The organism is Curtobacterium sp. MCPF17_018 (genome assembly GCF_003234135.1).
Taxonomy (GTDB): Bacteria; Actinomycetota; Actinomycetes; order Actinomycetales; family Microbacteriaceae; genus Curtobacterium; species Curtobacterium flaccumfaciens.
Window position 1 is genome coordinate 57,672 of the sequence record NZ_QKSJ01000003.1, and the last position, 57,671, is coordinate 115,342.

Annotated in this window: 54 protein-coding genes (2 of these 54 cut by a window edge); 5 read left to right on the top strand and 49 right to left on the bottom strand. The window is 71.4% G+C overall.

From position 1 onward, the window contains the following. From gltB to fmt, 15 genes are all read right to left on the bottom strand, one after another. A protein-coding gene (gltB, locus tag DEJ27_RS04705; RefSeq protein ID WP_375231891.1) for a glutamate synthase large subunit crosses the window boundary here: on the bottom strand, nt 1–2,859 show its 5' portion. 1,746 nt of this gene lie to the left of the window's left edge; the window shows 2,859 of its 4,605 coding nt (coding positions 1–2,859); its start codon is at nt 2,857–2,859; its stop codon lies beyond the left edge, outside the window. A 221-nt stretch (nt 2,860–3,080) separates the two neighbouring features. Next, entirely contained in the window at nt 3,081–4,067 is a 987-nt protein-coding gene (lgt, locus tag DEJ27_RS04710; protein WP_181419975.1) for a prolipoprotein diacylglyceryl transferase, read from the bottom strand. A gap of 96 nt (nt 4,068–4,163) precedes the next feature. Further along, on the bottom strand, nt 4,164–4,958 hold the full coding sequence (trpA, locus tag DEJ27_RS04715; RefSeq protein ID WP_110858959.1) for a tryptophan synthase subunit alpha: 795 nt from the start codon (nt 4,956–4,958) through the stop codon (nt 4,164–4,166). Further along, nucleotides 4,955–6,169, bottom strand: a complete 1,215-nt coding sequence (gene trpB, locus DEJ27_RS04720) for a tryptophan synthase subunit beta (RefSeq protein ID WP_111090502.1) — start codon at nt 6,167–6,169, stop codon at nt 4,955–4,957. The genes trpA and trpB overlap by 4 nt, the downstream gene beginning before the upstream one ends. 159 nt (nt 6,170–6,328) lie before the next feature. Beyond that, on the bottom strand, nt 6,329–7,114 hold the full coding sequence (gene trpC, locus DEJ27_RS04725) for an indole-3-glycerol phosphate synthase TrpC (RefSeq protein WP_110859138.1): 786 nt from the start codon (nt 7,112–7,114) through the stop codon (nt 6,329–6,331). A 19-nt stretch (nt 7,115–7,133) separates the two neighbouring features. Further along, nucleotides 7,134–7,373 carry an HGxxPAAW family protein gene (locus DEJ27_RS04730; protein WP_111090420.1) on the bottom strand — a complete coding sequence of 80 codons (240 nt, stop codon included), beginning with the start codon at nt 7,371–7,373 and terminating at the stop codon, nt 7,134–7,136. Further along, the gene (locus DEJ27_RS04735) at nt 7,370–8,068 is read right to left on the bottom strand and encodes a Trp biosynthesis-associated membrane protein (RefSeq protein WP_110858960.1); all 699 of its coding nucleotides are present in this window, start codon (nt 8,066–8,068) and stop codon (nt 7,370–7,372) included. The genes DEJ27_RS04730 and DEJ27_RS04735 overlap by 4 nt, the downstream gene beginning before the upstream one ends. After that, nucleotides 8,065–9,609, bottom strand: a complete 1,545-nt coding sequence (locus DEJ27_RS04740; protein ID WP_110858961.1) for an anthranilate synthase component I — start codon at nt 9,607–9,609, stop codon at nt 8,065–8,067. Before DEJ27_RS04740 ends, DEJ27_RS04735 begins: the two co-directional genes overlap by 4 nt. Then, the gene (gene hisI, locus DEJ27_RS04745; RefSeq protein ID WP_111090421.1) at nt 9,606–10,004 is read right to left on the bottom strand and encodes a phosphoribosyl-AMP cyclohydrolase; all 399 of its coding nucleotides are present in this window, start codon (nt 10,002–10,004) and stop codon (nt 9,606–9,608) included. The genes DEJ27_RS04740 and hisI overlap by 4 nt, the downstream gene beginning before the upstream one ends. Before the next feature lie 25 nt (nt 10,005–10,029). Next, nucleotides 10,030–10,800: an imidazole glycerol phosphate synthase subunit HisF gene (gene hisF / locus DEJ27_RS04750; protein WP_110858963.1), complete on the bottom strand. Its 771-nt coding sequence runs from the start codon at nt 10,798–10,800 to the stop codon at nt 10,030–10,032. Beyond that, nucleotides 10,797–11,636 carry an ATP phosphoribosyltransferase gene (gene hisG, locus DEJ27_RS04755; protein ID WP_110858964.1) on the bottom strand — a complete coding sequence of 280 codons (840 nt, stop codon included), beginning with the start codon at nt 11,634–11,636 and terminating at the stop codon, nt 10,797–10,799. Before hisG ends, hisF begins: the two co-directional genes overlap by 4 nt. A 58-nt stretch (nt 11,637–11,694) precedes the next feature. Then, entirely contained in the window at nt 11,695–11,958 is a 264-nt protein-coding gene (locus tag DEJ27_RS04760) for a phosphoribosyl-ATP diphosphatase (protein WP_027465728.1), read from the bottom strand. A gap of 101 nt (nt 11,959–12,059) precedes the next feature. Further along, nucleotides 12,060–12,719, bottom strand: coding sequence for a ribulose-phosphate 3-epimerase (gene rpe, locus DEJ27_RS04765; RefSeq protein ID WP_111090422.1), 660 nt, complete (start codon nt 12,717–12,719; stop codon nt 12,060–12,062). Nucleotides 12,720–12,754: 35 nt separating this feature from the next. Continuing rightward, nucleotides 12,755–14,323: an RsmB/NOP family class I SAM-dependent RNA methyltransferase gene (locus DEJ27_RS04770; protein WP_258369789.1), complete on the bottom strand. Its 1,569-nt coding sequence runs from the start codon at nt 14,321–14,323 to the stop codon at nt 12,755–12,757. After that, nucleotides 14,320–15,255: a methionyl-tRNA formyltransferase gene (gene fmt, locus DEJ27_RS04775; protein WP_110858966.1), complete on the bottom strand. Its 936-nt coding sequence runs from the start codon at nt 15,253–15,255 to the stop codon at nt 14,320–14,322. The genes DEJ27_RS04770 and fmt overlap by 4 nt, the downstream gene beginning before the upstream one ends. A gap of 133 nt (nt 15,256–15,388) precedes the next feature. Between fmt and DEJ27_RS04780 the strand changes: the two genes are divergently transcribed. Next, nucleotides 15,389–15,718, top strand: a complete 330-nt coding sequence (locus tag DEJ27_RS04780; RefSeq protein WP_110858967.1) for a hypothetical protein — start codon at nt 15,389–15,391, stop codon at nt 15,716–15,718. 14 nt (nt 15,719–15,732) lie between these two features. Then, a complete protein-coding gene (locus DEJ27_RS04785; RefSeq protein ID WP_110858968.1) occupies nt 15,733–16,188 on the top strand; it encodes a DUF4383 domain-containing protein in 456 nt (151 codons plus the stop codon). Between the two features lie 126 nt (nt 16,189–16,314). On the opposite strand, the gene DEJ27_RS04790 is transcribed toward DEJ27_RS04785, so the two are convergent. The 23 genes from DEJ27_RS04790 to DEJ27_RS04900 all read right to left on the bottom strand — a co-directional run bounded on the left by DEJ27_RS04790 (nt 16,315) and on the right by DEJ27_RS04900 (nt 43,116). Further along, nucleotides 16,315–18,297, bottom strand: coding sequence for a primosomal protein N' (locus DEJ27_RS04790; RefSeq protein ID WP_110858969.1), 1,983 nt, complete (start codon nt 18,295–18,297; stop codon nt 16,315–16,317). 8 nt (nt 18,298–18,305) lie between these two features. Then, the gene (gene metK / locus DEJ27_RS04795) at nt 18,306–19,517 is read right to left on the bottom strand and encodes a methionine adenosyltransferase (protein WP_110858970.1); all 1,212 of its coding nucleotides are present in this window, start codon (nt 19,515–19,517) and stop codon (nt 18,306–18,308) included. Between the two features lie 5 nt (nt 19,518–19,522). Then, nucleotides 19,523–19,786 (bottom strand): DNA-directed RNA polymerase subunit omega, encoded by a 264-nt coding sequence (rpoZ, locus tag DEJ27_RS04800; protein ID WP_017887186.1) that lies wholly within the window; start codon nt 19,784–19,786, stop codon nt 19,523–19,525. A gap of 27 nt (nt 19,787–19,813) precedes the next feature. Continuing rightward, the gene (gmk, locus tag DEJ27_RS04805; RefSeq protein ID WP_258369790.1) at nt 19,814–20,737 is read right to left on the bottom strand and encodes a guanylate kinase; all 924 of its coding nucleotides are present in this window, start codon (nt 20,735–20,737) and stop codon (nt 19,814–19,816) included. Next, complete coding sequence (pyrF, locus tag DEJ27_RS04810; RefSeq protein ID WP_258369791.1) at nt 20,734–21,618, bottom strand: orotidine-5'-phosphate decarboxylase; 885 nt, start codon at nt 21,616–21,618, stop codon at nt 20,734–20,736. Before pyrF ends, gmk begins: the two co-directional genes overlap by 4 nt. An 11-nt stretch (nt 21,619–21,629) precedes the next feature. Beyond that, entirely contained in the window at nt 21,630–24,923 is a 3,294-nt protein-coding gene (gene carB / locus DEJ27_RS04815) for a carbamoyl-phosphate synthase large subunit (protein ID WP_110858972.1), read from the bottom strand. Further along, on the bottom strand, nt 24,923–26,122 hold the full coding sequence (gene carA / locus DEJ27_RS04820) for a glutamine-hydrolyzing carbamoyl-phosphate synthase small subunit (protein WP_110858973.1): 1,200 nt from the start codon (nt 26,120–26,122) through the stop codon (nt 24,923–24,925). Before carA ends, carB begins: the two co-directional genes overlap by 1 nt. Continuing rightward, nucleotides 26,119–26,682, bottom strand: coding sequence for a hypothetical protein (locus DEJ27_RS04825; RefSeq protein ID WP_111090423.1), 564 nt, complete (start codon nt 26,680–26,682; stop codon nt 26,119–26,121). The genes carA and DEJ27_RS04825 overlap by 4 nt, the downstream gene beginning before the upstream one ends. After that, nucleotides 26,679–28,037, bottom strand: a complete 1,359-nt coding sequence (locus tag DEJ27_RS04830; protein ID WP_111090424.1) for a dihydroorotase — start codon at nt 28,035–28,037, stop codon at nt 26,679–26,681. The genes DEJ27_RS04825 and DEJ27_RS04830 overlap by 4 nt, the downstream gene beginning before the upstream one ends. After that, complete coding sequence (locus DEJ27_RS04835; RefSeq protein ID WP_111090425.1) at nt 28,034–29,008, bottom strand: aspartate carbamoyltransferase catalytic subunit; 975 nt, start codon at nt 29,006–29,008, stop codon at nt 28,034–28,036. Before DEJ27_RS04835 ends, DEJ27_RS04830 begins: the two co-directional genes overlap by 4 nt. Continuing rightward, nucleotides 29,008–29,607, bottom strand: coding sequence for a bifunctional pyr operon transcriptional regulator/uracil phosphoribosyltransferase PyrR (gene pyrR, locus DEJ27_RS04840; RefSeq protein ID WP_017887177.1), 600 nt, complete (start codon nt 29,605–29,607; stop codon nt 29,008–29,010). The genes DEJ27_RS04835 and pyrR overlap by 1 nt, the downstream gene beginning before the upstream one ends. A 24-nt stretch (nt 29,608–29,631) precedes the next feature. Then, on the bottom strand, nt 29,632–30,084 hold the full coding sequence (gene nusB, locus DEJ27_RS04845; RefSeq protein WP_027465744.1) for a transcription antitermination factor NusB: 453 nt from the start codon (nt 30,082–30,084) through the stop codon (nt 29,632–29,634). An 11-nt stretch (nt 30,085–30,095) separates the two neighbouring features. Beyond that, complete coding sequence (gene efp / locus DEJ27_RS04850; protein ID WP_027465745.1) at nt 30,096–30,659, bottom strand: elongation factor P; 564 nt, start codon at nt 30,657–30,659, stop codon at nt 30,096–30,098. 110 nt (nt 30,660–30,769) lie between these two features. After that, the gene (locus DEJ27_RS04855) at nt 30,770–32,461 is read right to left on the bottom strand and encodes an AarF/ABC1/UbiB kinase family protein (RefSeq protein WP_111090426.1); all 1,692 of its coding nucleotides are present in this window, start codon (nt 32,459–32,461) and stop codon (nt 30,770–30,772) included. Nucleotides 32,462–32,638: 177 nt separating this feature from the next. Continuing rightward, the gene (aroB, locus tag DEJ27_RS04860) at nt 32,639–33,736 is read right to left on the bottom strand and encodes a 3-dehydroquinate synthase (RefSeq protein WP_110858978.1); all 1,098 of its coding nucleotides are present in this window, start codon (nt 33,734–33,736) and stop codon (nt 32,639–32,641) included. After that, complete coding sequence (locus DEJ27_RS04865) at nt 33,733–34,395, bottom strand: shikimate kinase (RefSeq protein ID WP_111090427.1); 663 nt, start codon at nt 34,393–34,395, stop codon at nt 33,733–33,735. The genes aroB and DEJ27_RS04865 overlap by 4 nt, the downstream gene beginning before the upstream one ends. Continuing rightward, a complete protein-coding gene (gene aroC / locus DEJ27_RS04870) occupies nt 34,392–35,612 on the bottom strand; it encodes a chorismate synthase (RefSeq protein WP_111090428.1) in 1,221 nt (406 codons plus the stop codon). Before aroC ends, DEJ27_RS04865 begins: the two co-directional genes overlap by 4 nt. A gap of 43 nt (nt 35,613–35,655) precedes the next feature. Further along, nucleotides 35,656–37,218, bottom strand: coding sequence for an endolytic transglycosylase MltG (gene mltG / locus DEJ27_RS04875; RefSeq protein ID WP_258370293.1), 1,563 nt, complete (start codon nt 37,216–37,218; stop codon nt 35,656–35,658). Between the two features lie 93 nt (nt 37,219–37,311). Continuing rightward, complete coding sequence (gene ruvX, locus DEJ27_RS04880) at nt 37,312–37,755, bottom strand: Holliday junction resolvase RuvX (RefSeq protein WP_171907752.1); 444 nt, start codon at nt 37,753–37,755, stop codon at nt 37,312–37,314. A gap of 8 nt (nt 37,756–37,763) precedes the next feature. After that, a complete protein-coding gene (gene alaS / locus DEJ27_RS04885; protein ID WP_110858981.1) occupies nt 37,764–40,421 on the bottom strand; it encodes an alanine--tRNA ligase in 2,658 nt (885 codons plus the stop codon). Between the two features lie 59 nt (nt 40,422–40,480). Beyond that, the gene (locus tag DEJ27_RS04890; RefSeq protein ID WP_027465751.1) at nt 40,481–40,663 is read right to left on the bottom strand and encodes a hypothetical protein; all 183 of its coding nucleotides are present in this window, start codon (nt 40,661–40,663) and stop codon (nt 40,481–40,483) included. A gap of 236 nt (nt 40,664–40,899) precedes the next feature. Beyond that, nucleotides 40,900–41,529, bottom strand: a complete 630-nt coding sequence (gene rpsD / locus DEJ27_RS04895; protein ID WP_017887166.1) for a 30S ribosomal protein S4 — start codon at nt 41,527–41,529, stop codon at nt 40,900–40,902. Nucleotides 41,530–41,763: 234 nt separating this feature from the next. Further along, nucleotides 41,764–43,116, bottom strand: coding sequence for a replication-associated recombination protein A (locus tag DEJ27_RS04900; protein ID WP_110858982.1), 1,353 nt, complete (start codon nt 43,114–43,116; stop codon nt 41,764–41,766). Between the two features lie 129 nt (nt 43,117–43,245). Between DEJ27_RS04900 and DEJ27_RS04905 the strand changes: the two genes are divergently transcribed. Both DEJ27_RS04905 and DEJ27_RS04910 read left to right on the top strand, forming a co-directional pair. Continuing rightward, complete coding sequence (locus DEJ27_RS04905) at nt 43,246–44,058, top strand: peptidylprolyl isomerase (RefSeq protein ID WP_111090429.1); 813 nt, start codon at nt 43,246–43,248, stop codon at nt 44,056–44,058. A 113-nt stretch (nt 44,059–44,171) separates the two neighbouring features. Continuing rightward, nucleotides 44,172–45,404 carry a DUF349 domain-containing protein gene (locus DEJ27_RS04910; RefSeq protein WP_027465754.1) on the top strand — a complete coding sequence of 411 codons (1,233 nt, stop codon included), beginning with the start codon at nt 44,172–44,174 and terminating at the stop codon, nt 45,402–45,404. Between the two features lie 118 nt (nt 45,405–45,522). On the opposite strand, the gene DEJ27_RS04915 is transcribed toward DEJ27_RS04910, so the two are convergent. The 5 genes from DEJ27_RS04915 to DEJ27_RS04935 are packed head-to-tail and all read right to left on the bottom strand — an operon-like array spanning nt 45,523 to nt 48,788. After that, entirely contained in the window at nt 45,523–46,485 is a 963-nt protein-coding gene (locus tag DEJ27_RS04915) for a bifunctional riboflavin kinase/FAD synthetase (RefSeq protein WP_110858984.1), read from the bottom strand. 8 nt (nt 46,486–46,493) lie between these two features. After that, on the bottom strand, nt 46,494–46,949 hold the full coding sequence (locus tag DEJ27_RS04920; protein WP_110858985.1) for a hypothetical protein: 456 nt from the start codon (nt 46,947–46,949) through the stop codon (nt 46,494–46,496). Nucleotides 46,950–46,994: 45 nt separating this feature from the next. Next, nucleotides 46,995–47,360, bottom strand: a complete 366-nt coding sequence (locus tag DEJ27_RS04925; protein ID WP_110858986.1) for a hypothetical protein — start codon at nt 47,358–47,360, stop codon at nt 46,995–46,997. Beyond that, nucleotides 47,357–48,319, bottom strand: coding sequence for a tRNA pseudouridine(55) synthase TruB (gene truB, locus DEJ27_RS04930; protein ID WP_111090430.1), 963 nt, complete (start codon nt 48,317–48,319; stop codon nt 47,357–47,359). The genes DEJ27_RS04925 and truB overlap by 4 nt, the downstream gene beginning before the upstream one ends. Before the next feature lie 22 nt (nt 48,320–48,341). Then, nucleotides 48,342–48,788, bottom strand: a complete 447-nt coding sequence (locus tag DEJ27_RS04935) for a hypothetical protein (protein ID WP_111123646.1) — start codon at nt 48,786–48,788, stop codon at nt 48,342–48,344. Nucleotides 48,789–48,840: 52 nt separating this feature from the next. Between DEJ27_RS04935 and DEJ27_RS04940 the strand changes: the two genes are divergently transcribed. Next, on the top strand, nt 48,841–49,767 hold the full coding sequence (locus DEJ27_RS04940; protein WP_375231863.1) for an A/G-specific adenine glycosylase: 927 nt from the start codon (nt 48,841–48,843) through the stop codon (nt 49,765–49,767). Here the strand turns inward: DEJ27_RS04940 and rbfA are convergent. The 6 genes from rbfA to ispG form a co-directional block, all read right to left on the bottom strand. Next, entirely contained in the window at nt 49,764–50,237 is a 474-nt protein-coding gene (rbfA, locus tag DEJ27_RS04945) for a 30S ribosome-binding factor RbfA (RefSeq protein WP_110858989.1), read from the bottom strand. The genes DEJ27_RS04940 and rbfA overlap by 4 nt on opposite strands. A gap of 112 nt (nt 50,238–50,349) precedes the next feature. Next, a complete protein-coding gene (gene infB, locus DEJ27_RS04950) occupies nt 50,350–53,199 on the bottom strand; it encodes a translation initiation factor IF-2 (protein ID WP_110858990.1) in 2,850 nt (949 codons plus the stop codon). A 74-nt stretch (nt 53,200–53,273) separates the two neighbouring features. After that, the gene (locus DEJ27_RS04955) at nt 53,274–53,585 is read right to left on the bottom strand and encodes a YlxR family protein (RefSeq protein ID WP_031259737.1); all 312 of its coding nucleotides are present in this window, start codon (nt 53,583–53,585) and stop codon (nt 53,274–53,276) included. A gap of 68 nt (nt 53,586–53,653) precedes the next feature. After that, complete coding sequence (gene nusA, locus DEJ27_RS04960) at nt 53,654–54,649, bottom strand: transcription termination factor NusA (RefSeq protein ID WP_027465762.1); 996 nt, start codon at nt 54,647–54,649, stop codon at nt 53,654–53,656. A 143-nt stretch (nt 54,650–54,792) separates the two neighbouring features. Continuing rightward, entirely contained in the window at nt 54,793–56,544 is a 1,752-nt protein-coding gene (locus DEJ27_RS04965; RefSeq protein WP_110858991.1) for a proline--tRNA ligase, read from the bottom strand. Between the two features lie 123 nt (nt 56,545–56,667). Further along, nucleotides 56,668–57,671, bottom strand: the 3' portion of a protein-coding gene (gene ispG / locus DEJ27_RS04970) for a flavodoxin-dependent (E)-4-hydroxy-3-methylbut-2-enyl-diphosphate synthase (protein WP_181430089.1). The gene runs 151 nt beyond the window's last position; only the last 1,004 of its 1,155 coding nucleotides appear in the window; the start codon falls outside the window, past its right edge — the gene reads right to left on this strand; it ends in the stop codon at nt 56,668–56,670.

The following is a 57,671-nucleotide window of genomic DNA, read 5'->3' on the forward strand; positions in this document are numbered from 1 at the left end:
GCGGCCGGAGGCGACCTGCTTGATCGCGCTGCGGCGCTCGGGGTCGAGCAGCCGGTCGACGTCCTCGCCGCCCTCGCCCGTGTTCGAGCGACCGCCGAGTCGGTTCATCGCGATGGCGAGCGTCTCGTGGGCTTCCTTCGAGATGGACCCGTAGGACATCGCACCGGTGTTGAACCGCTTGACGATCGACTCGATCGACTCGACCTCGTCGAGCGCGATGGGCTTCCGCGTGCCCTGCTTGAAGCGGAACAGCCCGCGGAGCGTCATGAGCTGCTCGGACTGGTCGTTGACGGCGCTCGAGTACTCGCGGAAGATGTCGTACCGGCGAGCACGCGTGGCGTGCTGCAGGCGGAACACCGTGTCCGGGTTGAACAGGTGCGGCGGGCCCTGACGGCGCCACTGGTACTCGCCGCCGATCTGCAGTCGCTCGTGGGAGAGCACCGCGCCGTCCTGCGGGTACGCCTGGGCGTGCCGCTCGGCGTTCTCCTTGGCGATGACGTCGATGTCGACGCCGCCCAGGATCGACGAGGTGCCCGTGAAGTACTTGTCGACGAACTCCTGGCTGAGCCCGACGGCCTCGAACGCCTGCGCACCGGCGTAGCTGGACACCGTGGAGATGCCCATCTTCGACATGATCTTCAGCACGCCCTTGCCGAGCGCCTTGATGACGTTCTTGACGGCCTGCTCCGGGGTGATCCCGGGGATCATGCCGGCGCGCACCAGGTTCTCGCAGGTCTCCATCGCCAGGTACGGGTTGATCGCCGAGGCGCCGTACCCGATGAGGGTCGCCACGTGGTGGACCTCACGCACGTCGCCGGCCTCGACGATGAGCCCGACCTTCATGCGCTGTTCGGTGCGGATCAGGTGGTGGTGGACCGCGGCGAGGAGCAGGAGGCTCGGCACCGGTGCCTGCTCGGAGTTGCCGTCGCGGTCGGACAGCACGATGAACTGCTTGCCGGACTCGATCGCGGCGTCGACCTCGTCGCACACGGCAGCGATGCGCTTCTGCATCGCCTTCTTGCCGGCGTCGACGCGGTACAGGCCCTTGATCGTGACGGTCAGGTGGCGACCCGACTCGGTCTCGAAGTGCTGCACCTTGGCGAGCTGGTCGTTGTCGATCACCGGGAAGTCGAGCGTGATCTGCTTCGCGTGCTCGGGACCGGCGGAGAGCAGGTTGCGCTCCGGACCGAGCCCCATCCCCATCGAGGTGATGACCTGCTCGCGGATCGAGTCGAGCGGCGGGTTGGTCACCTGCGCGAACTGCTGCGTGAAGTAGTCGAAGAGCAGGCGCGGACGCTCCGACAGCACGGCGATCGGGGTGTCCGAGCCCATCGCACCGAGCGGTTCGGCCCCCGCTGCCGCCATCGGGCGCAGCAGGATCCTGACCTCTTCTTCGGTGTATCCGAACGCGCGCTGACGACGGGTGACCGAGGCCGGGGTGTGCACGATGTGCTCGCGCTCCGGCAGGTCGTTGAGGTTGATGCGGCCGGCTTCGAGCCAGTCGCCCCAGGGACCCGAGGCGGCGAGCTCGCGCTTGACCTCGTCGTCCTCGATGATGCGACCGGCCTCGGTGTCCACCAGGAACATCCGGCCCGGACGCAGACGCCCCTTGCGCACGACCTTGGCGGCCGGCACGTCGATGACCCCGGTCTCGGAGCCCATCACGATGAGGCCGTCGTCCGTGACCAGGAAGCGTCCGGGGCGCAGGCCGTTGCGGTCGAGGGTGGCGCCGACGAGCGAGCCGTCGGTGAAGGTGATCGCGGCGGGGCCGTCCCACGGCTCCATGAGCATCGAGTGGTACTCGTAGAACGCGCGGAGGTCCGGGTCCATCCCGACCTGGTTCTCCCATGCCTCGGGAACCATCATCGACACGGCGTGCGGCAGGGTCCGGCCGGTCAGGGTCAGCAGCTCGAGGACCTCGTCGAACGAGGCCGAGTCGCTCGCCCCCGGGCTCACGATGGGCAGCAGCGGGGCCATGTCGCCGAGCAGTTCGCTCTCGAGCTGCGACTGGCGGGCGCGCATCCAGTTGCGGTTGCCGCGCACCGTGTTGATCTCGCCGTTGTGGGCGATCGTCCGGAACGGCTGCGCGAGCGGCCACGACGGGAACGTGTTGGTGGAGTAGCGCGAGTGCACGATCGCGAGCTTCGAGGCGAAGCGCTCGTCGCTGAGGTCCGGGTAGAACGGTTCGAGCTGCAGCGTCGTGACCATGCCCTTGTAGACCATGGTGCGGCTCGACAGCGACATGAAGTACAGGTCGTTGTCGTGCTCGGCGCGCTTGCGGAGCCGGAAGGCCTGGCGGTCCAGCGCGATGCCGCTCCACGAGGCACCGTGCAGGTCGTGCCGGATGGAGGCGACGAAGAGCTGTTCGAACGCCGGCATCGCGGCACGGGCCAGCGTGCCGAGGACCTCCGGGCGCACCGGGACCTCGCGCCACCCGAGGACCTTCAGGCCCTCTTCGCGGGCGAGCCGCTCGACGGCGCCCTTCACCGCGTGGCGCGCGTCGTCGTCCAGGGGCAGGTAGGCGGTGCCGACGGCGTACTCCCCCGCTGCCGGCAGCTCGAAGGGCACGACGGCCCGCAGGAACTCGTCGGGCACCTGGCACAGGATGCCCGCGCCGTCACCGGTGCCCGCGTCGGAGCCCACGGCACCGCGGTGCTCGAGGTTCCGGAGCGCACCGAGCGCCGCGTCGACGATGTCGTGACCGGGCGTGCCGCGCAGGGTCGCGACCATCGCGAGCCCGCATGCGTCCTTCTCGTTCGCCGGGTCGTACATGCCCGTGGCGTCCGGGATCGCGGAGAAGCGGCGGTGCGGCGGCACGAGGCTCGTCGGTGCCGAGGGCTGGGTTGGCTGGAGCGCCATGGGGAACCGTCCTCACGAGGAAGTGGAACAGGGACAGCGGTGGCCCGGTGGTGCGTTCCGCCCGAGCGGGCGGGACTGGTGCCCGTGCCCGCCGTCAGTGAGTTGCCCTGCCGGCCGGCGAGGTTGCTGGGCCCCGCTTGTGGCGGGGGCCGTCTGGTGCTGCTGGTGGTGCTGCTGCGCGTCACCGGTGGTGGTCGGGAGGGGGTGTCTCCGCGACGCGATCAGCGAGTGGTCGTGACCGGATCGTCGCTCGTGACGCCGTCTGCTGCGTCGTCGTCGTGCTCCGAGAAGGTGTCGTCCGAGTCTACAACGGACCTCGGACGGGGCTCGCGCCCCGGCAGGTACGGGCTCGGCTCCTTGCCGGTGTGCCGACGGCTCTGCACCACGAAGATCAGGATGCCGATGACGACCGCGGCGAGGGCCACCCACACGTTGGTGCGGACACCGAAGAAGGTCTCGCTCGTGTCGACGCGGATGGACTCGAGCACCGAGCGTCCTGCGCCGTACCAGATCAGGTACAGACCGAGGACCTTGCCCCACTGCAGCGTGAACTTGCGCGCCAGGAACAGGATGACGACGACACCGAGGACGTTCCAGATGATCTCGTACAGGAACGTCGGGTGGAACAGCGTGCCCTCGGGCAGGCCCTTCGGGAACGCGGCGTTGCTCGAGTCGATCTCGAGGCCCCAGGGCAGGCTCGTCGGCATGCCGAAGAGCTCCTGGTTGAAGTAGTTGCCCAGGCGGCCGAAGGCCTGCGCGAGCAGGACGCCCGGCACGACGGCGTCGATGAACGACGTGAACCGCAGGCCCACCTGGCGGCAGCCGATCCACGCGCCGACCGACCCGAGGATGAGCGCGCCGAAGATGGCGAGCCCGCCCTCCCAGATGTACAGGAAGGACAGCGGGTCGATGCCGGGGCCGAAGTAGTCGGACACGTGGGTGAACACGTGGAAGAGGCGACCGCCGATGATGCCGGCGGGCACGGCCCAGATCGCGATGTCGATGATGATCCAGCGCTCGACGCCGCGGGCGTTGAGTCGGCGGTTCGCCAGGACGACCGCGGCCACGATCCCGATCAGGATGCAGATCGCGTACGCGTGGATGCGGAAGTCGAGGGGCAGCGACCAGCCGAACGCGTCGCGGAGCCAGGCGGTCAGGTCGAAGTACTGCCAGGCGGTGCTCGGGCTCGGGATGCTCAGGAGGGGCATGGAGGTGCTGTCGCCTTTCGGAACTGACGGGGCGCGGTCGACGTGGCGTCGGCCTCGCTCACTGTAGCGCGGGTCGCGGGCCCGACAGGAACTGGACTAGCGGCGGCGGGCGCCGGTGGAGAGGTCGGCGGCACGGTCGGCCACACCCTGCACACCGAGGTCGGCCAGCGCGCGGACGAACGCGGACCCGACGATGGCACCGTCGGCGTACTCGAGCACCTCGCCGACCTGCTCGGCCGTCGAGATCCCGAGACCCACGCAAGTGCGCTCGACCCCGGCGTCGCGCAGGCGCGACACCACCGTGCGAGCGGCGACGTCGACCCCGGCCCGTGCACCGGTCACACCCATCGTGGAGACGGCGTAGACGAACCCACGGCTGGCCTGGACCGCCTGGCGCATGCGCTCGTCGGACGAGGACGGTGCGGCGAGGAAGACCCGGTCGAGCCCGGTCCGCTCGGAGGCCTCGGTCCACGCGGAGGCCTCGTCGGGGATGAGGTCGGGCGTGATCAGGCCGGCGGCACCGGCGGCGACGAGGTCGTCCGCGAAACGGTCCACGCCGTAGCGCAGCACCGGGTTCCAATAGGTCATGACGAGCACCGGCACGTCGGCCCGCTCGGTGATCTGCTGCACGGCGTCGAAGACCTGTGCGACCCGGAAGCCGTTCGCCAGGCTCTCCTCGGCCGCCCGCTGGATCACGGGGCCGTCCATCACCGGGTCGGAGTACGGCAGGCCGAACTCGATGACGTCCACGCCGTTCTCGGCGAGGGCGACGGCGGCGTCGACGCTGGTCTGCAGGTTCGGGTACCCGGCGGGCAGGTAGCCGACGACGGCTCCGGCGCGCTCGGCGTTGGCGGTGTCGATCGTCGTGGCGACGGTCCGGTTCGTGGTCACAGCTGCACCGCGTTCTCGTCGAGGATGCCGAAGTAGCGACTGGCGGACGCGACGTCCTTGTCACCCCGGCCGGACAGGTTCACGAGCACGACGCCCTCGGGGCCGAGCTCCTTGCCGAGCTTCATCGCACCGGCGAGGGCGTGGGACGACTCGATCGCCGGGATGATGCCCTCGGTCTGGCTCAGCAGTCGGAACGCCTCCATCGCCTCGGTGTCGGTGATCGGCTGGTACTTCGCGCGGCCGATCGACGCCAGGTACGCGTGCTCCGGTCCGACGCTCGGGTAGTCGAGTCCGGCGGAGATGCTGTGGCTCTCGATCGTCTGGCCGTCCTCGTCCTGCATCAGGTACGACTTCGCGCCCTGCAGCACGCCCTCGCGACCGAGCGTGATGCTCGCCGCGTGGCGACCGGTCTCGACGCCGTCGCCGCCGGCCTCGAAGCCGTGCAGCGCGACGGACTCGTCGTCGAGGAACGCCTCGAAGATGCCCATCGCGTTCGAACCGCCGCCGACGCAGGCCGCGACGGCGTCCGGCAGGCGCCCGACGCGGTCGAGGACCTGCTGCCGCGCTTCCTCGCCGATGACCTTGTGGAACTCGCGCACCATCTCGGGGAAGGGGTGCGGACCGGCGACCGTGCCGAGCAGGTAGTGCGTCGACTCGACGTTGGCGACCCAGTCGCGCAGGGCGTCGTTGATGGCGTCCTTCAGGGTGCGCGAACCGGTCTCGACGGGGATCACCTCGGCGCCCAGCAGGCGCATCCGGGCGACGTTGAGGGCCTGTCGCTCCGTGTCGACAGCGCCCATGTAGACGACGCAGTCCATGCCGAACAGTGCGGCAGCGGTCGCGGTGGCGACGCCGTGCTGGCCGGCACCGGTCTCGGCGATCAGGCGGGTCTTGCCGAGCCGACGGGCGACGAGGGCCTGGCCGAGGACGTTGTTGATCTTGTGGGAGCCGGTGTGGTTCAGGTCCTCGCGCTTCAGGATGACCCGGGCACCACCGGCGTGCTTCGCGAACCGCGGCACCTCGGTGATGATCGAGGGGCGCCCGGTGTAGTCACGCTGCAGCTCGTCGAGCTCCGCACGGAACGCCGGGTCCGCCCAGGCCTGACGGAAGGCGGCCTCGAGCTCGTCGAGCGCGAGGACGAGGGACTCGGGGACGAAGCGTCCGCCGAAGTCACCGAAGTAGGGGCCGTGCAGGTCGCGGAGTGAGGTCACGATGTGTCTCCCGGGACGAGTCCGACGCGGCCGGTCGGCCGCGTCGGACGGGTGGAACGTGCGGCCGCGGTCGGCGGCCTCGATGCGTTGGCGGGTCAGGCCGCTCTTCGGCGGCACCGTGGGCGGATCGGGCCACGATTCGGCGGCCCCGTGGGCCGGTCAGGCCTGGTCGGCGGCGTCGACGAACGACGCCAGGGTCGCGGCAGGGTCGTCGCCCGTCACGAGCGCTTCACCGACCAGCACGACGTCGGCGCCCGCTGCACGGTAGTGGGCGACGTCGGCCGGACCGGAGACCGCGGACTCGGCGACCCGCACGACCCCGGCGGGGATGCGGTCGGCGAGCGACCCGAACAGGTCGCGGTCGAGCGAGAAGTCGGTCAGGTCACGGGCGTTGACGCCGAGGATGCGGGCACCGGCGTCGAGGCCACGCGTGACCTCGTCACCGGAGTGCGCCTCGACCAGCACGCGCATGCCGAGTTCTTCGGCCAGGGTGTGCAGTTCGACCAGGCGGGCCTGTTCGAGCGCCGCCACGATGAGCAGCACGACGTCGGCTCCGGACGCCCGGGCCTCGATCACCTGGTACGGGTCTGCGATGAAGTCCTTGCGGAGCACGGGGACCCCGACGCGGGCCTTCACGGCTTCGAGGTCGGCCAGGCTGCCGAGGAACTTGCGGCCCTCGGTCAGGACGCTGATCGTCGAGGCCCCGCCACGCTCGTAGTCGGCGGCGAGGGCGGCCGGGTCGGCGATCGCGGCCATCGACCCGCGGGACGGGCTGGCACGCTTGACCTCGGCGATGATCTTCACCCGATCGCCCGGGCTGAGGAACGCGAGGGCGTCGAGCGGCGACGCCACCCGGTCGAGGTCGCGTTCGACGTCCGAGTACGGACGATCGACACGACGGGCGGCGGCGTCCTCGAGCGCGCCCGCGACGAGGGTCTCGAGCACGTTCGGCATCGGGAGACCCCTACTCGCCGTGGTGCTTGGGGACGAACTTCGGACCGTCGACGCCGTAGCCGGCCTTCTTCATCACGCCACCGGCGATGAGGCCGATGAGGACGACGCCGGCGGAGGCCCAGACGCCCCACGGCTGGTCGAACCAGAAGAACAGCGTGCCTGCCGCGAATCCGATCAGCATGATCACGACGGCGGTCCAGGCGGCCGGCGAGTGGCCTTCGCCGAGTTCTGCGGGCTCAGTGTTGCTCACGGTGCTCCTCGTTCTGCTCCGGCGTCGTCGGTCGAGCGACGCCCTGTCGATCCTACCGTGTCGTCACTCGGCGCCCCCGCGCCCGCGCCGTCGGCGGTGGTCGGGTCCACGCCCGCGCTCAGGTCGTCCCAGTCGACGACCGCGTCGCGCTGGACGGGTGCTGCTGCGCGTGCCGCCGCGGCGGCCCCGGCGGTCGCCGCACCGTACTTCCGGCTCGGGCCGGGCCAGGCGCGCTGGACCACGATGACGACCACGCCGAGCAGCACGGCGAGCACGCCGCCCGCGATCCCGACGGCGGGCCACGGGCTCACGGAGACGCTCGACACGACACCGCGGACGGCGCCGAGGTCGCTGACCCCGGCGACCTCGCCGACGGCACCGCGTGCAGCGGCGATCGGGTCACCGAGTGCGGTGATCCCGCTGACGACCACGCCGAGGCCGAGCAGGATCTCGACGGCGGCGAGCACGATGCGCAACACCCGTCCGGCGATGGTCATCGCCAGGAAGAGTGCGAGGCTGGCGATCGCCAGCGCGGTGTACTGCGGCACGACCGCCGCCCCGTCGGCCGAGACCGTCGAGGTGACGGCGGCACCCGCGTGCAGGCGCACGGTGAACCAGGTCTGGGTCCAGGCGAGCATGATGACGCCGGCGACCAGGAGCCCGGCGACCACGACGATCGGACGCGAGCGCTTCACGAGCGGACCTCGCGCATCCGGTTGGCCGTGGCGACGGCACGCAGCGGCGCGGCGGCCTTGTTGACCGCCTCGACGTGCTCGGTCTCCGGGTCGGAGTCCGCCACGAGCCCGGCACCGGCCTGCACGCGGGCGACGCCGTCCTTGATCAGGGCCGTTCGGATCGCGATCGCCAGGTCGGCGTCACCGGCGAAGTCGAAGTACCCGACGACTCCGGCGTACGCACCGCGCTTCGCCGGCTCGAGCTCGTCGATGATCTCGAGCGCACGCGGCTTCGGCGCACCCGAGAGCGTGCCGGCCGGGAACGTCGCCCGGAACACGTCGATCGCCGAGGCGTCGGGACGCACCCGCCCCTCGACGCTCGACACCAGGTGCATGATGTGGCTGAACCGCTCGACGGTCATGAACTCGGTGACGCTGACGGTGCCCGGCTCGCACACCTTCTGCAGGTCGTTGCGGGCGAGGTCGACGAGCATCAGGTGCTCGGCGCGCTCCTTCGGGTCGCCGAGCAGGTCCTCGCCGAGGCGGACGTCCTCTTCCGGGGTCGCACCGCGCGGGCGGGACCCGGCGATCGGGTGTGTGATCGCGCGGTCACCCTGCACCTTGACCAGGGCCTCTGGCGAGGCCCCGACGATCCAGAACCGCTCGTCGGCGGTGTCCGCGAGGGCGAGGAAGTACATGTACGGACTCGGGTTCAGCGTCCGGAGGACCCGGTAGACGTCGAGCGGGTCGGCCGTGACCTCGTGGTCGAACCGCTGCGAGATGACGACCTGGAACACGTCGCCGTCGCGGATGAAGCCCTTCGAGCGCTCGACGGCCGCCATGTAGTCGGCCGGGCTCGTACGGTGGGTCGGGGTCGGCTCGGCGATCTCGAAGGCCTCGGCGACGGTCGCGACGCTCGGTTGCACCAGGTCGCCCTGCATGCGGTCGAGGCGCTGCTGCGCGTCCGCCCAGAGGGTGTCCGCGTCGTCGGTGCCGTCGTTCAGCACGCTCGCGACGAGCAGCACGAGACCGGTGCGGTGGTCGAGCGCGGCGAGTTCGGAGACGAACGACAGCGCCTGTCCGGGGACGTCGAAGTCGGCTGGCGGCACGTTCGGCAGGTGCTCGAGCTGCCGCACGGCCTCCCACCCGATGAAGCCCACGGTGCCGCCGACGAGCGGCGGCGAGCCGGGCACCCGCGGCGTGGCCCAGCGCTCGTGCAACCGTGCGAGGACCTCGAGGGGGGCGCCTTCGAGCGACCCGACGGCGCGCTCGGCGTCGATGCCGGTGTCGATCCATGCCGCGCGGTCGCCGTCCTGCGTCAGGACGCCGAAGCTCCGGACGCCGACGAACGACCAGCGCGACCACAGGCCGCCCTGGCCGGCGGACTCGAGCAGGAAGGACCCGGGGCGGCCGTCGGCGAGCTTGCGGTAGACGCCGACCGGCGTCTCGCTGTCGCCGTACAGCGCGCGGACGACCGGCAGGACCCGGTGGTCGCCGAGCAGGCCGTCGAACTCAGGTCGGGAGGTCGTGTGCGGGGTGTCGGAGATCGTCGCGGTGGTCATCGCGTCGGCTCCCCGGCCGTGTCCGCCGGGGCGGACATGGTCACGGGCGCGAGCGGGTCGACGTCGAAGCACCGGTGCGCCCCGGTGTGGCACGCCGCCCCGACCTGCTGCACCGTGACGAGGAGCGTGTCGTCGTCGCAGTCCAGCGCAGCGCCCCGGACGTACTGGGCGTGTCCCGACGTGTCGCCCTTCCGCCAGTACTCGTTCCGCGACCGCGACCAGAAGGTCACACGGCCTTCGGTGAGGGTGCGGCGGAGGGCTTCCCGGTCCATGTAGCCGAGCATGAGGACGTCCTTCGACGATTCCTCCTGCACGATGGCGGGGAGCAGGCCGTCCGCACCGAAGCGTGCGCGGTCGAGGACCGCCTCGGTGTCGGTGTTGGTGCTGTCGGTCATGAGACTCCTAGCCTACGGCGGCGGATCAGCGGACGGCGTGGCCGGTCGCGCGGAGCGCGGCCTTGACGTCCCCCACGGTCATCTCGCCACGGTGGAAGACGCTGGCGGCGAGGACTGCATCCGCACCCGCGTCGACGGCCGGGGCGAAGTGCTCGACGCGACCCGCGCCTCCCGAGGCGATCACCGGGACGGACGAGACGGCGCGCACCGCGGTCACGAGTTCGAGGTCGAACCCGTTCTTCGTGCCGTCGGCGTCGATGGAGTTGACCAGCAGTTCCCCCGCGCCGCGCTCGACGGCCTCGCGTGCCCACGCGATGGCGTCGAGGTCGGACTCGGTCCGCCCGCCGTGGGTGGTCACCACGAAGCCCGAGGGCATCCGGTCGGACCGCTTGACGTCGAGCGACAGCACGACTGCCTGGGCGCCGAACCGGTCGGCGATCTCGCCGATGAGCTCGTGCCGTGCGATGGCTGCGCTGTTCACGCCGATCTTGTCCGCGCCGCACTGCTGCAGCCGCGAGACGTCGTCGACACTGCGCACCCCACCGCCGACGGTGAGCGGGATGAAGACCTGCTCGGCCGTCCGGGTCACGGTGTCGTACATCGTCGCGCGGTTCTCGACCGTGGCGCCGACGTCCAGGAAGGTCAGCTCGTCGGCACCCTGCTCGTAGTAGCGAGCCGCGAGCTCGACGGGGTCACCGGCGTCCTGGAGGTCCAGGAAGTTGACGCCCTTGACGACGCGACCGCCCTTGACGTCGAGGCACGGGATGACCCGCACCGACACGCCACCGGCGGTCACAGGCGTGCGGCGTGGATCGGGCTGACGAGGATCGCCCGGGCGCCGAGGTCGTAGAGCGCGTCCATGATGAGGTTCGCGTCGTCGCGCGGGATCATCACGCGGACCGCGGCCCAGTCGCGGTCGTGCAGCGGCGACACGGTGGGCGACTCGATGCCGGACGCCACCGCGGTCGCCTGCTCGAGCAGGGCCGTGGGGACGTCGTAGTCGAGCATCACGTAGCCACGGGCGACGAGCACGCCCTGTAGACGCCGGCGCAGCACGTCGATGCCGGGGATGGTCTCGTCGGTGGAGACGAGCACCGCGGTCGACTCGAGGATCACCGGGCCGAAGATCTCGAGGCCCGCCTGCCGGAGCGTGCTGCCCGTCGACACGACGTCGGCCACGGCGTCGGCGACCCCGAGCCGGACGGCGCTCTCGACCGCGCCGTCGAGCTTCACGAGCGTGGAGCTGACCCCGTGCTCGGCGAGGAACGCACCGACCAGTCCGGGGTAGCTCGTGGCCACGCGCACGCCGTCGAGGTCCTGCAGCGAGGCGAACCGACCCGGGGTGCCGGCGAACCGGAAGGTGGAGTCGGCGAAGCCGAGCGCGTCGACCTCGTGCGCCTCGGACCCGGAGTCGAGCAGCAGGTCGCGGCCGGTGACGCCGACGTCGAGCGCGCCGGACCCCACGTACGTGGCGATGTCCCGCGGGCGGAGGAAGAAGAACTCGACGCCGTTGCGCTCGTCGAGCAGGTGCAGCGCCTTCGGGTCGCGGCGGCCGGCGTACCCGGCCTCCCGCAGCATGTCGGACGCGGTCTCGGACAGGGAGCCCTTGTTGGGCACGGCGATGCGGAGCATCAGTGGGTCTGCTTTCTGTGGGGTCGTCGGCGGTCGTCGGTGCGCCGGGCGGCGCTTCCTACAGATGTCGCCAGACGTCCGCCGGGGTGAGCCCCTTGGCGACCATGAGGACCTGGAGGTGGTAGATCAGCTGCGAGATCTCCTCCGAGGTGCGCTCGTCGCCCTCGTACTCGGCCGCCATCCAGACCTCGGCGGCTTCCTCCACGATCTTCTTGCCGATCTGGTGCACGCCGGCGTCCAGTTCGGCGACGGTGCCGGAGCCCTCGGGGCGCGTGCGCGCCTTCTCGGTGAGCTCCTGGAACAGGTCGTCGAACGTCTTCACGGGGTCCAGGCTACCGGTCTCCGCTGACGCTGCCGACGCACCGTCCGGACGGGAGGCAGTGGTCACCTCGGTGACGCCGGTGCGCTCCGGCGCTCCCCCGGTCACGAGCGCGCCCGAGCGGCGGCCTCGCGCAGGTCCGCGATGCGCGCGGCGGGTTCGCCGCCGTAGACCGCGGAGCCCGCCACCAGGGTGTCGGCACCGCTCCGGACGGCCTCGGGCACGGTGTCGACCGCGATCCCGCCGTCCACCTCGAGCCAGACGTCGAGCCCGGACGCGTCGACGGCGGCCCGGGCGTCGGCGAGCTTCGGCATCACGGACGGCATGAAGGACTGGCCGCCGAACCCGGGCTCGACCGTCATCAGCAGGATCATGTCGTAGGCGTCGAGGTGGTGCAGCACCTGCGTGATCGGGGTGCCGGGCTTCACGGCGATCGCCGCGCGGGCACCGTTCGACCGGATCGCCGCGGCGGTCGCCACCGGGTCGTCGGCTGCCTCGAAGTGGAACGTGACGCTCGACGCACCGGTCTCGGCGTACTTCGGCGCGTTGCGATCGGCGTCGGTGATCATCAGGTGCACGTCGAGCGGCACCGGCGACACCTGCTGCAGCCGCTGCACGATCGGCAGCCCGAGCGTCAGGTTCGGGACGAAGTGGTTGTCCATCACGTCGACGTGCACCAGGTCGGCGGTCTCGATGCGCTGGAGTTCGCGCTCGAGGTTCGCGAAGTCGGCGGACAGGATGCTCGGCGAGATGCGGATCGTCACCGGGCAAGCCTACCGGCGCGCCGTGGGCCGGGGCCTCAGTCGACGCGACGGAACAGCGCGATGAACATCGCGTCCGTCCCGACGCGGTGCGGCCACAGCTGCGCGGTCGCACCGTCCGCGATCTCGGGGTCGCGTGCGGCGACGCCCCGGACGATCGTGGCGGTGTCGAGCTGCTCGAGCCGGTCACCGTGCCGCCCCATCAGGGCGTCGACCTGCCCGCGGGTCTCGGCCAGGTGCGGCGAGCACGTCACGTACGCCAGGGTCCCGCCCGGTGCGAGCACCCGCACGGCGGCGTCGAGCAGTTCGGTCTGCAGGGCCGCGAGCTCCTCGACGTCCTCGGGGAGCTTCCGCCAGCGTGCCTCCGGCCGGCGACGCAGCGCGCCGAGCCCGGTGCACGGGGCGTCGAGCAGGATGCGGTCGAAGGTCATCCCGGTGCCGTCCCGGCCGTACCGACGGGCGTCGCCCTCGACGACCCGCACGTGGTCACCGAACACACCGAGGGCGTTCCGCACGAGTCCGGCGCGGGCGGGCACGAGCTCGTTGGCGACCAGGGTCGCCCCGCCCTGCTGCGCCTCGGCGGCGAGCAGCGCGGCCTTGCCGCCGGGCCCGGCGCACATGTCGAGCCACCGCTCCCCCGCACGCACGTCCGACGAGCGGCTCAGCGCCAGCGCGGCGAGCTGCGACCCCTCGTCCTGCACGCGCAGGCGTCCGGCGGCGACGCCCGGCACGCGCGCCGGGTCGCCGCTGATGCCGCGGATGCCGACGGGCGACACCGGCGCGGCATCCGCCTGCACGACGGGCTCGTCGGCCCGGACGGGAGGCACGGTGCCGGTCGCGCCGTCGGCCTCCGGTTCGTCGTCGGCCGGCACCAGGGCCGCGGGCACGTCGTCCGCACCGGTCGCGTCGGCGAACGCGGCGTCGGTGTCGTCGTCCGGCGTGGTGCGGGCGGTCGCGGTGGCGATGTCCTCGTCGGTGGCGAGTCCGGGCAGGGCCGCGAGCTGCACCCGGGGTGCTGCGTTGTCGGCGGCGAGCAGGGCGGCGAGCTCGTCGCGCGAGCGTTCGGCGGCCAGGGCGTCGCGGAGCGCCGAGACGACCCAGACCGGGTGCGACCAGCGGGTGGCGAGCAGGGCGTCCCCGGCGCGGCCCTCGGTGATCAGGGCGTCCCACTCCTGATCGGTGCGGGCGGCGATCTTGCGCATCACGGCGTTCACGAACCCGGTGGCGCGGCGGGCGCCGACCTCGCGGGCGAGCTCGACCGTGGCGTCGACGGCCGCGTGCGTCGGCGTGCGCATGGCGAGCAGCTGGTGCGCACCGAGGCGCATCACGTCGAGGACGTCCGCCTCGATGTTCTCGGCCCGGCGACCGGAGGCCAGCGCGATGATCACGTCGTAGCGGCCGAGCATCCGGATCGAGCCGTACGTGAGCTCGGTCGCGAACCCGGCGTCGCGAGCGGTGAGACCGGCGCGGCGGATGCGCGTCGGCAGCAGCAGGTTCGCGTAGGCGTCGTCGACCTGCACGGCGCGGAGCACGTCGAACGCCACGCGGCGGGCGCTGGCCGGACGCGGGCCGCGGCGGGCACCCTGGGGCTTCGTCTGGGGGCTCATGCGAGGACCTTCCCGTCCAGTTCGCCGAGGCCACGGGCCCAGGCGGCGGCGTCCATCGCCTTCTTGCCCGCCGGCTGCACCTCGAGCAGCACGAGCGGGGTGTCGGCGGTCCCGACCAGCAGCCGACCGCCGTGGAGTGCGAGCGCACCCGGCGCGAGCGACGGGGCGGGGTCCTGCGTGCCTCCCGGCCGGAGTGTGCTGCGGAGCAGCTTCACGCGGGTCTCGCCCAGGTGGGCGTACGCGCCGGGCTCGGGCGTGACCCCGCGCAGCCGCGCGTGCACGACGGTGGCGGGCACGGCGAAGTCGATGCGGCCGTCGTCGATCGTGAGCTTCGGGGCGACCGTGGGCTCGCCGGACTGCTCGGTCGCGACGGCGGTGCCGGCGGCGATGGCGTCCACGACGTCCGCCACGACGTCGGCGCCGACCTCGGCCATCGCGGCGAGGACCTCGCCCGAGGTCGCCTCGGGGTCGATCTCGAAGGGCCGCGCAGCGTGGACGGGGCCGGCGTCGAGCGCCTCGACCAGCTGGAAGACCGTCGCGGCGGTCCGGGTGTCGCCGGCCATCACCGCACGCTGCACGGGAGCCGCACCGCGGTACGCCGGCAGGTCGGAGAAGTGCAGGTTGATCCACCCGTGCCGCGGGGCGTCGAGGGCCGGGCGGCGGAGCAGGGCGCCGTACGCGACGATGACGCCGAGGTCGACGTCGAGGTCCGCGATCCGGACGGTGACGGCGTCGTCGACGCGCGAGGCCTCGATGACGGGCAGTCCGAGCTCGGCGGCGACGACGGCCACCGGGGTCGGGGTGAGGACACGCTTGCGGCCCTGCGGGGTGGCCGGCCGCGTGAGCACCGCGACGATCTCGTGGTCGGACGCCGCCAGACGGCGGAGGGTGGGGACGGCCGCAGCGGGGCTGCCGGCGACGACGAGACGCATGGGTTCGATCCTCCCACGCCGACCGGCCCACCCGACCCCGACGCCTGTCCGGGGCACGCGGTGCTCGGCACTGCCTGTGCACCAGCAGAGCGTGGGCTGCGTACGTTGTGGCTGCATCGACGGAAGGAGCACCATGACCGACCGAGACCTGCCCATCCCGGACTTCGACCACGTCCCGCTCGGCAACCTGACGGAGCACCTGACGGCCCTCGACCGCGAGCAGCTCGAGGTGCTGCTCGACCACGAGAACGCCCACGGCGCACGGTTGCCGGTGCTGGAGCGGATCCGTCACCGGATCGAGGCCCTGGACGGCGGTGCGGAGCCGACCGGTTCCGTGCCGGAGCACCTCCCCGAGACGTCTGCGGGGGCCTCGGCACCCGCGGACGTCACGCCGGCCACCGCCGGTCCGACGATCAACCCGCCGTCCCACGGCGTGCCCACCAACCCCGCGCAACCGCGCTGAGATCAGGAGACACCATGAGCGACGTCACCACCGCCACCAACCGCTACGCCGGTTCGTCCGTCCAGAAGGCCGCCCTCGTGGTCGGCATCGTGTTCCTGCTCGTCGGGATCGCCGGGTTCATCCCCGGCATCACGACCGGCGACCTGGCCGGGGCCGGACACGAGTCGATGGGCATGCTGCTCGGCATCTTCCAGGTGTCCGTGCTGCACAACATCGTGCACCTGCTGTTCGGCGTCGTCGGACTGATCGCCGCCAACCGTGCCTCCGGCTCGCGGATGTACCTGGTGATCGGCGGGATCGTCTACTTCGTGCTGTGGATCTACGGCCTCTTCACCGCCGGTCACAGCTCGGGTGCGAACTTCGTCCCGCTGAACAACGCCGACAACTGGCTGCACCTCGTCCTCGCCATCGGCATGGTCGCCCTCGGCGTCGTGCTGCCCCGCGAGCGTCGCCGGCCCGCCAACGCCTGACCGGCCCGCACCAGCCCGTCGCCACTCGGCGGCAGACCCTGAACGACACCGCCGACGTCCGACGACGTCGGCGGTGTCGTTCTGCGTCGGGGCGCTCGCGGTCGGGCCCACGCGGGCCCGGCCGGGTCAGACCTCGGAGAACGGTTCGGCGTCGTCCAACCGCACCCGCAGCGTCGGAGCGGCGCGTCGGCGGTTGCCGCCCTTGAGCACCCGCCTGGTCGACGAGCGCCGGATCACCTCGGCCTTGAGCGTCGCGGCGACCTCGGCCCCGTGCGCGTACGGGAACCGCACGATCGCCCGGACCGTGCCCGGCAGGGCGTCGTCCTCGACCGGGACCGGACCGAGCACCGGACCGACGACGGCGTCGCCGAGCGCTTCGACCGCAGCGGTGACGGCTTCGTCGGTGCCGGTCATCGTCGCGACCCGGACCGCCGGCGGGAAGTGCAGTTCGCGGCGGTCGGTCAGCTCGTCGTGCGCGGGCCCGTCGAGTCGCCACAGGGCCATCGCCGAGGCCAGCCGACCGCCGATCCCGACCAGGTACACCTCGGCACCGGGGGCCGACTTCGCCGCCGCGTTCGTCCAGAAGCGCAGGACGTCCTCCTGCACGCGCAGCCCCTCGCGGGCGAGCATCTTCTCACCGTCCAGCAGCAGCACGCAGGCGTAGCCCCCCGGCACCGACGGCTCGGCCCCACGGGTGGCGACGACGACGGAGGGCCGGGCGGGGACCTCGTCGAGCGGGCGTGAGCCGTCGGCGACGACGATCCGGGTACCGGGGAACGCCCGCCCGAGTTCGTCGGCCGTCCGTTGCGCCCCCTGGCCGACCGGCTTGACGGTGCCGTTGCCGCACGTCGGGCAGCGGAACCCGACGGCCAGCGCGCCGCAGAACCGGCACTGCGGCGTGGCGCCACGGTGCGGGCTGCCGAGCGGCCCGCCGCAGACGCGGCAGTGCGCGCGTTCGCCGCATTCGGCGCAGACCAGCCCGGTGCCGAAGCCCGGGCTCGCGACCTGCACCAGGACGGCACCGTGCTGGCTGGCCTCGCGCGCGGCACGCCAGGCGGAACTCGGGATGCGGGCCTGTGCGGCGAACCCCTCGGCCCCGGTCTGCTGCACGGTGGGGATGACCTTCGGGGTCTTCACGCGGTGGGGCACGACGTCCTGCAGCCAGTGCAGCTCGACCAGTCGCTGCACGTCGGTGCTGCGCGCGTGCGAGACGAACAGCAGGGCGGCACCGGACTGGGCGGCCCGCACCAGGGCGACGTCGCGCGTGTGCACGTAGGGCGCCCGCTGCTCGATGAACGAGGCGTCGCCGTCGTCCCACATGGCGATCAGCCCGAGCTCGGTCGCCGGCGCGTACACGGCCGTGCGGTTGCCGATCGCGACCACCGGGTGCGTGCGGGCCTGCAGCAGGGCCTTCGCGCGCTGCCCGTTCGTCTGCTTGGCGTCGAACCGCACCACCCGCTCCGGTGGCAGCACGGCGAGCAGAGCACGCTCGAGGTCGATGACGTCGCGGAAGTCCGGCACGGCGATCACCGCGGACTGCTCGGCCGCCACCGTGTGCGCGGCCGCCTGGGCGAGCGTCGCGGCCCAGCCCGGGACCCAGACCGGCTCGCCCGCGTCGCCCACCGCCACGGGCTGGGGCACGGCGGCGACCGCGGCGCGTCCGTGCTCCGTCACCACGGCCTCCAGGACGCCGTCGGCGTAGCCGGTGACGGGCGGGGCGCTCACCGGCGGGGGCGACCACGCGGTGTCCCGGGCGAGCCAGGCCTTCTCGGCGCGCACCTGCCGCGGGGGCACGGCGAGGCGCAGGACGTCGGAGGCGACACCCGCGGCCCGGTCGGCGACGGCGCGCGCGAGGGCCCAGATCTCCGGCGCCAGGACGGGCACCGGGGACAGGACGGCCTCGATCTGGCTGAGCTCCCCCGGGTACTCACCTTCGGTGACGATCTCGACCACGTAGCCGTCGGACATCCGTGCCCCGGTGCGCAGCGGCACCTTGACGCGGACCCCCGCGACGCAGTCGTCCTCGAGCTCGGCCGGCACCCGGTAGTCGAACAGACGGTCCAACTGCGGGAGCGGCGAGTCGAGGACGACGCGCGCGACGGTGGTCACGCGGTGCTTCAGACGGTCGCGGCGACGAGTCCTGCGGCGGCGCGGAGTTCCTCGACACGGTCGAGCTGCTCCCACGTGAACCCGGGGAGCTCGCGGCCGAAGTGGCCGTAGGTCGCGGTCTGCGCGTAGATCGGTCGGAGCAGGTCGAGGTCGCGGATGATCGCGGCCGGACGCAGGTCGAACACCTGGCGGATGGCTGCCTCGATCGTGGCGTCGTCGACGTGTCCGGTGCCGAAGGTCTCGACGTAGAGCCCGACGGGCTTCGCGCGGCCGATCGCGTACGCGACCTGCACCTCGAGCCGGTCGGCCAGCCCCGCGGCGACCGCGTTCTTGGCGACCCAGCGCAGCGCGTACGCCGCCGAACGGTCGACCTTCGACGGGTCCTTGCCGCTGAACGCGCCGCCACCGTGACGGGAGGCCCCGCCGTAGGTGTCGACGATCACCTTGCGGCCGGTGAGCCCGGCGTCGCCCTGGGGGCCACCGATCTCGAAGCGACCGGTCGGGTTCACGATGACGTCGACGTGCGACGAGTCGAGGTCGACCAGGTCGAGGACCGGACGGATCACGTGTTCGGTGATCGCCGCGGTGAGCTCGTCGAGCGTGACGCTCGGCGAGTGCTGCGTGGAGAGCACGACGGTCTCGACGGTCTTCGGCACGACGCCGTCGTACCCGATGGTGACCTGGGTCTTGCCGTCGGGGCGGAGGAACGACAGCTCGCCCGACTTGCGGACCGCGGCCAGGCGCTCGGCCAGGCGGTGGGCCAGCCAGATCGCGACCGGCATGTACTCGGGGGTCTCGTTCGTCGCGAAGCCGAACATGATGCCCTGGTCGCCGGCACCCTGGCGGTCGAGCGGGTCGACCGCACCGGTGCGGGAGTCGAGCGACTCGTCGACACCCTGCGCGATGTCCGGCGACTGCGCACCGATCGAGACCTCGACACCGCACGTGGCGCCGTCGAACGAGACGTCCGACGAGTTGTAGCCGATGCCGGTGATGACGTCACGGACGAGCTTGGGGATCTCGACGTAACCGGAGGTCGTGACCTCGCCGGCGACGTGCACGAGCCCGGTGGTCACCATCGTCTCGACGGCGACGCGCGCGTTCGGGTCGACCGTCAGCAGTGCGTCGAGGATGCTGTCCGAGATCTGGTCGCAGATCTTGTCGGGGTGCCCCTCGGTCACCGACTCGGACGTGAAGAGGCGGAGAGCAGCTGCAGTCACCGGGATCAGTCGGTGGGCTGCTGCTGCTTGGTGACGGTGAGCTTGTCCTCGTTGATCTCGTGGAGCGCGACGGACAGCGGCTTGTCGTCGATCGTCGAGTCGACGAGCGGTCCGACGTTGTCGAAGAGCGAGCCCTCGTGCAGGTCGGCGTAGTAGTCGTTGATCTGGCGGGCGCGCTTGGACGCGAAGATGACGAGCGCGTACTTCGACTCGACCTTGCTGAGCAGGTCGTCGATGGGCGGGTCGATGATGCCCTGGGGGTTGGCCATGGTGTCTCCTCGAAGTCAGTGCACCCGTCAGGGCGCAGAGAACAAGTCTACGACCTCACGTGCCGCGGTGCCGACATCGGAGTTCACGATCCGCACGTCGAACTCGTCCTGGGCAGCCAGCTCGACCTTCGCGGTCTCGAGGCGACGCGCCTGTTCCTCCGCGGATTCCGTACCGCGGCCGATGAGCCGGCGCACCAGTTCCTCCCACGTCGGGGGCAGCAGGAACACGAGCACCGCCTCGGGCATGGCGTCGCGGACCTGCCGGGCGCCCTGCAGGTCGATCTCGAGCATGACCTTCTCGCCGGCGTCGAGCGCCCGGTCGATCGGCGGGCGCGGGGTGCCGTAGCGGTACGAGTTGTGGACGGTCGCCCACTCGAGCAGCTCGCGATCGCGGATCATGCGGTCGAACTCGTCGTCGTCCACGAAGTAGTAGTGCACGCCGTCGACCTCGCCGGGGCGCGGCTTCCGGGTGGTGGCGGAGACGCTGAGGTTGACGTCCGGGTACTGCTCGCGGATGTGGGCGCTGACCGTGCCCTTGCCGACCGCGGTGGGTCCGGCGAGCACGACGAGCTTCGAGGCACCACGCTTGCGACCGCGGGCGGCGAGCCAGTCGGCCAGGGCGGCGCGCTGCCGGGTCCCCAGGCCACCGAGGCGCTTCGACGGCGCGATCCGCAGGGACCCCATGATCGCCTCCGCACGCGCGGGGCCGATGCCCGGCAGGCTCACCAGCAGGTCACGGACCCGCAGCGAGCGTTCCGCCGAGGTCGTCTCGACCAGCGAGTCGTCCCACGCGGCACGGGCGACGTCGAGCGCGGAGCGTTCCCCCGACGCGATCGCGGCCTTCACCGCGGCCCGGGCGCGTCGCGCGGCGACGGCGGCCTTCGCCGCGGCGACGCGGTCGACCTCTGGCGGGGTGCGGTGGGCGGGCAGGCCCTCGTGGTCGTCGGTCACGCTGCCGCCGCCAGTGCAGCGCGGATGCGGTCGGCGCGGGCGGTGACGAGCGCCGCGACGCCGTCCGGACCGTCGGTCAGCAGGCCGCGCGACTCACTCACGAGCACCTGCTCGGCACGGGCGCCGTACAGCGCACGGAGGTCCTCGATGCGGGCACCCTGGGCACCGAAGCCCGGGGCGAGGACCGGCGCGGAGCCGATCGCGTCCGCGTCGATGCCGAAGTCGTCGAGGTGAAGGGTCGCGCCGAGCACGAGCCCGACGTCGCCGAGGGCCTGATCGCCCACGGACCGGTTGTCGTCTGCCACGTCCAAGACGATACCGGCCGCGACCGTCCGGCCGGTACGCGGCCCCTCCGCGACGACCGCGGTCTGCAGCACCCGGGCCTCGGGGTTGCTCGTCGCCGCGAGCACGAAGACCCCCGCACCGTTCCGGCGCGCGACGTCGACCGTGCCCCGGAGCGAGCCGTACCCGAGGTACGGCGACACCGTCATCGCGTCGGCCGCGAACGGCCCGTCGCGGTCGAGCCACGCGAGCGCGTAGTCGTCACCGGTGGTCCCGATGTCGCCCCGCTTCACGTCGGCGACGACCAGGAGGCCCGCATCGCGTGCCCGGCGGACCGTCGCGTCGAGCGCACGGTAGCCCGCCACCCCCGCCGCCTCGAAGAAGGCCACCTGCGGCTTCACGATCGCAGCGCGGCCGGCGGCCGCGTCGACCATGGTCGCGCCGAAGGCGGTGAGGCCCTGCTCGTCGCGGGCGAGCCCCCACGCCGCCAGGGTGGCGGCGTGGGGGTCGATCCCGACGCAGAGCGGTGAACGCTCCCCCATGGCGGACGCGAGGCGGACGCCGAAGGAGGCCGGGCCTCCCGACCGGGTCGTGCCCACGCTGGCAGCCGTCACCAGGTCGCGCGCTCGCGCGCGTAGTCCTGCAGGCTGCGGACGTTGAGCGGCGAACCGATCGTCTCGATCGCCGCGACGGCCGCACCGATCTGCGCGATCGTCGTGAACAGCGGCTTGTCCGCCGCCACCGTGGCCGCGCGGATCTCGTACCCGTCCGCACGACCGGCGGCACCGGACGGCGTGTTGATGACGATGTCGACCTCGCCCGTGGCGAGCAGGTCGACGACGCTCTCGCCGCCCTGGCTGTACTTGCCGACGATCCCGACCTCGATGCCGTTGCGGCGGAGGATCTCCGCCGTGCCCTCGGTCGCGATGATCGTGAAGCCGAGCTGCTGCAGGCGGTGCACCGGCAGCACGATCGCGCGCTTGTCGGTGTCGGCGACGCTCACGAAGACCGTGCCGCTGGTCGGCAGGCCGCCGTACGCGGCGTCCTGCGACTTGAGGAACGCCCGCGGGAAGTCGCGGTCGATGCCCATGACCTCGCCGGTGGAGCGCATCTCGGGGCTGAGCACCGAGTCGACGACCTGGCCCTCGCGGGTGCGGAAGCGACGGAAGGGCAGCACGGCCTCCTTCACGGCGACCGGCGACTGCGCGGGCACGAACGCACCGTCACGCTCGGGCAGCATGCCCTCGGCGACGAGCTCGGCGACCGTGGTGCCGGTCATGATGCGGGACGCGGCCTTGGCCAGCGGGATGCCGAGCGCCTTCGAGACGAAGGGCACCGTGCGGCTGGCGCGCGGGTTCGCCTCGAGGACGTAGAGCACGCCGGCGCCGATGGCGAACTGCACGTTGAGCAGGCCCTGCACGCCGATGCCGCGGGCGATCTTCTCGGTCGCGTCGACCACGCCCTGGATCTCCGCGCGGCCGAGGCCGACCGGGGGCAGGGTGCACGCCGAGTCGCCGGAGTGGATGCCGGCCTCTTCGAGGTGCTCCATGATGCCGCCGATGTAGAGCCGCTCGCCGTCGAAGAGCGCGTCGACGTCGATCTCCACGGCGTCGTCCAGGAACCGGTCCACCAGCAGCGGGAGCTCCGGGCCGATGATCGCCTGGTCGGCCATCCGGTCGAAGTAGTCCGCCAGCGACGGGGAGTCGTACAGGATCTCCATGCCGCGGCCGCCGAGCACGAACGACGGGCGGACGAGGACGGGGTACCCGATCTCCTCGGCCACCGTGGTCGCGCTCGCCAGGTCGTGGGCCGTGCCGTTCCGCGGTGCGAGCAGACCGGCTGCGTCGAGGATGGCGGAGAACTGCCCGCGCTCCTCGGCGGAGTCGATCGCGGTCGGGCTGGTGCCGAGGATCGGGATGCCCGCGGCCTCGAGCGGCTTCGCCAGGCCCAGGGCGGTCTGGCCACCGAGCTGCACGACGACGCCGACGAGCTCGCCGGACGCCGCCTCGGCCTCGATGACCTCGAGGACGTCCTCGGCGGTCAGCGGTTCGAAGTACAGGCGGTCCGAGGTGTCGTAGTCGGTCGACACGGTCTCGGGGTTGCAGTTGATCATGATCGTCTCGAACCCGGCGGCGCTCAGCGCGAAGGACGCGTGCACGCAGGAGTAGTCGAACTCGACGCCCTGCCCGATGCGGTTCGGGCCGGAGCCGAGGATGACGACCTTCTTGCGGTCGCTCGGGACGACCTCGGTCTCGGTGTCGTAGGACGAGTAGTGGTACGGCGTCAGGGCCGGGAACTCACCGGCGCAGGTGTCGACCGTCTTGAAGACGGGCCGGATGCCCTGGGCGTGCCGCTCGTCACGGACCTGCTGCTCGGAGACCGGTGCCGCGTCTGAGCTGCGCAGGCTCGCGATCTGGGTGTCGCTGAAGCCGTGCTCCTTCGCCCACCGCAGGGTGTCCGCGTCGAGGGACTCGGCGGCCCGGACCTCGTCCGCGACCTCGTTGATGAGCACGATCTGGTCGATGAACCAGGGGTCGATCTTCGTGGCCTCGAAGACCTCGTCCGCGGTGGCGCCCGCGACCAGGGCCTGCTGGACCGTCACGATGCGACCGTCGGTCGGGATCGACGACTTCGTCAGCAGGGCGTCCTTGTCGAGCTCGGCCGCCGGGGTGTCCCAGTGGAAGCTCGACCCGCGCTTCTCGAGCGAGCGCAGCGACTTCTGCAGTGCGGTGGCGTAGTTCCGGCCGATGGCCATCGCCTCGCCGACGCTCTTCATCGTCGTGGTGAGGGTGGCGTCGGCGGCCGGGAACTTCTCGAACGCGAACCGCGGGGTCTTCACGACCACGTAGTCGAGCGTCGGCTCGAAGCTCGCCGGGGTGACCTTCGTGATGTCGTTCTCGATCTCGTCGAGCCGGTAGCCGATGGCGAGCTTCGCGGCGATCTTGGCGATCGGGAAGCCCGTGGCCTTCGACGCGAGGGCCGACGAGCGGGACACGCGCGGGTTCATCTCGATGACGATGACGCGGCCGTTGGACGGGTCGACGGCGAACTGGATGTTGCAGCCGCCGGTGTCGACACCGACGCGACGGATGATGTCGATGCCGATGTTCCGCATGTTCTGGTACTCGCGGTCGGTCAGGGTCAGCGCGGGGGCGACCGTGATCGAGTCACCGGTGTGGACACCGACCGGGTCGACGTTCTCGATGGAGCAGATGACGACGGTGTTGTCGTAGTTGTCGCGCATCAGCTCGAGCTCGTACTCCTTCCAGCCGAGGATGGACTCCTCGAGCAGGACCTCGGTCGTCGGGCTGGACTGCAGCCCGTCGCCGACGAAGCGGACGAGTTCTGCCTCGTTGTAGGCGAACCCCGAGCCCAGGCCGCCCATGGTGAAGGACGGGCGGACGACCAGCGGGTACCCGAGGTCCTTCGCGAACTCCTTCGCTTCTTCGAGCGTGTGCGCGATGTGGCTGCGGGCGACGTCGGCGCCGGACTCGAGGACGAGCTCCTTGAAGAGCTGGCGGTCCTCGCCGCGCTGGATCGCCTCGACCTTGGCACCGATGAGCTCGACACCGTGCTTGGTGAGGATGCCGGCCTCGTCGAGCGCGATGGCCGCGTTCAGGGCCGTCTGACCGCCGAGGGTCGGCAGGACGGCGTCCGGCTTCTCGATGCGGATGATCTCCTCGAGCGACGCGTTCGTGATCGGCTCGATGTAGGTCGCGTCGGCGAAGTCGGGGTCGGTCATGATCGTCGCCGGGTTCGGGTTGACCAGGATGACCCGGACCCCCTCGGCGCGGAGGACGCGGCACGCCTGGGTGCCGGAGTAGTCGAACTCGGCGGCCTGACCGATGACGATCGGGCCGGAACCGATGACGAGGACGGAGTTGATGTCTGCGCGCTTGGGCATCAGTTCGCTTCCTTGGTGATGTCTGCTGCGGGGGTCGTGGCGTCTGCGGTGGCCGCGTCGAGCGGCTCCCCGTCGCGACGCTCGCGCACCATGTCCGCGAACCGGTCGAAGAGGTACATGCTGTCGTGCGGTCCGGCGGCGGCCTCGGGGTGGTACTGCACGCTGAACGCCGGCACGTCGAGCGCGCGGAGGCCCTCGACCACGTTGTCGTTCAGCGAGTAGTGCGAGACCTCGACCCGACCGAACCCGGCCGGCGACTCGAGGACCTCGCCGAGGGGCGCGTCGACCGCGAAGCCGTGGTTCTGGCTCGTGATCTCGACCTTGCCCGTGGTCGTGTCGAGCACCGGCTGGTTGATGCCGCGGTGGCCGAAGGGCAGCTTGTAGGTGCCGAAGCCGAGCGCGCGGCCGAGCAGCTGGTTGCCGAAGCAGATGCCGAAGAACGGCCGGCCGGTGCGCAGGCTGTCCTGCAGCAGTTCCACCTGTGCGTCCGACGCGGCGGGGTCGCCGGGGCCGTTCGAGTAGAACAGGGCGTCCGGGTCGAGTGCCGACAGTTCGGCGGCGGAGATGTCCTGCGGCACCACGTGCACCTCGAAGCCGCGGGCGGCGAGGTAGCGGGTGGTCGAGGCCTTCACGCCGAGGTCGAGCACGGCCAGGGTGCCGATCTGCTCGCCCTCGGCGGGGACGACGTAGGTCTCCGGGGTGGACACGACCGACGAGAAGCTCGCCCCGGCCATGCCGGCCTGGTCGCGCACGAGCTGCTCCTGCTCGGACGCCGGCAGTGCGGCGTCCGCACCGCTGAAGACGCCGCCCTTCATGGCGCCGGCGTCACGGATGCGGCGGGTGAGTGCGCGGGTGTCGAGCCCTGCGATGCCGACGATGCCGTCGCGCACCAGGTGGTCGTCGAGCGTGGCGTTCGCGCGGTGGTTCGACACCACGCGGCTGGGGTCGCGCACCACGTACCCGGCGACCCAGATGCGACGGGACTCGGGGTCCTCGTCGTTCACGCCCGTGTTGCCGATGTGCGGCGCGGTCTGCACCACGATCTGTCCGGCGTAGGAGGGGTCGGTCAGCGTCTCCTGGTAGCCGGTCATGCCGGTCGCGAAGACCACCTCACCGAGCGTGCGCCCACGGGCGCCGTAGGCCCAGCCGTCGTACCGGGTGCCGTCTTCGAGGACCAGGACGGCCCGTTCGCGTGTCATGCTTTCTTCCCTTCGCCCGCGGTTCGCGGAGCATCGGCCGCAGTCGCCTGCGGCCCGGTCTCGGTCAGTCCCTGCAGGGCGTGCAGCGCGGCTGCGTCGCCCTCCGGGAACCGGAAGTAGGTGTCGAGGTCCGTCGCACCTGCGGCGCCGGTCGCCGTCCATCGCAGACGGACCAGTCCCCCGGGTTCGACCACTCGGTCGATCGCCCACGTGGACCGGTCGGCGCCGCGGACCGCGTCGCGCGCGATCCAGCGGTCGTCGGTGCCGGCGAGGCGCATCACCACGCCGGTCGCGTGGACCGTCACCCCGCCGCGGCCGCGGAACCCGAGGCCGCCTGCGGTGATGCGTTCCAACGGCTGGTCGGCACGGGTCGTCGCGACGGTGAACCCGTCCCACGACCCGACCGCCGGTGCCAGGTCGGCGGGCACCCGGACCGGAGGCACGGCTTCCGCCTGCTTCTTGGCCCGCGTCCGCCAGGTGCGCGCCATCGCGACGAACAGGGCGGCGACCGCGAGCAGGATCACCGCGCCGAGGAGCCAGCGCTGGGCGTCGCCGCTCATGCGCGCGCCCCCGTCCGCAGCGTCGCGGCGTGCGCCGCGGTCGTCTCCGCGTCGACGACGCGGCCGTCGAGCACGGTCGCGTACCCCTGGTGGAAGGTGGCGACGACCCGGCCCGGCAGCGTCATGCCGAGGTACGGCGAGTTCTGCGACTGCCCGGCGAGGTCGGTGACCGCGAACTCGCGACTGGCTGACGGGTCGTAGAGGGTGATCTCGGCGGGGGCGCCCTCGGCGATCCGCTGCCCGTGCCCCTCGACCTGGCCGATCCGCGCCGGTGCCTCGGACAGCACCCGGGCGACGTCGGCCCAGTCGAGCCGGCCGTCGTCGACCACCGCGGCCTGCACCACGCTCAGCGCGGATTCGAGGCCGACCATGCCGTTCGCGGCGGCGGGCCACTCGCAGCACTTCGCCTCGGCGGTGTGCGGTGCGTGGTCGGTCGCGACGATGTCGATGGTGCCGTCGGCCAGGGCAGCGCGGAGTGCCTCGACGTCCTCGCGCGCGCGGAGCGGCGGGTTCACCTTGTAGCGGGCGTCGTACCCGGGGGCACCGTCGTGGCCGGCGATGAGGTCCTCGGTGAGCACCAGGTGGTGCGGCGTGACCTCGGCCGTGACGTCGATGCCGCGGGACTTGGCCCACCGGATCACCTCGACGCTGCCGGCCGTCGAGACGTGGCAGACGTGCAGGCGTGCTCCGACGTGGTCGGCGAGCAGGACGTCGCGGGCGATGATCGCCTCTTCCGCGACGGCGGGCCAGCCGGCGAGGCCGAGTTCCGAGGACAGTCGGCCCTCGTTCATCTGCGCGCCGATGGTCAGCCGGGGCTCCTGGGCGTGCTGCGCGAGCACCCCGCCGAAGCCCTTGATGTACTCGAGTGCGCGACGCATGAGCAGCGGGTCGGCCACGCAGGAGCCGTCGTCCGAGAAGACCCGGACCTTCGCCCGGGACGTCGCCATCGCGCCGATCTCGGACAGGTGGGTGCCCTGCAGCCCCTGTGACACGGCGCCGATCGGGCGGACCGTCACGTAGCCGGCGTCGTCACCGAGCGCCTGGACCTGCTCGACGACCCCGGCGGTGTCCGCGACGGGGCTCGAGTTCGCCATGGCGTTGACGGCGGTGAACCCGCCGGCAGCCGCGGCACGCGAGCCGGTGAGGACCGTCTCGGACTCCTCGTGACCGGGCTCGCGCAGGTGCGTGTGGAGGTCCACGAGACCGGGCAGGGCGATGAGGCCGTCCGCGTCCACGGTGGTGGCGCCGGCCGTGTCGAGACCGGACCCGACCGCGGTGATTCGCCCGTCCTGCAGGCGGATGTCGGCACGCGAGCCGTCGACCAGCTGCGCGCCACGGATCAGGTGAGCGGTCATGCGGCGGACTCCTTCGCATCGGTGCCGTTGCCGGCACTGCCCGTCAGGGCGAGGTAGAGGACGGCCATCCGGACCGAGACGCCGTTCTCGACCTGCTCGACGACGGTCGAGCGGGGGTCGTCGGCGGCGACGCCGGCGATCTCGAGACCGCGGTTCATCGGACCGGGGTGCATGATCAGCGTGCGCTCGGACAGTCGCCCGAAGCGCGCCGCCGTCAGGCCCCAGTGCCGCGTGTACTCGCGCGGGTTCGGGAAGAAGGCGTCGTTCATGCGTTCCTGCTGGATGCGGAGCGTCATGACGACGTCCGGGTCCTCGGCCAGGGCGGTGTCGAGGTCGTGGTGCACCGCGGCGCCGAACGGGGACGGGGTGGCGGGCAGCAGCGTCGGCGGCGCGGCGAAGGTCACGCTCGCCCCGAGGGTGCGGAGCAGCCACGCGTTCGACCGGGCTACCCGGCTGTGCAGCACGTCGCCGATGATCAGGACGCGCACGCCGTCGAGGCCCTGGCCACGCGAACCGGCGCCGTGCAGGCGGCGGCGCATGGTGAAGGCGTCGAGCAGCGCCTGCGTCGGGTGCTCGTGGGTCCCGTCACCGGCGTTGACCACCGGCACGTCGATCCAGTCGGCGTCGGCCAGCACCCGCGGGGCGCCCGATGCACCGTGGCGCATGACGATGCCGTCGATGCCCATCGCGCCGAGGGTCTGCACGGTGTCCTTCAGGGATTCACCCTTCGAGACGCTCGAGCCCTTCGCGGCGAAGTTCAGGACGTCGGCGGACAGGCGCTTCGCGGCGGCCTCGAACGAGATGCGCGTGCGCGTGGAGTCCTCGAAGAACAGGTTCACCACGGTCTTGCCGCGCAGGGCCGGGAGCTTCCGGACCTCGCGCGTGTTGACCTCGGCCATCTCCTCGGCGACGTCGAGGATGTGGACGGCCTGGTCGCGGGACAGGTCGGCGGTCGAGAGCAGGTGCCGCATCACGCCACCCCCTGCTCGATGAACACGGTGTCGTCGCCGTCGGTCTCGGCCAGGTGCAGCGTGACCCGCTCGTCGGACGCGGTCGGCAGGTTCTTGCCCACGTGGTCCGCACGGATCGGCAGCTCGCGGTGGCCGCGGTCGACGAGCACGGCGAGCCGGACGGCGCGCGGCCGCCCGATGCCCTGCAGCGCGTCGAGCGCGGCGCGGACGGTGCGGCCGGAGTAGAGCACGTCGTCGACGAGCACGACGACCTTGCCGTCGATGCCGCCGGCGGGGATGACCGTCCGGTGCGGCGCGCGACCGATGCCGTGGCCGAGGTCGTCCCGGTGCATGGTGACGTCGAGCGTGCCGACACGCTCCGTCCCGATGCCGCCGGCGGCCGAGGACCACTCCGGCTCGATGCCTGCCAGGATCCGGCCGAGGCGTTCCGCCAGGACGGCACCGCGGGTCGGGATGCCGAGGAGCACGAGATCCGAGCCCCCGTGGTTGGCTTCGAGGATCTCGTGCGCGATGCGTGTCAGGGCACGCGTGATGTCGGGCTGTTGCAGGACCGTTCTGGTTCCCACGTCGACCCCCTTCCCCGCCTCACTGGACGGCATTAAAGGATGCTGACGTGGTCAACCCTACCGGGACTCCTGGTCTCCTGCGACCGTCCGACCGGACGGTGCGCGACCGCCGGCGACCGCCCCGAGCACGCCGTTGACGAAGCCCGCCGAGTCCTCGGTGGACAGCGACTGCGCGAGCTCGACCGCCTCGGCGATGGCGACGGCGTCGGGCACCTCCGGGTTGAACCGGAGCTCCCACACGGCCATCCGCAGGATGCAGCGGTCGAGGACCGGCATCCGGGCGATCGACCAGCCCTGGGCGTGGTCGACGATGACGGAGTCGATCTCGTGACGAGCGTCGTCGACACCGGTGACGATCTGACGGGCGTAGTCCCAGCTGGAGGCACGCTCCGGCTGGTCCAGGTGCCGGACCGTCTCGGTGGCGAGCACGTCCGCGATCGGCAGCTCGCGCACCTCGGCCACGTACAGCATGTCGAGGGCGCGCTTGCGGGCCTTCGAACGAGCACTCATACGGTCAGCGCCTAGGAGTTGACGCGGCCGAGGAAGCTGCCGTCGCGCGTGTCGATCTTCACCAGGGTGCCGCTCTCCAGGTACAGCGGGACCTGGATGCGGTGGCCGGTCGCGATGATGGTCGCGTCCTTGGTGCCGCCGGAGGAACGGTCGCCCTGCAGACCGGGCTCGGTCTCGACCTCGGTGACGATCGACGTCGGGAGCTCGACGTACAGCGGGTTGCCCTCGTTCATCGCGATGGTGACCATCGCGGACTCGAGCAGGTAGTTCTTGGCGTCGCCGACCACGGTCGCGGAGACCGGGATCTGGTCGTACGTGTCGGTGTCCATGAACACGTAGGAGTCGCCGTCCTCGTAGAGGAACTGGTAGTCACGACGGTCGACGGTCGCGGTGTCGATCTTCGCGCCGGCGTTGAACGTGCGGTCGACGACCTTGCCGGAGACGACGTTCTTGAGCTTCGTGCGGACGAACGCGCCGCCCTTGCCCGGCTTGACGTGCTGGAACTCGACGACCGACCACAGCTGGCCGTCGATGATGAGAACGGCGCCGTTCTTGATGTCTGTGGTACTGGCCATGAGTCGTCGGTGTCCCGTTCGGTCGTGTTGTGAAGTGTCCTCGGGCCGCGGACGGCCCCGGACGAGTGTAGCGGACGCCCGCCCGGCGGCCGGAGCCGTGCGCGCCGCGGTCAGCGTCGCCGTCGGGCGAGCCAGGCGTCGATCGCCGCCCAGCCGAGCAGCACCACCGCCGCTCCCCCGAGCAACCCGCCCGCGACCCCGGTGGACAGGGCCGCCGTCGGTCGCGCCGGCAACGACAGGTAGACGATCGCCAGGATCCCCGCCCCCGCGCCGAGCAGCACGAGCAGGATGCGCCGGATCATGCCGGACACGAGCCGCCGGTCGCGGCTGTCCGCGAAGAGCCGGATGTTCACCGTGAAGCGGCCGGTCTCGATCGCCTCGCCGATGCGGTCCACCCGGCGGGGCAGGCGGCGGGCAGCCGACACGACGCCGAGCAGCTCCTTCGCCGCGAGGTCCCGGAGCTTGCCGGGCCGGAGCTGGTCGGTGATCTGCTCCCGGGCGAGTCCGCGGGACTCCTCGAGGAGGTCGAACGACGGTGCGAGCGTGCGGAGCGTGCCCTCGAAGATGGCCAGGGCACGAGCCGCGGCGACGAAGTCCGGCGGCGGCTTCAACCGGTACCGCCCGAAGACCTCGACCGCGTCGTCCACGGTGTCGACACCGATGCGCGCACCCGGGCCGAGCTCGTCCGCGACGAAGCGGGCGATGTCCCGACGGAAGTCGGGCTCGTCGTGCGCATCGCGCACGGGCGCCATCCGCAGGACCGCATCGGCGATCCGCGACGTGTCGTCCTGCAGGTAGGCGGCCAACAGGTCCTGGACCGTGTCCCGGAGACCCGGGTCGAGCCTCCCGACCGATCCGAAGTCGATCAACGCGGGCCGCCCGTCGGGCAGCACCAGGACGTTCCCCGGGTGCAGGTCCGCGTGGTACAGGCCGTCGAAGACGACCTGGCGCAGGAAGGCGCGGAGGATCGCGCGCATCGGCGCGTCGAGGTCGCGCTCGGAACGCTCGGCGCGGATCGCGCTGAGCGTGTCGCCCTCCAGGAACTCCATCACGAGCACACGCCGGCCGGACAGGTCCGGGTAGGGGTCCGGGAACCGGACCTCGTCCGGACGCGCGCTGCGGGCCTGGGCAGCACGCAGCGCCGTGAGGTTCCGGAGCTCCGAGACGAAGTCGACCTGCCGGATCAGGTCGTCCGCGTACTGGCCCGCGATGTCCTGCACGCCGACCTGTCGCGCCTCGGTCGACCACCGGGCCATGAACCGGACGACCCGCAGCGCGATGTCGACGTCGCGGCGCACCGCGGCGTCGATCCCCGGCCGCTGCACCTTGACGGCGACCGCGGTGCCGTCGGGCAGCCGGGCGCGGTGCACCTGCGCGATGGACGCCGCTGCGACGGGCACCTGGTCGAAGGTCGCGAAGACCTGGTCGACCGGGGCACCGAGCTCCTGCTCGAGGAGCGCACGGACCTCGTCCGCCGGCGCCGCCGTGACGTTCCGCTGCAGGTGGGCGAGTCCCTCGGTCCACTCCTCGGGCAGCAGGTCGTCGCGGGTGGAGAGCAGCTGGCCCATCTTCACGAACCCGCCACCGGCTTCCTCGAGCGCCCGGCGCAGGTGCTCGGCCTGGTCGCGACGCAGGTCCGACGTGGCCGGGTCGTGCGAGAAGTCGAGACGACGGAACGGCACCAGGTGGTGGCGGCGGGCGATCGAGAGGAGTTCGGTGAAGCGTCGACCACGGGAGCGCAGGGTGCCGGTGTCGGCATCGCGCGGGCCGGAGAGGTCGCTCAGTCGGGGTGGGGTGGGCACGCCCGCCAGTCTGCTCCCCGGCGCTGGGTCCGCAGCGTGCGGGTGGCCCGGTCCGTCGCGTCGCCCCGTCCTCCTCCACAGCCTGGAGGCCCGGCGCGGCTTCCACAGGTCGGCGCGGGCCCGGCGCGGGGCTCGGTCCTGGAGCGGACGCGACGGGTCCTGCGCTGACCGGCGTGGCTAGACGCCGACCTCCTGGTAGGCGGTGAAGAGCAGGTGGTCCTCGGGGCCCTCGAGCACGACGGGCTTGCCGACGCCGTCCAGGATGATGAACCGCAGCATGCCGGCACGGGCCTTCTTGTCGCGGCGCATGGTGGCGAGCAGCCCCTGCCACCGCCCGACGCCGTACGAGGTCGGCAGGTCGAGCGACTCGAGGATCGTCCGGTGCCGGTCGACCGTCGCGTCGTCCAGGTGGCCCGTGAGTCGGGCGAGCTCGGCGGCGAACACCATGCCGACCGACACCGCTGCCCCGTGGCGCCACTGGTACCGCTCGGCGTGCTCGATCGCGTGCCCGAGGGTGTGCCCGTAGTTCAGGATCTCGCGTCGGCCCTGCTCGGTGAAGTCGTCCGAGACGACCTCGGCCTTGAGCGCGATGGCGAGCTCGACGACCCGCCGGAACTCCGGCGTCGTCGGGTCGGTCACCCGGTCGACGTCGGCCTCGACGATGTCCAGGATCTCGGGTACGGCGATGAACCCGGCCTTCACGATCTCCGCGAAGCCCGTCAGGATCTCGTTGCGCGGCAGCGTGCGGGCGAGGTCGAGGTCCACGACGACGGCACGCGGGGCGGAGAAGGCGCCGACCAGGTTCTTGCCCTCGTTCGTGTTGATGCCCGTCTTCCCGCCGACGCTGGCGTCCACCATGCCGAGCACGCTGGTCGGGACGGCCACGTACGGCACACCGCGCAGCCAGGTCGCGGCGACGAAGCCGGCCAGGTCGGTGACGGCACCGCCACCGAGGCCGATGACCGCGTCGGTGCGGGTGAAGTCGGCCTGCCCCATGATCTGCCAGCAGAACGCCGCGACCTCGACGCGCTTGGCGCCCTCGGCGTCGGGGACCTCGGCGATCAGGGCTTCGAGCCCGGCCTCGACCAGCAGCGCACGGAGCTCGTTCGCCCGGGCACCGAGCGTCGGCGAGTGCACGATGAGGACCTTGGCGACGCGCGGGCCCAGGATCGAGGGCAGGGCGCCGAGCAGGTCCGTGCCGACGGCCACCGTGTAGCCGTCGTCACCGCCGACCCGGATCTCGGTGGTCCCGGCGGGCAGGGTCGACTCGGTCACGGTGCTCCTTCGGTGCTGGTGGTGCTGCTGGTCGTGCTGCCGGGCGCGGTGGTGGTGCTGCCGGGCGCGGTGGTGGTGCTGCCGGGCGCGGTGGTGGTGCTGCCGGGCGCGCTGGCGGTGCCGCTGCGATCGGTGGTGCCGGCGTCGCTGCGCAGCCACGTGACGACCTCGTCGACCACCCGGGACATCGGCCGGCGAGACGTGTCGACCACCACGTGCGCGAGCTCGGCGTAAGTGGCGGCCCGCTCGTCCATGATCGTCTGCCAGGCGTCGATCCCGCCGTTCGCCAGCAGCGGCCGGTCGGACCCGGCGATGCGGTCGGCGACGGCCTCGGGCGACACGGTGAGCAGGACGATGCGCGCCCCGCTCAGGGCCTGCCGGGTGTCCGCGTGGGTGACGGCTCCCCCGCCCACGGCGATCACGCCGCCGATGGCGAGCGCTCCCCGGACGGCCTCGGCTTCGAGCGCGCGGAACGCCGGCTCACCGCGGTCGGCGAAGATCCCGGGGATCGGCCCGTGCTCGCGCACGATGACCCGGTCGGTGTCCGTGAACGGGACGCCGAGCGCCTTCGCGACCCGCTTGCCGACGCTCGACTTGCCGGCGCCCATCGGGCCGATGACGACCACGGGCGCGTCGGCGCGTCCGACGTCGGTGCTCACAGGTCGGTCGAGGTCGCCGACGGCTCGGTCCGGCGCGTCCGCAGGGTCTCCGGGATCGCGGCGAGGTAGGCGTCGAGGTTGCGCTTCGTCTCGACGACGTTGTCGCCGCCGAACTTCTCGAGCACCGCGTCGGCGAGCACCAGGGCCACCATCGCCTCGGCGACGACACCCGCCGCGGGCACGGCGCAGACGTCCGAGCGCTGGTGGTGCGCGGAGGCGTCCTCACCGGAGACGACGTCCACCGTGTGCAGGGCGTGCGGGACGGTCGCGATCGGCTTCATGCCGGCGCGGACCCGCAGCACGGTGCCCGTGGACATCCCGCCCTCGGTCCCACCGGCGCGGTCGCTCGTGCGGTAGATCTCGCCGTCCTCGCGGTACAGCTCGTCGTGGGCGGCGGAGCCCCGGCGCCCGGCGGTCGCGAAGCCGTCGCCGACCTCGACGCCCTTGATGGCCTGGATCCCCATGATCGCCGCGGCGAGGCGGGCATCGAGCCGGCGATCCCAGTGCACGTGCGAGCCGAGGCCCGGCGGGACGCCGTAGAACAGCACCTCGACGACGCCGCCGAGGGTGTCGCCGTCCTTCTTCGCGGCCTCTACCTCGGTGACCATCCGTGCGGAGGTCTCGGCGTCGAAGCAGCGCAGCTGGTCCTCGTCGAGGCGGTCCACGTCGTCGGGCAGCGGCAGGCGCGTGCCGTCCGGGACCCGGACGGTCCCGACCTGCAGCGTGTGCGCCACCGAGCGGATGCCGAGTTCGGCCAGGAACGACTTCGCGACGGCGCCGAGCGCCACCCGGGCAGCGGTCTCGCGGGCGCTTGCACGCTCCAGGATCGGGCGGGCCTCGTCGAAGCCGTACTTCTGCATGCCGACCAGGTCGGCGTGACCCGGACGCGGTCGGGTCAGCGGGGCGCTCCGACCGCGGGACATCTCGGTGGACTCGATCGGTTCGGGGTTCATGACCTCGACCCACTTCGGCCACTCGGTGTTGCCGATGCGGATCGCGATGGGGCTGCCGAGCGAGTAGCCGTGCCGGACGCCGCCGGACACGTGCAGCTCGTCCTGCTCGAACTTCATCCGCGAGCCACGGCCGTAGCCGAGCTTGCGGCGCGCGAGATCGGCACGGATGGACTCGAACGACACCGGGACTCCCGCGGGCAGGCCCTCGAGCATGGCGATCAGTTCGGGTCCGTGGGACTCACCAGCAGTCAACCAACGAAGCATGCCGCAATCCTCCCACAGCGCACCGCCGTGCGACGTCGCCGTCCTACTGGTAGTCGGGGTGCGCCCGCAGCCATGCCTGGAACTGCTTCACCGCGACGAGGTGCTCGTTGTAGGTGTTCGAGAACACCGTCTCGCCGGTCTCCAGGTTCACCGTCACGAAGTACAGCCACTTGCCCGGGGCCTCGTTCGTCACGGCCTTGATCGCGATGTCCCCGGGGTTGGAGATCGGTGCCGGCGGCAGCCCCTCGTGCACGTAGGTGTTGTACGCGTTCGACTCGTCGGCCCGTTCGGCGTCGGTCGTCGTCACGGTGTGCGTGTTGCCCGTGCCGTAGGCGACGGTGGCGTCGGACTGCAGGCGCATGCCCTGGTCGAGGCGGTTCTGGAACACCCGCGCGACCTTGGGGTAGTCGGCCGCGAGGCCGGCTTCCTTCTGCACCAGCGACGCGAAGACGATGGTGCGCTCCTGGTCGGCTTCCTTGACGCCGGCGGCGGACAGGTGCTCCTTCATGGTGTCGACCATCGACTTGAAGTACTGCTCGGCGGTCCAGCCCGGGTTGATCGGGTAGGTCGCGGGGAAGAGCCAGCCCTCGAGCGTCGTGACGCCGGACGGCAGGTCGTAGGCCGACAGGTCCTTCGCGGCCGCGTCGACCTCCTTCGCGGTCAGGCCGGCCTTCGAGACCATCCCGGCCTCGATGTCGGCGAGAGCGGTGCCCTCCGGGATGATGATCGACGCCTGCACGCGGTTCTTCGTGTCCTGCAGTGCCGCGAGCGCGGACTTCGAGCTCATCTGCTTCTTCAGCGCGTACGAACCGGGCTGGAACTGCACGTCCGGCGAGGCCAGCAGGAGCTTGTAGAACACCTTCGAGTCCTTGACGACGCCGCTGCGCTGCAACGTCGCGGCGACGTTCTCGCCGATGTCGCCTTGCTTGATGGTGATGGTCACCTTCGAGGTGCCGTCGCCCGTGTAGTCGTCGGGCTCCTGCGCGCCGCTGATCGCCGCGATGAGCTGCTGGATCTTGGGGGCGGCGAAGGTGTACGCCCCGACGCCGGCGGCGAGCACGACCGCGACGATGACGAGCCCCGCGATGAGCGGTCCGCGTCGGCGCTTCGGCCGTGGCTCACGGGGCGGCCTGGAGGCGCGTCCTCCCCCGCCTCGTCCTCCGCGGCCGCCGCCTCCCGCGGCGCCACCGCCGCCGGTCACGTCACCGTCGTCCGTCCCGTCGACCCCGGATCCGCCGCCCGCAGCGGTCGCCGCGGGCTCGGTCGGCAGCTCGCCGGTCAGCAGTGCGGCGACCTCGGGGTGCAGGTCTTCGGGACGGGTGGCGATCGGCGCGTCTGCGGGGGCCGCAGGGCGTTCGTCGTGTGCGGCTGCCGACGCATCGGTGGTCCGTTCGGGGACCGGTGGCTCGTCGATCGCTGCGACACGGGCTCGTTCGGCCTCGAGGGCACGGGCTTCGCGTCGGGACATCGGAGGCGCCGGGGGTGGGGTCACCTGACCAGCGTCGTCGCGGTCATCGGTGCCTGTCGTGCGGTCGGAAGTCGCCTTCCGCCGCTCGGCGTCGTTGCCGGGCGCGATGATCGCGTTCCAGTCCAGATCGTCTGCCAACGTCCTCGGTCTCTCGGTCGGGAACTCCACCTGGGCACCGTCGTCCTCGCAGCTGACGACGAGAGCACCCATGTGCGGTACCGGGCAGCCCTGTCAGGGAAGCGTGGTGCCCGGAGGGGCACCGGCACTGCGCTCGTGGTCGAGCGCGTGTTGCAGAATGATAACAGCGGCTGCTTGGTCGATCACGGCCCGGGACTTCTTCGTGTTCTTGCCGGCCTGGTGCAGCCCCCGCTGGGCCGTCACGGTCGACAGTCGTTCGTCGACCAGGCGCACCGGCCGACGCGCCGCGATCCGGGCGGCGAAGACGCGGGCGTCCTCGGTCGAGGCCGTGTCCCCACCCGACATCGACAGGGGCAGCCCGACGACGACCTCGAGCACGTCGTACTCGTCCGCGAGCTCGAGGATCCGCCGGAGGTCCTTCGAGTCGTCACGACGGACGGTCTCGACCGGCGTCGCCAGCAGACCGTCGCGGTCGCACACGGCGACCCCGATCCGGGCGCGCCCGACGTCCACGCCGAGCCGCCGCCCGGACCGGATGCCCACGGTCAGCCCGCGAGCCGTGCGGTCACGGCACGCAGCGCCGCGGGGAGCGCGGCCGCGTCGGTCCCGCCGCCCTGCGCCAGGTCCGGCTTGCCGCCGCCACCGCCACCGAGCACGCCGGCGGCCTCCTTCGCGAGGGGGCCCGCCTGCACGCCCGCAGCACGAGCGGCGTCGTTGGTCGCGACGATCACGATCGGCTTGCCGCCGACGACCGCCCCGAGCACGACGACGGCCGCGCCGTCACCGAGCTGGCCGCGCACGCCGGTGGCGAGCGAGCGCAGGTCGTCGCCGGACTGCAGGCCGTCGACCGTCTCGGCGACCACGGTGGTGGCGCCGACGGTCGTGGCGTTGCGGGCGATGGCGGGCACGCGCTGCTGCAGGTTCGCCGACTCGTACTCGGCGAGCTTCTTCTGGGCGGACCGGAGGTCCTCCATCAGGTTCTGGACCCGGGCTGGCAGGTCGGCACGGGGTGCCTTGAGCGCGCTGGAGAGCTGCGACACGATCGTGCGCTCGACGGCGAGGTCGCGGAACCCCTCGAGGCCGACCAGTGCCTCGACGCGGCGGTTCGTCGAACCGACGCTCGACTCCCCCACCAGGTTGACGAGCCCGATCTGCGCGCTCGAGGCGACGTGCGTGCCACCGCAGAGCTCGCGGGACCACGGGCCGCCGATGTCGACCATGCGGACCTCGGCGCCGTACTTCTCACCGAACAGGGCCTGCGCCCCGAGGGCCTTCGCCTCGTCGATGGGCAGGATGCGCGTGGAGACCTCGAGGTCGGTGCGGATCGCGGTGTTCACGACCTCCTCGATCTCGGAGCGGGTCTCGAGCGAGACCGGCTGGGACCACGAGAAGTCGAGGCGCATGTAGCCGGACTTGTTGTACGAACCGGCCTGCAGCGCCTCCGGGCCGAGGATGTCGCGGAGGGCCGCGTTGACCAGGTGTGTCGCGGAGTGCGCCTGGGTCGCACCGCGGCGGTACTCCGCGTCGACGACGGTGCTCGCGGCGTCGCCGACACCGACCTCGCCGGAGCGGACCTGCACGGTGTGGCTCCACAGCCCGGAGACCGGTCGCTGGACGTCGAGGACCTCGAGGTCGAACCCGTTGCCGACGATCGAGCCCTGGTCGGCGTCCTGGCCACCCGACTCGGCGTACAGGGAGGTCTCGCCGAGGATGACCTCGGCGATGTCACCAGCGACCGCACGGTCGACGCTCACGCCGCCGACGATGATGCCGAGCACGCGCGTCTCGGCCTCGAGCGCGTCGTAGCCGAGGAACGTCGTCTCACCCTTCGCCCGGAACGCGCTGTAGACGCTCAGGTCGGCGATCGCGGTCTTCTTGCTCTTCGCGTCGGCCTTCGCCCGGGCACGCTGCTCGGACATCAGGGTCTCGAACGCCGTGCGGTCGACGTGCACGCCGGCTTCCTCGGCCATCTCCATCGTCAGGTCGATGGGGAACCCGAACGTGTCGTGCAGCAGGAACGCCGTGTCGCCGCCGATCGACGGGGCGCCGTCCTGCTTCGCGCGCTCGACCGCGACGTCCAGGATGGTCGTGCCCTGCGCCAGGGTGCGGAGGAAGGTCTCCTCTTCCGCGTAGGCGATGCGGGAGATCCGGTCGTAGTCGGACGCCACCTCGGGATAGGCGTCGCGCATGGCGTCGCGGGACGCCGGGAAGAGCTCGGGGAACGTAGGGGCCTCGACACCGAGCAGGCGCATCGCGCGGACGGTGCGACGGAGCAGCCGACGGAGGATGTACCCGCGGCCCTCGTTCGACGGGCTCACGCCGTCGGCGATGAGCATCAGCGAGGAACGGACGTGGTCGGCGATGACGCGCATCCGCACGTCGTCCTCGTGCACGGCACCGTAGGGCCGGCCGGAGATCTCGGCCGCACGGTCGAGCACCGGGCGCACCTGGTCGATCTCGTACATGTTGTCGACGCCCTGCTTGATGAAGGCGACGCGCTCGAGCCCCATGCCGGTGTCGATGTTCTTGTTCGGCAGCTCGCCGGTGATCTCGAAGTCGTACTTCGACCGCACGTCGGCGATCTGGTACTGCATGAAGACGAGGTTCCAGATCTCGACGTACCGGTCGTCGTCCGTCGCCGGGCCGCCGTCGATGCCGTACTCGGGGCCACGGTCGAAGAAGATCTCCGAGCAGGGACCCGCCGGTCCGGGCTGTCCGGTCGACCAGTAGTTGGTGTCCTTGCCGAGGCGCTGGATCCGCTCGTCGGGCAGCGAGGAGTGCTGCTTCCAGAAGCCGATCGCCTCGTCGTCCTCTTCGTAGACGGTGACCCAGAGGTCGTCGGGTGAGAAGCCGAGCCCACCGTCGGTCTCGGGCTTGGTCAGGAACTCCCAGGCGAACTGGATCGCCTGCTCCTTGAAGTAGTCGCCGAACGAGAAGTTCCCGTTCATCTGGAAGAAGGTGCCGTGGCGAGGGGTCTTGCCGACCTCTTCGATGTCGTTCGTGCGGATGCACTTCTGCACGCTCGTCGCCCGCGGGAACGGCGCCGGGATGAGACCCGTCAGGTACGGGATGAACGGCACCATGCCGGCGACCGTGAAGAGGAGCGACGGGTCGTCGGAGACGAGGGACGCGGACGGGACGACGGTGTGGCCGCGGTCACCGAAGTACTGGAGCCAACGGCGGCGGATCTCTGCGGTCTGCATGGTGCTTCCTGGGTTCAGGTCGTGGGTGGAGGAGGGTCGTGGCTGCTCGGTCGGAGCGCTCAGACGTCGGTACGGAGCTCGGCCTCGCGCGACCGGTAGCCGTCCGCGACGGCACCCGTGAAGGCCTTCGTCTTGGCGTTCACCTCGGCGAAGAGCCGGGCGCCACCGGAGGTCTGGGCGACCCGGTGTGCGACGGCGAACCCGATGACGATGCCGACGGCGACGAAGAACAGCTGTTTCACGGTGCCTCTCCCTCTGTGCACCCGAGCGGTGCATGCCCGGACAAGCTTAGTCGCCGGGCACTTCCGCGCGTCCCCGTCTGCAAGACGCCGTCGTGTCGGCGCGACGCCGCCGAAACCGGCGGCGTCTCGCGCACACCGAGGCGCCTCGCCGAGACGGCGGCGTGTTCCGCTGCCGGAACGCCGAACGGCGGGTCGCCCTCGAGAGGACGACCCGCCGTTCGGGTGTGATCAGTGGATCAGCGAGCTGCGTAGTACTCGACGACGAGCTGCACTTCACAGGTCACGGGGACCTCGGCGCGCTTCGGGCGACGCACGAGGCGGGCCTGGAGCTTCTCGATCTCGACCTCGAGGTAGCCCGGGACCTTCGGGAGGACTTCCTGGTGGCCACCGGCAGCGGCGACCTGGAAGGGCTCCATCGACTCGGACTTCGCCTTGACGTGGATCAGCTGGCCCTCCTTGACGCGGAAGGAGGGGCGGTCGACGAGCTTGCCGTCGACCAGGATGTGGCGGTGCACGATCAGCTGACGGGCCTGCGCGGTGGTGCGGGCGAAGCCGGCACGGACCACGAGGGCGTCGAGGCGCTGCTCGAGGAGCTCGACCAGGTTCTCACCGGTCAGGCCCTTCGTCTTGCGGGCCTCTTCGAAGACGATGCGGAGCTGCTTCTCGCGGATGCCGTACTGGGCGCGCAGACGCTGCTTCTCACGGAGGCGGACGGCGTAGTCGCTGTCCGCACGACGGCGCGTACGGCCGTGCTCACCGGGCCCGTAGGGGCGCTTCTCGAGGTAACGGGCAGCCTTCGGCGTCAGCGGGATGCCGAGTGCGCGCGACAGGCGGGTCTTGCTGCGGGTACGTGACTTGGTAGACACAGGGTCCTTTTCTCTGTTCGAACTGAATACTCACCGGAGGCCGGGCACGCGAGTGCCGGTGGCCCCGACGACGGGATCCAGAGGGATGAGCCTGTGGGATCGGACGGCTACAGTCCGAACCTCTGCCCCCGTACCACCGGAGTGGCACTCTGTCCTCGACGCAGCCGTGCTCGAGGACCAGGACGTAGGCCCGGCAATGCTAGCAGCATCGGGGCGAGCGCAGAAGCACCGACGCTAGTGGCCGCGTGTGATCTTCCGGAGTCGTTCGAGCCGCGGCCCGACCTCGCGCTCGTACCCGTTGGCAGTCGGCGTGTAGTACTCGGTGCCCTCGAGTGCGTCCGGCAGGTACTGCTGCTCGGCGACCCCGTGCTCGGCGTCGTGGGAGTAGACGTACCCCTTGCCGTGCCCGAGGCGCTTCGCCCCGGCGTAGTGCGCGTCGCGCAGGTGCATCGGGACCGTGCCCATGCGCCCCGCCTTGACGTCGGCCATCGCCTGGTTGACCCCGTTGTAGGCGGCGTTCGACTTCGGCGCCGTCGCCAGGTAGACGACCGCCTCGGCCAGCGGGATCCGCCCCTCGGGCATCCCGATGAGCTGGACGGCCTGGGCCGCCGCGACGGCGATGGGCAGCGCCTGCGGATCGGCCATGCCGATGTCCTCGGACGCGGAGATGATGATCCGCCTCGCGATGAACCGGGAGTCCTCGCCGGCCTCGATCATCCGGGCGAGGTAGTGCAGGGCGGCGTCGACGTCGCTCCCCCGCACCGACTTGATGAACGCGCTGATGACGTCGTAGTGCTCGTCGCCCTGTCGGTCGTAGCGCAGCAGGGCCCGGTCGACCGCTGCCGCGACGGTGTCGGCATCGACGACGGGCACGGTGTCGTCGTCCTCGTCCTGTGCGGCGCTGGCCGACGCCGCCGCGGCCTCGAGCGCGGTGAGGGCACGTCGGGCGTCACCGGACGCGAGCCGGATGATCGCGCTGCGGGCTTCGTCACCGAGGACGACGGCACCGCCGAGCCCGCGGGGGTCTTCCACCGCGCGGTCGACGAGCATGCCGAGGTCGGGATCGGTGAGCGGTTTGAGCGTCAGGAGCAGCGAACGGGACAGCAGCGGCGAGATGACCGAGAACGACGGGTTCTCGGTGGTGGCCGCGATGAGGATGACCCACCCGTTCTCGACGCCGGGCAGCAGGGCGTCCTGCTGGGCCTTGCTGAACCGGTGGATCTCGTCGAGGAACAGCACCGTGGTCGACCCGTACAGGTCACGGTGGGTCAGCGCCTTCTCCATGACCTCGCGCACGTCCTTCACACCGGCGGTCACGGCCGAGAGCTCGACGAACTCGCGACCGGACTGCCGTGCGATGGCCTGCGCCAGCGTGGTCTTGCCGGTTCCGGGTGGTCCCCACAGGATCACGGAGACCCCGCCGGGGTTCTCACGCGTGCCGGTGGCGAGCTGCACCAGGGGCGAACCCCGGCCGAGCAGGTGCTGCTGACCGGCGACCTCGTCGAGGCTGGTGGGGCGCATCCGGACGGCGAGTGGGACGGAACCCTGCGCGAGACCGGCGCGGCCACCCGTGGTGGGCGCGTGCATTCCCGAACGATCCGCTGCCATCCTGCAATCGTAGGCCGGTCCACCGACGCAGGCCGCGCCTCCCGACTGGTGGCGGCGACCGTTCGGCTACGCTCGTTGCACACTGCGACGAGAGGGCAGACCAGCACCGTGGCACCGAAGAACCCAGCGCGTGACAACCGTGAGGCGCGCGAGCGCCTCCGCCTCTACCAGGCCCGCCAGGGCCTCCACGAGCGGCAGCGACGCCGCCGCGTGCGGGACAACCTGATCGGCGCCGGTGCCCTCGTCCTCGTCGCGGCCCTCGCCACCGGGTCGCAGCTCGCCTTCGCAGGATCGCGGGGATCGGACGCCCAGGCCCCGAGCGCCTCCGCGTCGTCGACGGCCACGCCGTCGGCCAGCGCCACGGCCGGCAACACCGGCGACGTGCCGAGCAAGTCGATCGCGAAGGGCGCGACCTGGACCGGCACCCTCACGCTCAACGAGGACATCGACCTCGGCATCGAGCTGGACGGCGCGAAGGCGCCGCAGGCCACGAGCGTCGAGATCTCGTTGATCCGTGAGCAGTTCTACAACGGCACCACCTGCCACCGGCTCGCCGACAGCGACGGGCTGAAGTTCCTGCAGTGCGGCTCCGCGAACGGCGACGGCACCGGTGACGCCGGCTTCGAGTACGGCCCGCTCGAGAACGTGCCGGAGGACGGCGTCTACGAGGAGGGCACGATCGCCATCGCACGGTCGGACTCCCCGTACTCGCAGTCGACGCAGTTCTTCATCGTCTACGGGGACACCACGCTCGACGGCTCCACGGGCGGCTACACGGTCGTCGGCAAGGTCACGAGCGGGCTGTCCGAGCTCGAGTCGAAGATCGCCGCGAAGGGCATCGCATCGCCCGGCGGCGACGGCACCGGCGAGCCGAAGGTGGCGACGAAGATCACCGACGCGACCATCGCGGAGCAGAAGTAGTCCACAACCCGGCGCACCGGTCGGGCGGCGGAGCCCGTCCGTGCAATAGGCTGACGACCTGACCGTGCCGACGGTGACGTCGGCGATGCACGACCACGATCGAGGCGAGACCTGTGGGATCTGACGAAGCAACGACCTGGGGGCGGGTCGACGAGAACGGGACCGTGTACGTCCGGTACGAAGAGACCGAACGTGCTGTCGGTGAGTACCCGGACGCCACCCCCGAAGAAGCCCTCGCCTACTTCGCGCGGAAGTACGCCGACCTCGAGGGGCAGGTGAAGATCGCCGAGCAGCGCGTCCAGCGCGGTGCGTCGGCGAACGACGTCGCCCGGACGGTGGAGCACCTGACCGCTCTGGTCGCCGACGCGCGGGTGGTGGGTGACATCAAGTCGCTCGAGACCCGCGTGGGCGCGCTCACCGAGCAGCTCGGCTCGCTCACCAAGGAGCAGGCGGAACAGGCGCAGCAGGCGCTGCAGGACGCCCTGGCGCACCGCACCGCCCTGGTCGAGGAAGCCGAGGCACTCGCCGCGGTGGACCCGGCGCGCGCGCAGTGGAAGCAGATCACGGCGCAGCTCGACGACGTGTTCGCGCGCTGGCAGCAGCACCAGCACGACGGCCCGCGCATCCCCAAGAACGAGGCCAACGACCTGTGGAAGCGGTTCCGCGCAGCGCGGTCCACCGTCGACCAGCACCGTCGCGCCTTCTATTCCGAGCTGGACGCACAGCACCGTGACGCCCGGACCCGCAAGCAGGAGCTCGTGGCGCAGGCCGAGGCCCTCGCGCCCCGCGGTTCGGACGCGATCCCGGACTACCGCCAGCTCCTCGACGACTGGAAGAACGCCGGGCGTGCAGGCAAGCGCCACGACGACGCACTCTGGGCGCGCTTCAAGGCCGCCGGAGACGTGCTGTTCGAGCAGCGCCACGCCGAGAGCGCAGCCGAGAACGAAGAGTTCTCCGCCAACCTCGAGGCGAAGCAGGCCCTGCTGACCGAGGCCGAGCCGCTCCTGCAGGCGACCGACCGGGTCGCCGCGCGCAAGACCCTCACCGGGATCCAGCGCCGGTGGGACGAGATCGGCAAGGTCCCCCGCGGTGACGTCCGTCGGGTCGAGGACCGCCTGCGTGCCGTCGAGGACCACGTGCGTGGGCTCGAGGACGCGCACTGGAAGGAATCGAACCCGGAGCGCAAGGCCCGTCAGAACGGCCTCGCGAGCCAGCTGGAAGACGCGATCGGCAAGCTCCAGTCCGAGCTCGCCGCGGCGCAGGCCACCGGCGACGCCCGGAAGATCAAGGACGCGCAGGAAGCCCTCGACGCCCGCAAGATCTGGCTCGACGCCCTGGGCGGCTGAGCCTCCGCACCACGAACGACGCCCCCGTGACCGATCGGTCACGGGGGCGTTGTTCGTTCCGGGGGAACCAGCGGGCGAGCCGGACCAGCGTGCTGGCCGATCCAGCGTGATCAGCAGGTCAGACCGGCGCGGGCAGTCCGAGCAGCAGCCGGATGTCGAGGTCGTCCTGCCGCATCTGCGCGGCGAGCTCGTCCATCGACGAGAACTTCACCATGCCGCGCACGTACGACACGAAGAGCACCGAGATGCGATCGCCGTACAGGTCGATGTCGACGTCGAGCAGGTGCGCCTCGATCTGCTTCGCCGGCACGCCCTCGAACGTCGGGTTGTTGCCGACCGACACCGCTGCCGGGTAGACGGTGCCGTCGTGCAGCACCCGGGCGGCGTAGACGCCGTCGGCGGGGACGAAGCCCTCGCACGCCGGATCGAGGTTCGCCGTGGGGTACCCCATCGCCCGGCCGCGCTGGTTGCCGTGCACCACGACGCTCCGCACGGCGTGTTCCCGCCCGAGGAGTCGTGCGGCCTCGGCCACGCGGCCCTGACCCAGGAGCTCCCGGATCCAGGTGGAGGACACCCGGCGCTCACCGTCGGGTCGGACGTCGTCGATCAGGTCCACGTCGTCGATGAGCTCGACCGTGAACCCGTGCTGCTCCCCCATGGCACGCAGCAGCGCGACGTCGCCGGCGCCCTTCGCGCCGAAACGGAAGTCGCTGCCGACGAAGACGAGCCGGGCGTGCAGGGTGTCGACGAGGATCTCGGACACGAACGCCTCGGGCGACTTCGACTGCAGTTCCTGGTCGAACCGGAGCAGCAGGGTGGCGTCCACCCCGGCATCCTCGAGCAGTTCGCGGCGCTGCGCGGTGCTCGTCAGGGCCGGCGGGACGTGCGGCGGGTCGATGACGTTGAGCGGGTGGCGGTCGAACGTGACCACGGTGGCCACGAGGTCGTGCTCGCGAGCGGCACGCTCGAGGTGTGCGATGACGGCACGGTGCCCGACGTGCACGCCGTCGAACTTGCCGATGGTGACCGCACTCGGCCCGAACCCGTCCGCCACGTCGGCGGTGTCCTCGTAGAACTGCACGGCTGCTCCTACTCGCTCGCCGGGGCGGTGGACGAGGACGCAACCGGTGCCGACGACTCGGTGACCGCGGTGCGGTGGTGCTTGCGGAGCCACCAGAGCCCGGCGATCGGCAGCACGAGCGGCGCGAAGGCGTAGCCCATCCCGTAGTACGACCAGATGGTGTCGTCGGGGAATAACTGGCGGTCGAACAGCGACAGGGTGCCGATGACGAGCACGCCGGTCATCTCGAACACGATCGTGACGCAGGCGACCCGGTACCAGAACCGGCCGGGCACGATGAGGGCGATCATCGCGACGATGTAGACGACGGCAGCGATGGCACTGAGCGTGTAGGCGAACGGTGCGAACGAGAACTTCTCGATGATCTGCACGACGCTGCGTCCGGTCGCCGCCAGCGCGAGGATGCCGTACACGGCGATGAGGACGCGGCCGATGCCGGTCGCGAGTGAGGATCTGGTCGCCATTGCACCGATTCTACCGACGCGCGGCTCCGCGCATGACCTCTGGCGTCAGTTCAGCGCGAACCAGATCTGGTACATCCGGTAGACCATCACCGCGACGGTGAAGGCCCCGGCGCCGAGCACCACGGTGCTCCACTTCGTGCGGTCGACCAGTGCCCACACGACCGCGGCCGGTGGGACGAGCAGCACCGACACGGCGTACACCCCGAACTCGAGCGCGTTGCCGTCGGGCGGACTGCCCGTCGCCGGCAGCACGATCGAGATGACGCCCTGCACCAGGAGCAGCAGTTCGATGAGCACGAGGGCGCCGACGGTGTAGTCGTTCGGCTTCCAACCGATGAACCCCACGACGACCGCGAAGAGCCCCACCACCACGGCGAGCACCAGCTGCACCCACATGTACCACTCGATCACGCGCGGGCTCCGGTCTGCGAGGAGGACGACGCACCGGGCGTCGGGAAGTTCGTGATGACCCGGAGCAGTCCACGGCGGACGGAGACGAGGCCGACCAGCCGGTCGTCGGACGCGGTGACCGCTGCCACCGGACCGTCCGAGTCGGGGTGCTCGGCCGCGACGCGCTTGCCGTCGCTGAGGTCCTTCGCCGAGGCTGCGTCGAGGGTCACGGACGAGAAGAGCCGCCGGGCGATGTCCGCCGGACGTGCGAGCGCGGCGCGGACGTCGACGGTGTCGTCCTCGAGGTCGATCGCGTCCTGCACGTCGAACGGTCCGACGCGGGTCCGCCGGAGCGCGACGAGGTGCGCTCCGGTGCCGAGGGCAGCGCCGACGTCACGCGCGAGCGCGCGGACGTAGGTGCCCGACGAGCAGGTCACGACGACGTCGAGGTCCACCACGGCGATGTCGGTGCCGTCGACGGCGACGGTCCGCTCGTTCCGCGTCGTCACGTCGAACTGCGAGACGGTCACCGTGCGCGACTTGAGCTCCACCGCCTCGCCCTTGCGCGCCAGGTCGTAGGCACGGCGCCCGTCGACCTTGATCGCGCTGACCGTGGACGGGACCTGGTCGATCACACCCCGCTGTGCTGCGACGGCGGTCTCGACGGCGTCGTCCGAGACGTCGGCAGCGATCACACCGACGGCAGCGGTCGGCGTGCCGTCGGCGTCGTCCGAGTCCGTCGAGACACCGAGCCGGATGGTCGCCGTGTAGGTCTTGTCCAGGCCCACCAGGTGCGTCAGCAACCGGGTGGACGGCCCGATGCCGAGCAGCAGCAGCCCGGTGGCCATGGGGTCGAGGGTCCCGGCGTGGCCGACCTTCTTCAGGCCGAGGCGCCGACGGGCGATGGAGACCACCCGGTGGCTGGAGATCCCCTGCGGTTTGTCGACGAGGAGGATGCCGTCCGGCGCGGTTTCGAGCACCAGGCGAGATTACCAGCGCCGGTCAGCAGGCGTCGTTCCACTCGCGACGGGGGTGCTCGGGATCGGTGACGTCGAGCACGGCGGAGGCCGCGATCTTCACGTCGGCACGGCGCTCGAGCCGGCCGGACTCCTGCTCCACCCACAGCGACCAGCGCCACAGGGTGCGCACCCCCGGGGCCAGGACGCCCCGTCCGTGCACGACCAGGACACCGTCACCGGCTCCGGTCGTGCGGAACGGCGTCACCAGGTCGGACCGGAGCGTGTCCTGGTCGGCGGACGGCGCGGCTGCCGCCATCGCGGAGACCCCGTGCTGCTCGAAACCGGTGACGAGCGCGGCCGCGACCCGTTCGAGGTCGGTGCCGTCCTGCCCGTCGACGCCGATGACGGTGCGGTTCGTGCCGACCTGCGCGATCGCCTCTGCAGCGATCGCAGCCATCGTGTCGGTCTCTTCTGGTGCCCAGCGTGCCATGCGTCCACCGTAGGCTGTCGAGGTGAACGCGAGTCGGGCCTCCAGACCGGATGTGGACGAACCGACCGCGCGACGCGGCGTGCAGGAGCCGGCCACGCCGGAACGGCCCGACATCGCGACCCCGCTGATCGCGTGGTTCCGGCAGCAGGCGCGGGACCTGCCGTGGCGGCGCCCCGGCTTCCCCGCGTGGGGGACGCTCGTCAGCGAGATCATGCTGCAGCAGACGCAGGTCGCGCGCGTGATCCCCCGTCTGGAGGCGTGGCTCACCCGGTGGCCGACGCCTCGCCACCTCGCGGACTCGCCGCCGTCCGAGGCGGTGCGTGCCTGGGACCGGCTCGGCTATCCGAGACGCGCGCTCGCGCTGCACGCGGCGGCGACCGCCATCGCGACCCACCACGGCAACGTCGTGCCGCGCGACGTCGACGCCCTGCTCGCGCTGCCGGGCATCGGCGACTACACCGCGCGGGCCGTCGCGGTCTTCGCGTACGGCGACCGGCACCCGGTCGTGGACGTCAACGTGCGCCGCGTGCTCGCACGTGCCGTCCTCGGCCAGGGCGAACCCGGCCCGGCGAAGGCGAAGCAGGACCTCCCGCTGATGGAGTCCGTGCTGCCGGCGGACCGCGACGACGCAGCCGCCACGAACGCCGCCGTGATGGAGCTCGGCGCGCTCGTGTGCGTGTCCCGCTCCCCCGCGTGCGACGCGTGCCCGATCGCGGACCGCTGCGTGTGGCGTGCGGCCGGGTACCCGGAGCACGACGGGCCGCGAGTTCCGCGGCAGGCGAAGTTCGCCGGCAGTGACCGCCAGGTGCGCGGCCTGATCATGGCCGAGCTGCGCGCCAGCGACGTGCCGGTCACCCGGTCCGAGATCGAACCGGTGTGGCCGGACGCCGACCAGCGCGACCGGGCGCTCGCGTCGCTCCTGCGTGACGGACTGGCCGTCGGCGACGACGCGAGCGGCTACCAGCTGCCCGGGACCTAGGAACGCGGCTCGGTGGAGCCGTCGGTCTCGGCAGCGTCGTCGGCTTCGTCGTCCTCGTCGCGCTTGTACGGGTCGGCGTCGCCGGCGTACGTCGCGCCCACCGAGGCTGCCCGCACCTGCTCGTCACGCACCTGGGCCTGCACGAGCAGGTCCTCCATGTGTGCCGAGGTCTCGGGCAGGGCGTCGGCGATGAACTCGAGCGACGGCGTGAGCCGGGCGGTGATGTTCTTGCCGACCTCGGACCGGAGCATGCCGGTCGCGGCCTTGAGCGCCGCGGCCGAGTCCGCACGCTCCTCGTCGGTGCCGTACACGGTGTAGAAGATCGACGCGTGCTGCAGGTCACCGGTCACACGGACGTCGGTGATCGTGACGAACCCGAGTCGCGGGTCCCGCAGACCCTTGTCGAGTCGACGTGCGACGACTTCCTTGATGCGGTCCGCCATCTTGCGTGCGCGCTGCGGATCGGCCATTGGTGCCTCCTGAGGCAGTGGCGGGACGCTTCCCGCCGGTGGTCCTGCGTGGGAAAGGGGTCGGGCCCCGGCCTCCCGCACGGGGAGGCCGGGGCCCAGAGGAGTCACGCGATCAGTCGCGCGGCTTCTCGACGAGTTCGGTCGTCTCGACCTCGTCGCCGATCTGGATGTCGTTGAACTTGCCCAGACCGATACCGGCTTCGAAGTCCGTGCGGACCTCGGTCACGTCGTCCTTGAAGCGACGCAGCGACTCGATGGCCAGGCCATCGGCGATCACCACACCCTCGCGGATGACGCGCGCCTTGGCGTTGCGCGTGATCGTGCCGGAGCGGACGATGACACCCGCGATGTTGCCGAACTTCGAGGAACGGAACACCTCGCGGATCTCGGCGACGCCCGACTGGACCTCTTCGTACTCGGGCTTGAGCATGCCCTTGAGGGACTGCTCGATGTCGTCGAGTGCGTTGTAGATGACCGAGTAGAAGCGCACGTCGATGCCTTCACGCGCCGCACGCTCACGGGCCTTGACGTCCGGACGGACGTTGAAGCCGATGACGATGGCGTTGTCGATCGTGGCGAGGTCGATGTCCGACTCCGTGATCGCACCGACACCGCGGTGCAGGATGCGGAGCTGGACGCTGTCGTCGACCTCGATGTCCAGGAGCGACTGCTCGAGTGCCTCGACGGCACCGGAGACGTCACCCTTGATGATGAGGTTGAGCGACTCGACCTTGCCCTCTTCGAGAGCACGGGTGAAGTCCTCGAGCGAGATGCGCTTGCGCGACTTCGCCAGCAGGGCATTGCGCTCGGCGGCTTCACGCTTCTCGGCGATCTGACGAGCCGTGCGGTCCTCTTCGGTGACGAGGAAGGTGTCACCGGCGCGGGGCACCGAGGACAGACCCTGCACCTGGACCGGGCGGCTCGGCGTCGCGGCCTTGACCGCGACCCCGTTCTCGTCCGTCATCGCACGGACTCGGCCGTAGGCCGTGCCCGCCACGATGGCGTCACCGACGTGGAGCGTGCCGGACTGGATGAGGACCGTGGCGACTGCACCGCGACCCTTGTCGAGCCGGGCCTCGATCGCGACACCACGGGCGTCCTTGTCGGGGTTCGCACGCAGGTCGAGACCGGCGTCCGCGGTGAGCAGCACGGCGTCCAGGAGTTCCTGGATGCCGATGTTCTGCCGCGCCGACACGTCGACGAACATGACGTCGCCGCCGTACTCCTCGGCCACCAGGTTGTACTCGGTGAGCTGCTGGCGGACCTTGGCGGGGTTCGCGCCTTCCTTGTCGATCTTGTTGACCGCGACGACGATCGGCACACCGGCCGACTGCGCGTGGTTCAACGCCTCGATGGTCTGGGGCATGATGCCGTCGTCCGCCGCGACCACGAGGATCGCGATGTCCGTCACCTGGGCACCGCGGGCACGCATGGCCGTGAAGGCCTCGTGACCCGGGGTGTCGATGAAGGTGATCGGGCGGTCGATGCCCTCGTGCTGGGCGACGATCTGGTACGCACCGATGTGCTGGGTGATGCCACCGGCCTCGCCCTCGACGACCTTCGAGTTGCGGATCGCGTCGAGGAGGCGGGTCTTGCCGTGGTCGACGTGACCCATGACGGTGACCACCGGCGGCCGCTGCTGCAGCACGTCGTCGTCTTCGTCCTCGAGTTCTGCGTCGAGGTCGATGTCGAAGCCCTCGAGGAGCTCCTTGTCCTCGTCCTCGGGCGAGACGATCTGGATCTTGTAGCCCAGCTCGTCACCGAGGACCTCGAACGTGGCCTCGTCCAGCGACTCGGTCGCGGTCGCCATCTCACCGAGGTGGAACAGCACCGTCACGAGGTTGCCGGGCATGGCGTCGATCTTGTCCGCGAAGTCCGAGATGCTCGCACCACGACGGAGTCGGACGACCGTGTTGCCGTCGCCGCGAGGGACCTGCACACCGCCGAGCGACGGTGCCTGACGCATCTCGTACTCGGCGCGCTTCGTCCGCTTCGACTTGCGGGCACGGCTCTTGCCGCCACCGCGACCGAACGCACCGGCGGTACCACCACCGGGGCCACGACCACGGCCACCGCCACCGGCGGGACGCGGGCCGCTGAAGGCCGGACGCGGGAAGCCGCCACCGGCACCGCCGCCGGCACCCGGACGGGCACCGGGGCCGCCACGGCCACCACCCTGGCCCGGGCGCTGCCCGAAGCCGTTGGGACGGTTGCCCTGACCGGGACCACCGGGACGCGGAGCACCCGGACGGGGCGTGCCCGGACGCGGGGGCTGCGGACGCGGGATGCCACCGCCACCGGCTGCGCCGGCGGCCGGGCGCTGGCCCATGCCCTGGTTGGACGAGTACGGGTTGTTGCCGGGGCGCGGCGGGCGCGAGCCCATGCCCTGGTTCGACGAGTACGGGTTGTTGCCCGGACGTGCACCGGGCTTGGGGCCACCCGGCTTCGGACCGGCGGCCGCGGGAGCCTTCGGGCTGGTGCCCGGCTTCACGGCGTCGGACTTCGGCGCTGCGTCGGTCGACCCGCCTGCCTCGGCGGCCTGCTTCTCAGCGGCCTGCTTCTCGGCGCGGGCCTTCTGCGCGGCCTCGGCCTCGGCCTGTCGCTGGGCGACGGACTTCGGTGCGGCCGGTGCGGGCACGTCGGCAGCGGGTGCTGCCGGGGCCTCGGGCTCGGGAGCCGGTGCCGGACGAGCCGGGCCCGGACGGGGGCCGCCGGGCTTCGGTGCACTCGACTTCGGCGCGCTTGCCTTGGCGGGTGCGCTCGGCGCGGAGGCCGAGGCGGCGGGCTTCGCCGCGGGGGCGCCGTCTGCCTGGAGGGCGGCACGGAGCTTCCGTGCCACGGGGGGCTCGATGCTCGAGCTGGCACCCCGGACGAACTCGCCGAGCTCCTTGAGCTTCTCGAGTGCGGTCTTGCTGTCGACGCCGAGTTCGCTTGCGATCTCGTGTACGCGTGGTTTAGCCACTGTTCTCCTTCACGGGTCCCACCCCGTGAAGGGGCAGGACTCAATGGATGACGGGTCTCATTTCGAGCCGCTCATCAGTTGTCCATAAGCCGTTCAGCCTGTTCTGTCATGTCCGGGCGCTCGGCCGGTTCCTGTGGGAGACCGACGATGTGGTCGAGCACCGCGGACGTGTCGGGATCGCGATCCAACCGGAGCGCACGGCGGAAAGCCCTGCGCTTGACGGCCAGATCGTAGGCATCGACGGTCGGTGTGAGCCACGCTCCCCGCCCCGGCATGACTGCCTTCGGATCCGCCACGACACGGCCGTCGCTCAGGGCGACGACTCGGAGGAGGGAGGATCGGGAAGCGCGACGACGACTGCCGATGCACGTTCTGACGGGAACCACTCTACTCCTTGCCTCGGACGTGCGCGATCCGGCGCGCCCTCGCAGGGCGCGCCGGGAGCGAAATCGTCCTAGTCCTCGCCGTCCAGGATGGAGTCCGGCTGGATGTCGATGCGGGCACCGGTGAGCTTCGCGGCGAGGCGGGCGTTCTGCCCTTCCTTGCCGATCGCGAGCGACAGCTGGTAGTCCGGCACGAGCGCGCGGACGGCCTTCGTCGAGGCGTCGAGCACGAACGCACTCGTCACCTTGGCCGGCGACAGGGCGCTCGCGACGAACGACGCCAGGTCGGACGAGTAGTCGACGATGTCGATCTTCTCGGCACCGAGCTCGTTCGTGACGGCGCGGACACGTGCGCCGAGCTCGCCGATGCAGGCACCCTTCGCGTTCACACCGGGCTCGTTCGCCTTGACGGCGATCTTCGTGCGGTGCCCGGCCTCGCGGGCGAGCGAGGTGATCTCGACGACACCGGACGCGATCTCCGGGACCTCGAGCGCGAAGAGCTTCCGGACGAGGCCCGGGTGCGTGCGCGAGACGATGATCTGCGGGCCCTTGTTGCCACGGGCCACGCTCGTCACGTAGACGCGGATGCGGGAGCCGTGCGTGTAGGACTCCCCCGGCACCTGCTCCTCGGGCGGCAGGATCGCCTCGATCGTCCCGAGGTCGACGTGCACCATCTTCGGGTTCGGGCCCTGCTGGACCACGCCCGCGACGATGTCGCCTTCCTTGCCGCGGAACTCGCCGAGGATCTTGTCGTCGCCGATGTCGCGCAGGCGCTGGTTGATGACCTGCTTCGCCGCGAAGGCCGCGATGCGTCCGAAGTCACTCGGCTGGTCGACGGCTTCACCGATGACGGTGCCCTCGTCGTCGAGCTCGGGGACGTAGACGCTGACCTCGCCGGACTTGCGGTCGAGCTCCACACGCGACTGCGCGTGGGCCGGCTCGCCGTTCTCGTCGGCGTGCTTCTGGTAGGCGGTCAGGATGGCAGATTCGATGATCTGGACGAGCTCGTCGAACGGGATCTCCCGCTCGCGCTCCATGAGTCGCAGGACTGCGAGATCGATCTTCACCGAGGTGCCTCCGTATTCAGATGAGTCGCTCCTGCGGGGTGGAACTGCGCAGAAGTCGGCCACAAGCCTACCCCAGAACCAGGAGACGGACAGGAGGCCCGTGGCGGCGTCGCCACGGGCCTCCTGTCCGTCAGGGGTCGCGTCTAGATCGCCCGGACCGCGTCGAGCAGGTCGGCCACCGGCACGTCGCGGCGGTCGCCGGTAGCGCGGTCCCACAGCTCGACGACGCCCTCGGCGGCGCCGCGGCCGGCGACGACGACGATCGGCATGCCGAGCAGCTCGGCATCGCGGAGCTTCACGCCGGGCGACACCTTCGGGCGGTCGTCGTACAGCACGTCGAACCGCTCGCCCTCGAGCTCGGCGACGACGGAGGCCGCCAGGTCGTAGGCGACCTGGTCACGTCCGGTGGCGACGATGTGCACGTCGAACGGCGCGACGTTCTTCGGCCAGACCAGGCCCTTCTCGTCGTTGTGGGACTCGGCCAGGATCGCGAGGATGCGGGTCACGCCGATGCCGTACGAGCCCATCGTGACCGTGGCGAGCTTGCCGTTCTCGTCCTGCACCTTGAGACCGAGCGCCTCGGCGTACTTCCGACCGAGCTGGAACACGTGCCCGATCTCCATGCCGCGAGCGGTCTCGAGCGGGCCGGAGCCGTCCGGGGACGGGTCACCGGCGCGGACGTCGGAGACCTCGACGACACCGTCGGCCACGAAGTCGCGGCCGGCGACGAGGCCGGAGACGTGCACGCCGCGCTCGTTGGCGCCGGTGATCCAGCTCGTGCCGTCGACCACACGGGGGTCGACGAAGTAGCGGATGCCGGTGGCGCTGTCGGCTCCGAGGACCTGCGGGCCGATGTAGCCCTTCACCAGGCCCCGGTGCTTCTTGAAGTCGTCGTCGCCGGCGGCCTCGACCTCGGCCGGGGCGAACGACACCTCGGCGCGCTTCAGGTCGACGTCGCGGTCACCGGGCAGGCCGACGACCACGACCTCGCGCGTGCCGTCGAGGTGGGTGAGCGCGAGGACGACGTTCTTCAGCGTGTCGGCCGCGGTCCACGGAGCACCATCGCGCGGCGCGACCTGGTTCGCGTGGGCGACGAGCGTGTCGATCGTCGGGGTGTCCGATGCCGGCAGCAGCACGGGCTCGGGCTGGCCCTCGATCGGCAGCGACTCGGGGACGGGGGTGACGTAGGCCTCGACGTTGGCCGCGTAGCCGCCGGCGCTGCGGACGAAGGTGTCCTCGCCGACGCCGATCGGGTGCAGGAACTCCTCGGACTTGGAGCCGCCCATCGCGCCGGCGTCGGCCTTGACGATGACGTAGTCGAGGCCGAGGCGGGCGAAGATCTTCTCGTACGCGTCGCGCATGACCTGGTAGCTGCGCTCGAGGCCCTCGTCGGTGAGGTCGAACGAGTACGCGTCCTTCATGGTGAACTCGCGGCCGCGCAGGAGTCCGGCGCGGGGCCGGGCCTCGTCGCGGTACTTGTCCTGGATCTGGAACAGCGTCACCGGCAGGTCCTTGTAGGACGAGTACAGGTCCTTCACCAGGAGCGCGAACATCTCCTCGTGCGTGGGCGCGAGCAGGTAGTCGGAGCCCTTGCGGTCCTGCAGGCGGAACATGCCGTCGCCGTACTCGGTCCAGCGGTTCGTCGCCTCGTACGGCTCGCGCGGCAGCAGCGCCGGCAGCAGGACCTCCTGCGCACCGGCGGCGACCATCTCGTCGCGGATGATCGCCTCGATCTTGGCGCGCACGCGGAGTCCGAGCGGCAGCCAGGCGAAGATCCCCGGGGACTGGCGACGGACGTACCCGGCGCGGACGAGCAGCTTGTGGCTCGTCACCTCGGCGTCGGAGGGGTCGTCGCGGAGCGTACGGAGGAACAGATGCGAAAGCCGTGTGACCACGGGGCAAGCCTAGTGGCGGTGCCTGCCCGGTGCGTGCGGCCCCTCGCACCACGCGCGAGAACGACGCGTCGCGCGCCACGCGCGAGAACGACGCGTCGGGCGCCCACCGCGCGAGAACCGGCGCTAGACGGTCGTGACGACCTGGGGCGTGCCCGTGGCGGCGGCCGGACCCATCTCGTCCGCGATGCGGTTCGCCTCGTCGATCAGGGTCTGGACGATCTCGGCCTCGGGCACGGTCTTGACGACCTGGCCCTTGACGAAGATCTGCCCCTTGCCGTTGCCCGAGGCGACGCCCAGGTCGGCCTCGCGTGCCTCGCCCGGGCCGTTCACGACGCAGCCCATGACGGCGACTCGGAGCGGGACGGTCATGCCCTCGAGCCCCTTGGTGACGTCGTTCGCGAGCTGGTACACGTCGACCTGCGCGCGACCGCAGCTCGGGCAGGAGACGATCTCGAGCTTGCGCTCCCGCAGGTTGAGCGACTGCAGGATCTGCAGGCCGACCTTGACCTCTTGCGCGGGCGGGGCGGAGAGCGACACGCGGATGGTGTCGCCGATGCCCTCGGCCAGCAGGATGCCGAACGCGGTGGCGCTCTTGATGGTGCCCTGGAACTCCGGGCCGGCCTCGGTCACGCCGAGATGCAGCGGCCAGTCGCCGGCGGCGGCGAGCTGGCGGTAGGCCTTGACCATGACGATCGGGTCGTTGTGCTTGACCGAGATCTTGAAGTCGTGGAAGTCGTGCTCCTCGAACAGCGAGGCTTCCCACACGGCGGACTCGACGAGCGCCTCGGGGGTGGCCTTGCCGTACTTCTGCAGCAGGCTCGGCTCGAGCGACCCCGCGTTCACGCCGATGCGGAGCGAGACGCCGGCGTCCTTGGCGGCCTTGGCGATCGCGCCGACCTGGTCGTCGAACTTGCGGATGTTGCCCGGGTTGACGCGGACGGCGGCACAGCCGGCGTCGATCGCCTGGAAGACGTACTTCGGCTGGAAGTGGATGTCGGCGATCACGGGGATCTGCGACTTCTTCGCGATGATCGCCAGCGCGTCGGCGTCGTCCTGGGTGGGCACGGCGACCCGGACGATGTCGCAGCCCGAGGCCGTGAGCTCGGCGATCTGCTGCAGCGTCGCGT

What these genes read in the sequence shown, in the direction of transcription:
- rpoZ (WP_017887186.1), bottom strand. Translation starts at nt 19,786, where the DNA reads ATGGCCAACCCCCAGGGCATCATCGACCCGCCCATCGACGACCTGCTC.
- hisI (WP_111090421.1), bottom strand. Translation starts at nt 10,004, where the DNA reads ATGACCGACAGCACCAACACCGACACCGAGGCGGTCCTCGACCGCGCA.
- DEJ27_RS04825 (WP_111090423.1), bottom strand. Translation starts at nt 26,682, where the DNA reads ATGAGCGGCGACGCCCAGCGCTGGCTCCTCGGCGCGGTGATCCTGCTC.
- DEJ27_RS04935 (WP_111123646.1), bottom strand. Translation starts at nt 48,788, where the DNA reads ATGGCACGCTGGGCACCAGAAGAGACCGACACGATGGCTGCGATCGCT.
- DEJ27_RS04830 (WP_111090424.1), bottom strand. Translation starts at nt 28,037, where the DNA reads ATGACCGCTCACCTGATCCGTGGCGCGCAGCTGGTCGACGGCTCGCGT.
- DEJ27_RS04740 (WP_110858961.1), bottom strand. Translation starts at nt 9,609, where the DNA reads ATGACCACCGCGACGATCTCCGACACCCCGCACACGACCTCCCGACCT.
- aroC (WP_111090428.1), bottom strand. Translation starts at nt 35,612, where the DNA reads ATGCTTCGTTGGTTGACTGCTGGTGAGTCCCACGGACCCGAACTGATC.
- lgt (WP_181419975.1), bottom strand. Translation starts at nt 4,067, where the DNA reads ATGCCCCTCCTGAGCATCCCGAGCCCGAGCACCGCCTGGCAGTACTTC.
- nusB (WP_027465744.1), bottom strand. Translation starts at nt 30,084, where the DNA reads ATGAGTGCTCGTTCGAAGGCCCGCAAGCGCGCCCTCGACATGCTGTAC.
- DEJ27_RS04835 (WP_111090425.1), bottom strand. Translation starts at nt 29,008, where the DNA reads ATGCGGCACCTGCTCTCGACCGCCGACCTGTCCCGCGACCAGGCCGTC.
- DEJ27_RS04920 (WP_110858985.1), bottom strand. Translation starts at nt 46,949, where the DNA reads ATGGCGACCAGATCCTCACTCGCGACCGGCATCGGCCGCGTCCTCATC.
- DEJ27_RS04780 (WP_110858967.1), top strand. Translation starts at nt 15,389, where the DNA reads ATGACCGACCGAGACCTGCCCATCCCGGACTTCGACCACGTCCCGCTC.
- rbfA (WP_110858989.1), bottom strand. Translation starts at nt 50,237, where the DNA reads ATGGCCGATCCGCAGCGCGCACGCAAGATGGCGGACCGCATCAAGGAA.
- DEJ27_RS04770 (WP_258369789.1), bottom strand. Translation starts at nt 14,323, where the DNA reads ATGAGCCCCCAGACGAAGCCCCAGGGTGCCCGCCGCGGCCCGCGTCCG.
- hisG (WP_110858964.1), bottom strand. Translation starts at nt 11,636, where the DNA reads ATGCTCCGCATCGCCGTGCCCAACAAGGGCTCCCTGTCCGAGACCGCG.
- carB (WP_110858972.1), bottom strand. Translation starts at nt 24,923, where the DNA reads ATGCCCAAGCGCGCAGACATCAACTCCGTCCTCGTCATCGGTTCCGGC.
- pyrR (WP_017887177.1), bottom strand. Translation starts at nt 29,607, where the DNA reads ATGCCGTCCAGTGAGGCGGGGAAGGGGGTCGACGTGGGAACCAGAACG.
- DEJ27_RS04785 (WP_110858968.1), top strand. Translation starts at nt 15,733, where the DNA reads ATGAGCGACGTCACCACCGCCACCAACCGCTACGCCGGTTCGTCCGTC.
- efp (WP_027465745.1), bottom strand. Translation starts at nt 30,659, where the DNA reads ATGGCCAGTACCACAGACATCAAGAACGGCGCCGTTCTCATCATCGAC.
- alaS (WP_110858981.1), bottom strand. Translation starts at nt 40,421, where the DNA reads ATGCAGACCGCAGAGATCCGCCGCCGTTGGCTCCAGTACTTCGGTGAC.
- carA (WP_110858973.1), bottom strand. Translation starts at nt 26,122, where the DNA reads ATGACACGCGAACGGGCCGTCCTGGTCCTCGAAGACGGCACCCGGTAC.
- fmt (WP_110858966.1), bottom strand. Translation starts at nt 15,255, where the DNA reads ATGCGTCTCGTCGTCGCCGGCAGCCCCGCTGCGGCCGTCCCCACCCTC.
- DEJ27_RS04900 (WP_110858982.1), bottom strand. Translation starts at nt 43,116, where the DNA reads ATGCACGCGCCCACCACGGGTGGCCGCGCCGGTCTCGCGCAGGGTTCC.